The following is a 57,494-nucleotide window of genomic DNA, read 5'->3' on the forward strand; positions in this document are numbered from 1 at the left end:
AGCCCACGACAGGGGCGGGCGTGCACCGGCACCCCGGACCGTCCGGGCCCGGACACCACCGTGGGATGATCCCGGTATGCGACCCCCGAAGCGGATCGCCTGGCGATCGAGGCCGGAACCACACGTCGGAGACGTGGCGGCGAGCGGCGTACGCCCGCGCTCACCCGGCTCCACCGCCGCGTACCCGAGCGGGCGCGCCCGCTGACCGCGGCGCGCACCGGCCCCGAAGCGCCCCCACCGCCGCCCGCGCCGGCGGCGCGGGAGCCCACGTTCCCCTCGCCCCGAGACGCGGGGCAGCCGCGAAGGAGACCCCGTCACCATGTCCGACACCCCCATGGCCGCGAACCCGCTCACCCGAGCCGTCCTGGAGATCGACGAGTACGTCGCGGGCCTCGGCTGGGACCTGCCCGCCCGCCTCTTCGCCCTCGTCGACACCGCCCGGCTGCGGGCGGAGCAGCCCTCGCTCGCCGACCGGATCGGCCTGGAGGAGGCCGAGCACTCGGACGGCCTGACCCCCATCGAGCAGGAGGAGGTCCCCGCCGACCGGCCTCTGGACAGCTTCCTGGGCACCATCGCCTGGCCCGAGGCGGTGACCGGCTGTGCCCTGAGCGTCGAGCGCCTCATGCTCCCGCCCTCCGCCGAGGCCCAAGTGCCGGCCGGGATGGACGAGGAGAGGTTGAACGCCTGGGTCGCGGAGCACCCGGAGCGACGGGAGGTACGGATGACGGTCGCGGTGCTGCGGGACGGATCGCGGGAGTCCGCGCTTCGGCTGCGGGAGAAGGACTCCCCCACCGAGGTCCTCACCGGCTCCGATCTGGTCCCGGGCCTGGCCGACGCCCTCTCGGCGACCTTCGCGTCCTAGCCGGTTCGTGGCGTGCCGGTCCTCGCCCTCACCCCTGGGTCGCGCAGACCGGCACGTTCTCCATCTCGCCGGCGGCGATGTGCTCCAGCGCGGACACCGCGTCCGCCATGGTCCTGACCCTGACCAGGGTGAGTCCGTCGGGCACGTCCTGGGCCGCCGCCGAGCAGTTCTCGGCCGGCGTCAGGAAGTACTCGGCGCCCTTGTTCCGAGCACCTACGGTCTTCATCTCGATGCCGCCGATCGGGCCGACCTCGCCCGCGTCGTCGATGGTGCCGGTGCCTGCGACGAAGGCGCCGCCGGTGAGGTCATCCGGGGTGAGCTTGTCGTAGATGCCCAGGGCGAACATCAGGCCGGCGCTGGGGCCCCCGACGTCGGCCAACCGGATGTCGACGGTGAACGGGAAGGTGTGGTCCGTGCCGGCGACGATCCCGACGACCGCCCTCGGCTCACCGGAGTCGTCCGACTCCGTGGTCGGAACCGTGACCTCGGTCGTGGTGGTGGCCGTCCGGTTCTCCTTCTCCGCCGCGGCCTGCTCCTCGGCGGGGACGACGGTGAAGACCACGTCCTCTCCCGGGTGGCGTTCGGTCACCAGGTCCGCCACGTCCGAGGGCTCCTCCACCGGAGTGCCGTCGACCTCCTTGATCACGTCGCCGGCGTGCAGCGCCCCCTCGGCGGGCGAGTCCTTGGCGACGGTCGAGACGACCACCCGGGAAGTCACGGGGATGTCCAACGCCTCCAGGGCGGCGACCGTGGCGCTCTCCTGTGACTGGCTGAACTCCTCGGCGTTCTCCTGGCTGGACTCCTCCTCGGTCTTCCCGTCCGGGTAGAGGGTGTCGTGCGGAACGACCTTGTTGTTCTGGGCCAGCCAACCGTAGACGGCCCCCACCAGATTCATCCGATAGTCGGCGCTGGTCACCCGAACGGTGGTCATGTTGAGGTGACCACTCGTCTCGTAGGTGCGGTGGCCCGAGATCTGGAGCACCGGCTCGCCATCGTGGTCACCGAGAGTGTTCACCGTCGGCCCCGGCGTCATCTCCGCGTACGGCACGGGGACGAAGACCCCGGCGCAGACAAGCGCGATCAGCATCAGGGTGGAGGCGAGCATCGTCGCGGTGCGGCGTGGCATGCCTCGACAGTACGGGACACTCCTGTCGGAGCACCGTCAGGGCGATCCTCCGCCCGCCACCCCTCAGACGCCGGAGCGCGGCTTCTCCATGGCGGCACGGAAACGGGCGTACCCCTCCAGCTCCGGGCCGTCGCCTCGAGCCTTCCGGGTCCGGCCGGCCCACCCGCCCCACAGACTCGCGCCGACGGCGACGAGCAGCGGGATCAGCAACCACAAGAGCGACTCCACACCGGCCTCCCGACCCCTACAGCGTCCTGGCCCGACCGGTCGACACGTCGACCGCCCACGGGGACAACGCTCCGGGTCGCGAGGCGGTCGCGCAACCCGGACACGACGCCACCGACCCCGAGGCCCGCGCTCCTAGAGCCCCCGCGGCGGGGGGACTTGTGGCCTCGCGCGCGGCGGCGCGCTGCCGCGGGAACGGACGCCGCGGACCACTCCGCCACCCCACCCGAGCCGCCCGACGGCGCGTCGAGCGCGAAACCACCGGCATGCCGCTACCCGACACCGACCCACTCCTGAGTGCCGTCGGCGAAGCCCTGGTGCTTCCAGATGGGCACCTCGTGCTTCAGGGCGTCGACCAGGTTCCGGCAGGCGTCGAAGGCCTCGCCCCGGTGCGCGCAGGCCACCGCGGCCACGACCGCGAGGTCGCCGATCCGCAGGTCGCCGACACGATGCAGTACCGCCAGGGCACGCACGGGATGGGCGGCCACGACCTGTTCGGCCACGCGCCGCAACTCGGCTTCGGCCCCGGGATGGGAGGAGTAGGACAACGACTCGACGGCGGCCCCGCCGTCGTGGTCCCGGACCGTGCCCACGAAGAGGGAGACGCCTCCGGCGGCCGAGTGCCCGACGGCGCCGAAGACCTCGTCCACCGAGAGCGGTGTCCGCCGGATCCCGACCAACCGGATCACGCCCGGTCCGGAGAACCCGTCACGGGGGTCGCTACTGGAAGTCATGGCACCATCGTCCCCCACGTGGCGGGCCGAAGGCGGCCCCGCCTCCTCCTCGGCCCTGTTCTCCCGAAGCTGCGGCGAAGTGACAAGTAGCTCTCTGTAGCGGATCTGGGGTGTGCTTGTCAGCGTTTTTGATCTTCTGGGCTCATCGGGGGCCGTGCTCGGCGAGGTTGGTCCGGTCATGACGACCGGAAGGAGTCTGGGGTGCGGCAGGAGTGGGAGCCGGAGGACCTGATCGAGGTCTGGACGCTGCTGGAGGAGGACCAGGAGCGGCTGCGGAACAACCGTGTACGAGATGAAGCGGCTCGGCCGCGACGCCGCCGAACTCACCGCGCTCGCCGACCACCTCACCGCCCACGGCCTGGTCCTGGAAATGCTCGCCGGACCGCTGCCCGGCATCTACGATCCGACCGGGCCGGGGAAGCTGCTGTTTGCCTTCTTCGCGGCGATGGCGGAGACCGAGCGGGAGAACATCCACGAGTCGACGCTGGAGGGTCTCGACACCGCGGCCCGCAAGGGCAAGCACGGCGGCCGGCCGCCGGTCATCATCGACGACATGCTGCACACCGTGCTGCGGCGCCGCGCGGGCGCGGCGAGCGCCGCCTCGGCGCCCTTGTCCCGTTGCTGCCGCCAGTTCGTGATCAGCGACGAGTACAGGCCCTCCCTGCGCAGCAAGGCCCCCTTGGCCTGCTTGCCCAAGGTCTCGTACTCGGCCAGGATCTTCGCCTTGTACTCCGCCGAGTACCGGCGCGGGCCGGACGATCGGGGTGTCACCTGCGGATCCGGGGCCCCGTGGTTGTTGATGCCGGCCACCGCGGGCACTCCTCCTTCTCCGCCCTCGACTGAATGAATCGGTCACTCTACCCGACTCATCCCACTTTGACAGAGAGGGCGACGCCGTACTTCCGCTTGAGAGCACGCACCGACATGCCGGTCCTGGCATCACGGCGGATCGCCGCGTACAGATCGACCTTGGACTTCGGCGGCACCCCGGCCCCCTCGTCGTGCAGAGCACAACCATGGTCCCGAAGCAAGCACCGAGGCGTTCCCAGAACTCGGCAACATCACTCTCCCGTGGAACCGGGCGTTCCCGCCGTTGAGCATCAGACGCTCCTGGAACTCACCTACAAAGCCAGCGCGGAACTCCGGGAGCCACCTCCGTGCGGTGCTGGGGTCGCGCTCCTCGCCGGCAAGCTCCGCGTCCCCGCGGCGGCGTTGATCCGCCGCACCACAGGGAACGGGACGCCCTCGGCGTACCCGGTCCACGGACGGATCTACACCCCTGCGGGTGGCCGGTGGGGCAGTGAGCCCGTGGTGTCATGCTCCCGCGTTGATCCTGCCGCGATGTGCGGGTCGCTGTCGGACGTGGACGTCAGCAGTGTGAGGCGCGGTGATGATGCTGTGGTCGGGGATGGTGCGTGCGGCGAGGGTGACGCCGCTGGCGATCCGGCAGTCGCGGCCGAGGGCGAGGCCGGGGCCGAGGCTGATGCTGTTGCCGGTTTGGACCCGGTCGCCGATCAGCGCGCCGAACTGCGGTGTGCCACAGCGGTAGAGGCCGTCGGGAGTACGCAGGATGATCTCCCGTTCAGGGTTGCTCATGTGAGGACTCCACATGCTGATGGCCGCGACGGTCAGGTTGGCGGACAGGTGGGCGTCGGCTCCGACGAGGGTGCGGTTGATACCGATGCGGTGGCCAAGGACAGCGCGTTCGCCGAGGAAGGAGCGGGTGACCTCGCAGTTGAAGCCGACCGAGACGTCCGCGCAGAGTACGGAGCCGGCGCGGACGGTGGAGAACTCCCACACGCGTACGCGCGGCCCGATGATCACGTCGTCGCCGATGATCGCGGTCGGGTGGATCTGCGCGGTGGGGTGAATGCGGTGCGACATCCGGGCGAGGGCCTGGCGGTGCCCGTCCTCCCAGAGCGCGAGGAAGTCGGACAGCTCGCTCTTCTCCAGGTGCTCGTAGGGGGTGCCGTCCAGCATTCCGCTGGTAGGAGCGGTGAGGTAGTCGCCGAGGCGGATGGTGGGCATCGGTGGCCTTCCTGTGTGTGGTCGGTGGCCGTTCCCCGGGCGGCTAGCATCACCGGGACCGGACCTGAGGAACGGAGTGTTCATCCGTGCGTCACCCGCGCGTAGGCGTCGCCGTCTTGACCATGGGCACGCGGCCCGCCGAGCTGGCCGATCTCCTTGAGTCGGTCGCCGGGCAGGACACGACTGCGACGCGTGTGGTGGTCGTCGGCAACGGCTCGCCGCTGCCGCCCCTCCCCGAGTGGGTGACCGGTGTCGAGCTGCCGGAGAACCTGGGGGTGGCCGGCGGCCGGAATGCCGCACTGGCCCGGCTGCGGGAGTTCGGGGACGTCGATGTGGTGGTGGACCTGGACGATGACGGTCTGCTGATCAGCACGGACGTGTTCACCCGGCTTGCTGAGCTGTACGCGGCGGACCAGCGGCTTGGCGTGGTCGGTTTCCGTATTGCAGACGAACACGGCCGTACCCAGCGCCGCCACGTTCCGCGTCTGCGGGCGGCGAATCCGATGCGGGGCGGGCTGGTGACGACCTTCCTCGGCGGCGGGCACGGGCTGTCGATGCGGATGCTGGAGGAGATCGGCGGGTGGCCCGAGCCGTTCTTTTACGCGCACGAGGAGACCGACCTGGCCTGGCGGGCACTGGACGCGGGCTGGAAGGTGCTCTACGAGCCGGAGCTGGTGCTCCAGCATCCGTGGACGTCGCCGACCCGGCATGCGGTCTTCTACCGCATGGTCGCCCGCAACCGGGTCTGGCTGGCCAAGCGGCACCTTCCCGCCCTCCTCGTCCCGGTCTACCTGGGCTTCTGGACGGTGATGACCGTGGCTCGCACCCGGTCGGCGGCGGGGCTGAGGGCATGGGTCGACGGGTTCGCCGAGGGCCTGCGCACACCGTGCCCGCCCCCGCCGGCCGATGCGCTGGTCCACGGCGTGGCGGATGACCCGCCTGGGCCGGCCCCCGGTCATCTGATCAGGCGGTCGCGGCCTCGGACTCGGCCCGCAGCCACGCGGGGATCGCCTCGGGCGTCTTGTCCAGCCAGTCCGCGTAGCGGGCCACTCCGTCCTTGACGGTGATCGTGGGCCGCCAGCCGAGCACCGCTTCCATGCGGTGGGTGGACGCGTAGCCGCCGAGCGGGTCACCGGGCGGCATCGGCGTCTCCACGAACCGCGTGCCCGGGTACTGCTCGGCGACCAGTTCGGCAACGGTGCGGATGCTGGTGGGGGTTCCGGTGCCGATGTTGATCGTCTCGTTGTGCGCCCGCGGGGCGGCAAGGGCCCGCACGGTGGCGGTGGCGATGTCCTCGACGTGGACCAGGTCCTGGACCTGGTGGCCGCCGCCGTTGAGGTGCATAGGCAGCCCCAGGGCGGCGCGGGTGGCGAACCAGGCCACCACCCACGAATGGCTGTTCTCCTTGATGACCTGAGGTTCTCCGTAGACGGAGAAGTACCGCACGACCGTGTACGAGGTGCCCACGGCGCCCAGCGTGAGAGCGGTCTGCGTCTCGCCCCACGCCTTGGTGTTGGCGTAGGCCGACATCGGCCGCAGTGGCGTGTGCTCGTGGAACTGCGGCGGGACGCGCCCGTAGACGGCTTCCAGCAGCTTGCGCACGGTCCGGTACTCCTCGCACGGGCGTGCCCAGTCCTCCGGGTTCCCGTTGCCGTAGACGCTGGCGGAGGAGACGAAGACGAGGCGGCGGACCCGGTCGCAGGCGGCCACCGCGTCGAGCAGTACCTGGGTGCCGGTGATGTTGGTGTGGATCGCCGCCGTGGGCTTGCGGGTGCAGGCGGCGACGTCGGCGAGGGCGGCGGCGTGGATCACGTAGTCGGAATCGGCCACCGCCTTCCTGACCACGTCCGGGTTCTGGATGTTGCCGACGATGACGTCCGAGTCGGTGGGGTCGATCCCGAACAGGTCGCGGTAGGTGTGCCGGGGGTACGCCTCCAGCGTGCACAGCAGGACCGGCCGGGCTCCCACCTGGCGCAGGCAGGCGGCGATACGGCTTCCGATCAGCCCGGCTCCCCCGGTGACCAGAACGGTTCGGCCGGCGAGTTCGTTCAACTGGGTGTCGTGCACGGTGTCTCCATGTCGTGGTGAGGAGTGCGGTGTCACCGGCCCGCCTGGCGGGCCTGCTCGCGCTCGGCGATGAGCTGCTCGAACTGGATCGCGTACAGCTCCACCTGGTCCGGGGTCAGGACGAGCACCGACGTGGTGGTGCGGCCGTCGGTGTGGTGGATCTCGATGTCCAAGGCGGCCTGCTGGGCGCGGTGGTCGTACGTCGCGTCCCGCCTCAGTGGCGTCGCGTGGGTGACCGATGCCCATACACCGTGGGCAGCCCGGGGCTCCTTCATGTCGCTCTCCCCTCGGGGATCGCCTGCGGCCCGCTCTGATGCGTGCCGTCGTGGTCACAAGGACACCGCAGGCCGCCCGGCGATGGGAGGGGCGACCTCTCGGCGCGCACACGGTTTGCACGGGGCGTAAACGGCTTGCAACTTCGCGTTCTGCGAGACGGTTTGGCAGGACAATGAGTCCGGCAGGAGGTGAGCCGTGGACAACACCCATCCGCTCTGGCGTTCCGCGGCAATGCGTGACGCGCTCGCCCGCCCCGATGCCGGCGCGATCGTCCGGTTAGCCCGCCGCGCAGCCGACGTCACGCTCGCCGAACTGGGCAAACAGGTCGGCTATACCGCCGCCTCCCTGTCCCGGATGGAACGCGGCAAACAGCCCATGCGCGATGTACTGCTGCTCCAGAAGCTCGCCGCCTGCCTCGACATCCCTCCACACCTGCTCGGTCTCGCGCCGCAACAGCAGCGAGCCGCCTCAGACCGAACCGGCACCACTAGGGTGGGCAGGCACACCCTGGTCGGCGAAGAGGGAGACGACGCGGTGCGACGCCGAAAGCTCCTGGCAGGACTGGCCGGAGCCACCACCAGCGCGGTCCTCGGACCGCCCGCCGCCGCCCAAGCCCCGGCACAGCCACGCCTGTCCGGCCTGGAAGACCTCCTGCTCCACCGGCAGCACGTCCATCTCATCCCGGACCCCACGCCGTCAGCCGTCACCGCAGCGGTCAGCGCCTCCCGAGCCGACTTCAGCGCCTGCCGATACGACACCCTCGCCCGCGCACTCCCGGCCCGGATCGCCCTCGCCCAAGCCCTCGGCGCCCACGGGCCCTCGGAGCAGGCAGCGACCGCGGTCGCCGAGCTCTACACCACCGCAACCCGGCTGTGCATCAAGTTCGGCGAAGACGGCCTGGCCGCCGTCACCGCCGACCGCGCCCTCACCGCGGCCCTCGGCGGCGCCGACGCACTCACCGTCGCCGAAGCCCACCGCATGGTCTCCTCCGCCTGGCGCCGCCAGGGCCACCACGCACGCGCCACCGACGTCGCCATCACCGCCGCCCAGCAACTGACCGCCGACCGCACCACCGACATCACCGAACGGCTCTCCGTCCAGGGCAACCTGTACGCCACCGCCGCCTACACCGCAGCGAAGCAAGGCGACCGGCACACCGCACACACCCTCATCGCCGATGCCAAAGCCACCGCCCGGCAACTCGGCCACGACGCACTGCTACGCGGCACCATCTTCGGCCCCAGCCAGGTTCTCCTCCACCAGATCTCGATCAGCCACCTGCTCGGCGACGCCGGCCAAGCCATCGAGCACGCACGCCGCATCGATCCCGCCGCCCTCCCCACCACCGAACGCCAGGCCCGCTACTGGATCGACGTCGCCCGCGCCTTCGACCAATGGGGCAAACCCGACCGCTGCTACCGGGCACTCCTGGCCGCCGAACAAGCAGCACCACAGGAGGTCCGCCGCGGCTCGGTCCAGACCATGGCCGCCAACCTGATGCGGCATGACCGCACCCTCCCTGGCGTACGGGCGTTCACTCACCGCGTCGGCGCCCTCGCGTAGCCAGCCTCCGCGACGACCAGCACACGCCGTCCTCCACGAGGTGCGCCTGTGTGCAGTCGCGGCCGTCAGACCCCGGCGGGTGCCCGGTCGGCCGTGCGGTCGTGTGCAGTGGCCTGTGCGGGCAGTGCAGCGGCCGTGCGTCGTGCGAGCTCGGCGCGGAACTCCGGGAGCCACTTCCGTGCGGTGCTGGGGTCGCGCTCCTCGCCGGCAAGCTCCGCGTCAGTGGGCTCTACGCCATCGGTGGCAACCTTGTGCATGTAGAGCTCCCATCCGCGCATCTTGGCGGGGCTGGTCCACCGCGGCGGCTCGTACGGAGCCGGGTCGGTAAGCGCGTCCATGAGTTCGTCCCGGGCCTGCTGGAGTGCGACCGTGGCGGCCCGGCGGATCTCCTCGGCCTCCCTGGCTGCCGCGCTGATACGCGCGGCCTCGTCCTGGGCCTGACGCGCGGCGTCCCGCGCCGCCCTCGTCGGCCCTGTTCTCCCGAAGCTACGGCGAAGCGACAAGTAACTCCCTGTAATCAGCGTGACGCTGGGTCAGGGACAGCGGGGCGGGGTCCGGGACTTCGCCGACCTGGAGGGCGGCGAAGTCGGCGCGGGCCTGGGCGACGGCTTCGGGGTACGCCTCGCGCTCGGCGTGCTCGGCCAGCGCCCGGTAGATGCTCGCGACGGACGGGTTCTGTCCCTTGCGCTTGCCGCTGGGGATGATCAGGTCGGGCTGGATCTGCTCGACGGACTCGCCTCCCGCGCGGCGCCGCAGCACGGTGTGCAGCATGTCGTCGGTGATGACCGGCGGCCGGCCGCCGTGCTTGCCCTTGCGGGCCGCGGTGTCGAGACCCTCCAGCGTCGACTCGCGGATGTTCTCCCGCTCGGTCTCCGCCATCGCCGCGAAGAAGGCAAACAGCAGCTTCCCCGGCCCGGTCGGATCGTAGATGCCGGGCAGCGGTCCGGCGAGCATTTCCAGGACCAGGCCGTGGGCGGTGAGGTGGTCGGCGAGCGCGGTGAGTTCGGCGGCGTCGCGGCCGAGCCGCTTCATCTCGTACACGGTTGTTCCGCAGCCGCTCCTGGTCCTCCTCCAGCAGCGTCCAGACCTCGATCAGGTCCTCCGGCTCCCACTCCTGCCGCACCCCAGACTCCTTCCGGTCGTCATGACCGGACCAACCTCGCCGAGCACGGCCCCCGATGAGCCCAGAAGATCAAAAACGCTGACAAGCACACCCCAGATCCGCTACAGAGAGCTACTTGTCACTTCGCCGCAGCTTCGGGAGAACAGGGCCTCCTCGGCGCGCCCGAGCCCGCACTCCGGGCACCACGCGGCGACCCGTGCCGGGTCACAGTCGTCGCCGTGCCTTCCGCGCCCGTCGGACGACGGCGGCGGCGCCCAGCAGCGCCACGGTCGCGCCCGCCGCGCCCGCGGCCGTGGCGTCCTTCCGGCCCAGCCGCCGGCCCGCGACGGTACGCCGTCCCGCCACCTCCTCCAGCAGTTCGGCCAGCACCTGCTCGTTGGTGTGGGAGGGTCGCCATCCGGCCTCGTGAAGGCGGCTTCCGCTCACCACCCAGGGGTACATCGTGTAGGCGAGATCGCCGGCGGGGGACGGGGTCAGTCCGATCCGGTGCAACCGCGCCGCCGCGCCGAGGGCCACCGCGGAGGGCAGTTCCATCCGTCGGATGCCGGCGATCTCCTCGACCTCCTCCTGTTCCAGCCAGCCGTCGCAGCCGACGACCAGTTCGCCCTCCACCTTCTCCAGGGCGGCGTACTCCAGCGCGCCGCACAGGTCCTCGATGTGGCAGAACTGCCAGGCGGGACGCGACCCGGCGACGACGAGCAGCCTCGGCGACTCGAAGTACCTGGTCAGCGCGGTGTCGGTGCCTCCGACCAGGACGGCGGGTCGGACCACGGTCACGTTGAGTCCCGGGTGGGCGCGCGGAGCGCGACGGGCGAGCCTCTCGATCTCCAGGAGGTCTCCGACCCCGGTGGCCTCGGCGGTGGCGCGCAGTTCGCTCTCCTCGGACAACGGCAGCTCGTTGTCCGGGAGGGCCCCGTAGACCATCGCGGAGGTGCAGAGCACGACACGGCGGACACCGGCCGCGGCAGCCGCCGTGAGCACGGTCTGCGTTCCCCGGACGTTGTACGCGGTCCTCGCCGCCGGATCCGACTCCAGGTCGAGGTCGAGAGCGAGGTGGACGACGGCGTCCGCGCCCCGCAATCGGTCCGCGATCGCCGGGTCTCTGACGTCGAGGAGGTGCCACTCCGCCTCGGCGCACTCCCCACGGCGCTCGTCGATGGCGACGACCCGTCCGACCTCGTCGGACTCCACGAGCCGGGCGACGAGCGCGGCGCCGACGCCGCCGGCCGCGCCGGTGACGGCGACGGCGGGGCCGCGCGGCGCGGGACCGGTCGACGGGTTTCGCGCTGCGCGAACCTGCGGATCTGGGGAACTCACCGGGCGTCTCCAGCGGTTGTCTTGAGTACGGGCGCGAGCGACGCGTACGTATCAGGTGGCACCCATCCTGCCGCAGGCCGTCACGCGGGGAAGCACCGAGGCCCGAACCGCCGGAGGTGTCTACGCTGGGTGGTGATGTCGGGCAGCCGCGCCGCCGGAACCGCCGGTGGCCTTACCAGCCGAGGAACCCCGTGAGTGACACCCCATTCGGATTCGGCCTTCCGTCGGAGGAGCCGGACGACGGCGACGAGGGCAAGAAGAGGGACCCGCGGAGCGGTGGTGGTCAGGGACCCGCCGACCCGTTCGGCTTCGGCCCCGGCGCCGGTGGCCCCGGGAGTCCGGGCTCGGACAACCCCTTCGCCGCCATGTTCGGATCCATGAACCCCAATGACCTGGGCGCCGCGTTCCAGCGGCTGGGTCAGATGCTCTCCTACGAGGGCGGCCCGGTGAACTGGGACATGGCCAAGCAGATCGCGCGCCAGACCGTCGCCCAGGGCGCTCCGGACGGCTCCAAGGACAGCAGCGTCGGCCAGGCCGAGCGCGACGCCGTCCACGAGGCGGTCCGGCTCGCCGACCACTGGCTCGACGACGTGACGGCGCTGCCGTCCGGCGCGGCAACGTCGGTGGCCTGGAGTCGCGCCGAGTGGGTGGAGGCCACGCTTCCGGCCTGGCGGGAGTTGGTCGACCCGGTGGCCGAGCGCGTGGGCTCCGCCATGGGCGAGGTCCTGCCGGAGGAAATGCAGGCCATGGCCGGCCCGCTGATCGGCATGATGCGGTCCATGGGCGGCGCCATGTTCGGCACGCAGATCGGGCAGGCCGTGGGTGTGCTGGCCGGCGAGGTGGTCGGCTCGTCCGACATCGGCCTGCCCCTCGGTCCGGCGGGCCAGGCCGCGCTCCTTCCCGCCAACGTCGACGCGTTCGGCAGGGACCTGGGGATCCGCCAGGACGAGGTGCGGCTCTACCTCGCGTTGCGGGAGGCCGCCCACCAGCGGCTGTTCGCGCACGTGCCGTGGCTGCGCTCGCACCTGTTCGGCGCGGTCGAGGGCTACGCGCGCGGCATCAAGGTCGACACGTCCAGGTTGGAGGACGTGGTCGGCCAGTTCGATCCGCAGAACCCGGAGCAGTTGCAGGAGGCTCTGCAGCAGGGCATGTTCCAGCCCGAGGACAGCCCCCAGCAGAAGGCCGCCCTGGCGCGGTTGGAGACGGCCTTGGCGCTGGTCGAGGGGTGGGTGGACGCGGTGGTGCACGCCGCGGCGAAGCCCCGTTTGTCGTCCGCCGACGCGCTCCGGGAGACGCTGCGGCGCCGACGGGCGTCCGGCGGTCCGGCGGAGCAGACCTTCGCCACGTTGATCGGCCTCGAACTGCGGCCGCGAAGGCTGCGCGACGCCTCCCGGCTGTGGGCTTCCCTGACGGACGCGCGCGGCCTCGACGGGCGCGACGCCCTGTGGTCCCACCCCGACATGCTGCCGACCGCCACCGACCTGGACGACCCGGACGGTTTCGTCCACCGAGAGCACATGGACTTCTCCGAACTGGACAAGATGCTCGGCGAGGCAGCGGGCGGCGACGGCGGCAAGAAGAACGGGCCGGGCACGAGCGAGGGCCCCGAGGACACGAGGGGCGACGAGGACGCGTGAGCCTGCACGAGGACGCGATCCTGGTCCTGAAGGGCCACCGGGGGCAGGAGGAACTCCGACAGGTGTACCTGGACCACCTGGCCGGCCATCCGGACGGAGTGTGGAAGACCTGCGCGGCCGGGCACGTGACGGCCAGTGCCCTGATCGTCGACCCGACGCGCGGGCGGGTGCTGCTCACCCTGCACCGAAAGCTGCGCCAGTGGTTGCAGACGGGCGGGCACTGCGAGCCCAAAGACTCCTCGCTGGCGGACTCCGCCCTCCGCGAGGGGACGGAGGAGTCCGGGGTCGAGGGGTTGCGTCTGCTGCCGGGCGGGCCCGTGCGGCTCGATCGACACCTCACGCCGTGCGCCTGGCACCTGGACGTCCAGTACGCGGCGATCGCCCCTCCCGAGGCCGTCGAGGTGATCAGCGACGAGTCCCTGGACCTGCGCTGGTTCGCCTACGACGAGGTCGGGAAGGTCGCGGACGGGTCGGTCGGGCGGCTTCTGCGGGCGACTCGCGCGCGCCTCTGAGGGCGGGCCACCGGCCGGGGCGAGGAGGTGCGCCCGCCGGGGGCCGTCGTTCGACCGGCCTCGGTACCACCGCGCGCTTGCGGGCTCGCACCTCTCCCCCGGCAGCCGCGGCGGGCGACCGGGGCGCGGGGCGGCCCGGTCCGGCGGCACGCGAGGCATCGGCCCCGGGCCTTGAGGACGATGTCATGGCGCCGGCGTACCCGCCACGGACGACGGGGTGTCGGCGGCCACCCCCTCCAGGTACCCGCGAGCCCGCTCGGTCCTCGGATACGCCTCCAGCAGTCGCCAGAACCGTGGCCCGTGGCCGGGGACGAGAAGGTGGGCCAGCTCGTGCAGCAGGACGTAGTCGACGACGTACTCGGGCATCCCCTGGAGCCGGTGCGAGAGTCGGATGCTGCCCTCGCTGGGCGTACACGAGCCCCAGCGGGTGTTCTGGTTCGTGACCCAGCGGACCGAGCGCGGACGGGCCCGCCCGCCGAAGTACTGGGCCGACAGCCGCTCGGCGCGCTCCGCCAGCTCGGCGTCGCCGATCACGCGTCTGCTCTCCTGGGCGGCGAGCTTGTCGAGCATGACGCCCACCCAGCGCCGCTCCTCCGCCTCCGACATCCGGGCGGGGATCAACACGACCGTGCGATCGCCTTCGCGGTACGCGGAGACCGTCCTGCGGCGACGGGGACTCCTGCGGATCTCGATGGCCTCTTCCGACGGGCCGCCTGGCGGCGGGCCGGCGGGCTGGCGGGAGGGCGTTCCGGCTCGGTGCAGTGGGTCGGCTGACACGCCCCGACGGTACCCGCTGCGCGCGGGGAAGTCCCGGCTCCCGGGCACTCGGGTGCTCCGCCGCCACCAGGCGTCGGATTCCTCGGACCATCCCACCTTCGCGGCCGGACGGCGGGGCCGGCCGCGGACCCGGTCCGGTAAGGGCCCCGGGCCCGCCGCCGACTCCGGTCCAGTACTACCGTGCGACCAGTAGGAACGTCGACCTCCCCCTGTGGACGACCACCGACGCCGGATCACGTGGTCGGGCATGCTGGCAGCCGTCGCCCCGACGGTCCGACCGCCGGCGGCACACAACCGCCAGCGTTTCCGGCACCGTGGGTCGGCCCACGGGCCGGCGGGACACGGGGGTCCGCTATGCATCCGATGATGAAGCCCGCGCTGCGGCGCGGCTGGCGCGATCGGCACACCGTGCAATTCGGCATGACGCCGGCGCACGCGCTGACGGTCAGCCCCGTGGACGGCGCGACCCACGGTTTCCTCGATCTGCTCAACGGGACCAGGGGCGCCCCCCTGCTCCGGGAGGCGGGGCGCCGCATGGACCTCCCGGAAGGCCACGTCGACCGCCTCGTCGATCGGCTGACACGCGTGGGTCTCCTGGACGACCCGCACGCGGGCGGGTCCGAGGCAGAGGGGCTGCGCGCCCGCCCGCGCGCGCTGGACCGGCTCCGGCCCGATCTGGCCTCGCTGACCCTGACGACCAGCGGACCCGGCGAGGCGATGCGCCTGCTGGCCGCCCGCCGGGCGCTCCGGGTACGCGTGTGGGGGGCGGGCCGGGTAGGCGCGATCCTCGCCTCCCTGCTCTCGGGGGCCGGGGTGGGCGAGGTCGAGGTGCGGGACAGTGGCCGCGTCGAGCCCTGGGACGTCGCGCCGGGCGGTCTGCCCCCCGAGGCCGTCGGCGACCGCCGGGAGGACGCGGCCCGGCGAGCGGTGCGCTCGGCCGCCCCGGACCGACCACCACGCAGGAGCAGGACGCGCGCCACCGAGGGCGACGGCGCGCCGGCCGTCTCTCTGGTGGTCCTCGCTCCCCGTGACGACGTCGCCGTGCACGCCCCCGTACCCGCCGACGCCGAAACCCTCATGACGGCCGGCATCCCCCACCTCTACACGGGTGTGGCCGAGGGCACCGGCGTGGTCGGGCCGCTGGTGCTCCCCGGGGAGACGGGGTGCGCGGGCTGCCTCCATCAGCACCGGACGGACCAGGATCCGGCGTGGCCTCGCCTGGTGGCCCAGTGGATCTCGGGGGCCGGTCAGCGCGTGGGACCGTGCGATCTGGCTCTGGCCACGGCAGTCGCGGGGTCGGCGGCGGCGCACGCTCTCGGTTTCCTCGACGGTCGCACCCCCTCCGGCGTCGGCACCCGCTGGGAGGTGTCCCTGCCCGGCCTGGAGTGGCGCGCGCACCCGGTGCCGGCGCACCCCGCCTGCCCGTGCGGTGCGGTGGGGGGCCCGGCGGGAGAACCCGACTCCGTCGGGGCGGGCGGACGCGCGACAATGGCGGAACGACGGCCGTCCGCTGCGGCATCTCCTGGCGATGGCGGGGCCGCCCGGCCGACCGGCACCTGGAGGGCGCATGTCTGATCTTCCCCGGAAGGCGGTCACGCGGACCGCCAAGCTCGCCGCGCTCCCGATCGGCTTCGCCGGCCGGGCCACCTGGGGCCTGGGAAGGCGGATCGTCGGGGAGTCGGCGGACCTGGTCGGGCGCCAGGTGCAGCAGCGCACCGCCGAGCAGCTCTTCAAGGTGCTCGGGGAGCTCAAGGGCGGGGCGATGAAGTTCGGGCAGGCCATGTCCGTCTTCGAGTCGGCTCTGCCGGAGGAGATCGCCGGTCCCTACCGGGCCACGCTGACCAGGCTTCAGGAGGCCGCCCCTCCGATGCCGGTCCGCACTGTGCGCTCGCTGCTGTCGCGACAACTCGGTTCGGACTGGGAGGAACTGTTCCTGGAGTTCGACGACCGTCCCGCCGCAGCGGCCTCGATCGGGCAGGTGCACCGAGGTGTCTGGCACGACGGTCGGGAGGTCGCCGTCAAGGTGCAGTACCCCGGCGCCGGGGAGGCTCTGACGTCCGACCTCAACCAGATCGGGCGACTCGCCAGACTCCTGGGACCCCTCGTCCCCGGCCTGGACGTCAAGCCCCTGGTAGAGGAGTTGCGGGACCGGATCTCCGAAGAGCTGGACTACGAGTTGGAGGCGGAGGCCCAGCGCGCCATCGCCGCGGAGTTCGAGGACGACCCGGACCTCGTGGTCCCCGACGTGGTCCACCAACGTGAGCAGGTCCTGGTCACGGAGTGGATCGACGGGATCCCACTGTCCTCGATCATCACCGACGGCACTCGGGAACAGAGGAACCGGGCGGGACAGTTGCTGGCGCGTTTCCTCTTCGCGGGCCCCGCGCGGACCGGCCTGCTGCACGCGGACCCGCACCCGGGCAACTTCCGGCTGCTTCCCGGCGGCTCGGACGAAGACCATTGGCGTCTGGGCGTCTTGGACTTCGGCACGGTCGACCGGCTCCCGGGCGGCCTGCCGGAGCCGATCGGGGTCTCGCTCCGGATGGCTTTGGACGGTGAGGCGGAGTCCGTCTACGACATGCTCCGCGCCGAGGGCTTCGTCGGAGAGTCGGTGGAACTGGACCCGGACGCCGTGCTGGACTACCTCCTGCCGATCATCGAGCCGGCGAGGGTCGACGGGTTCACCTTCACCCGGGAGTGGATGCGGGGCCAGGCGGCCCGCGTCGGGGACGTCCGCTCACCGGCCTACGAGTTGGGCAGGCGACTGAACCTGCCGCCCTCCTACCTCCTCATCCATCGGGTCACGCTGAGCACCGTGGGCGTGCTCTGCCAACTGGGGGCCGAGGTGGAACTGCGGAGCGAGTTGGAGGAGTGGCTGCCGGGGTTCGCCGCACCGAGTGACGAGGACGGAGCCACCGAGGCGTAGACCATTCCGCCGTCCGCGTGATACTTCGGAGTCGATCGCGCGGTCCCGCCCCCGAGGGGCACTCCCCGGGGGCGGGTCGGTGATTCGTGGACGCGGTGTCCGGCCGAGCCGACCCGCAGGATTGGACTGGACGCCTGGTACCGGCCCGAGCACGGGCGGCCCGGGACGAGCGCGGGCGAGGTCCGTCGGCGACACCACCCGCCGAGAGCGCCTCGTGGGGCGGGTGAGCGGCGCCCGCCCCACGAGGCCGGTGATGGTCCCGGGCCTCGGGCCCGGGAGGACGTCACTGCATGACGGCGATGGCCAAGGCTCGCCGGGCCCGGCGCGAGGCACGCTCGGCGCGGCGCTGCAACCGGCGGGCGGACACCACACGGGCGGCCCTCCTGTGCCGGTCGGCCTCGCGCAGCAGATCGCTCATATGCGCGCGAGCCAGGGCTTCTGGGATGAGTTGCATCTCTCGGGTCCTGTTCTGACGCGACTCGTACGCGCCGTGGAGAGTGAGGTCTTCGATGGCGGAGCCGGCGGGCTCGTGCGTGGACGGCTTCATCGGGGCCTGCTTCGTGGGGTCGTGCGTGAGAGGACGGTCGATGGTTCCCGGGGCGTTCATGCCACGACCGGGTTCTTGCGAGGGCGACCGCGGGGCCGCTTGCGGGCGACGACGACCCCTTGGACGAACAGCTCGCCACCCCAGACGCCCCAGGGCTCGCGACGCTCCTTGGCGCCGGCGAGGCAGGCCTCGATCAACGGGCAGGAGCGGCAGAGGGACTTGGCGTACTCGATGTCCGTCGGAGACTCGGCGAAGAAGACCTCCGGGTCGTAGGCGCGACAGGGGACGGGCGCGTCGAGGCCCTCGATGGCGTCGTCGAGAACGGTGAGCGCGGTCAGGGGGGTCAAGGAGTCCTCCGTGGGGACAGGTGGGGGTGTCGTGCCGGAAGGCGGTGCGGACGTGGCTCTCGGTGCGAGGTGCACGTACGGCCTCCATGTCTTGTCGTTCCGGCCGGTGGGCCGGTGGCGGCTGGTACCGGGTTCTGCTCGTTCGGGGCTCCTTCGGTCCGGGGCCCCGAACGCCGAAAACAGAAGGGCCGCGGATCCCGGATGGGGTTCCGCGGCCCTGAAGGCGCCGGTCTGATCGGTGATCAGGCTGGATCGATCCAGGGTTCTGGCCCACGGAAGGCCCACTCGATGAAGTGCTGCGTCGTCTGCTTCGGGAATTCGGCACCGGTCGCTTCGAAGGCGTAGGCAAGTGCCCGTGCCTTCACTGCCGCCGCTTCCGGTGCCTTGGTCGGTCGCGCGTTCCGCTCGTGGGCCACAAGGCCCACGGGGGCGACGAGGGTCGCCGGACGGACGGAGCGGAGGCCGGACAGACCGGTACCCGAGCCGAAGGCGCCGAGCATGCACAGGGAGACGGCCGAGCGGTCGATCACGCTCGCGGTGCGGGGGGTCTTGATGTCGATCACTGGGGCTCGCCTCCTCTCGGCGTCTAGGAGATCGGGTGAACCGATCCTCGGGCAGACAAGGACAACACGGGGAAGGGCCTTCGAAGAGGCCGTCGCTCCCGTGTGAAAGAACCTATGGGGATTCACGGCGCGCGCGCAAACCCTTTTCCCGACGACTTCGCGTCAATGCGCGTCGCCACCCTCTTCGGACCGTCCGCCCGCGCAGATGGCCAGGACATCGGGCCCGTAGCGCCTCAGTTTTCGGACACCGACACCGGGAATGCCGGCGAGTTGTCGATCGTCTTCGGGGACGGACTCCGCGATCGCCATCAGCGTCCTGTCGGTGAACACGCAGAAGGCGGGCTGTCCACTGGTCCGCGCCTGGGTCTCCCGCCACTCCCGCAGTCGGGTGTAGACGCCCTCGTCCATGTCCGACGGGCACTCCTCGCAACGCATCAGTTTCATCTCGCCCGGATCCCCGAGCAGGCGGCCACAGACCCGGCAGCGGGCCGGAACCCGCCGACGGGGGCGGCCGGCCTCCGGGGTGGAGGCTCCCGCCCGGGAGTCCGAACCGCGGTCCACCCCCGCGCCTCCGGCCGGGGCGGCGGGGCCGCCGGCCGCACCCGAGGCCCCCCGCACGCCGTCGAGGAACCGGCTGACCCGACGATGGGCGCGACCGCCGGGCGTGCGGGCCGCCGCCCAGGACACCCGGAGCCGATGGCGCGCACGGGTCACACCGACGTAGAGAAGTCGCCGCTCCTCCTCGATCTGCGCCTCCGTCTTCGCGTAGGCGATCGGCACCATGCCCTCGGCGACCCCGACCAGGAAGACCACGTCCCATTCGAGTCCCTTGGCGGCGTGCAGGGAGGCGAGGGTGACGCCCTGGACGGTCGGCGCGTGCTGCGCCTCGGCGCGCTCGTCCAACTCCGCGACGAGATCACGGAGAGTCGCCTCCGGGTGGGACACGACGAAGTCCCGCGCCAGATTCACCAACGCGGCGAGCGATTCCCAGCGCTCGCGGACGGCGCCCGAACCCGCCGGGGGTCGCGGGGTCCAGCCCTCCGCCGACAGTACGGCCCGGACCTGCGCCGGCAGGTCGGCGGCGTCGTCCAGGAGAGCGTCGTTTCCGCCGAAGCGGGCCGCCGCGCGCAGGGCCACGCGGGCTTTGCGCACCTCGGGACGGTCGAAGAAGCGTTCGGCACCCCGCAGGCGGTAGGGGATCCCGGCGTCGGCGAAGGCCTGTTCGTACGTCTCGGACTGGGCGTTGGTCCGGAACAGAACCGCGATCTCACCGGCCGGCACACCGGACGCGACGAGTTCGCCGATCCGGCGCGCCACCCCCTCCGCCTCCGACGGCTCGTCCGGGTACTCCGTGTAGTCGGGGCTCGGACCCGGGGGACGCTGGGAGACCAGTTCGAGACGGTGGTCGGCGGCCCGCCCCCGGGCTCGGGCGAGCACACCGTTGGCGAGGTGGACGACCTGGGGGGTGGAGCGGTAATCCCGGACCAGCCGGACGACGGTGGCCCCGGGGTGACGGCCGCGGAAATCCAGCAGGTAGTCGGGCGTGGCTCCCGTGAACGAGTAGATCGTCTGGCCGGCGTCACCGACCACGCACAGGTCGTCCCGGTCGCCCAGCCACAGGTCCAGCAGTCGCTGCTGGAGCGGGCTGACGTCCTGGTATTCGTCGACGACGAAGTGCTGGTACTGGGCGCGGACCTGCTCGGCGACGTCACGCCGGTCCTGGAGCACCCCCACCGTGAGCAACAGCACGTCCTCGAAGTCGATGACACCGCGACCGCGCTTGAGATGCTCGTACGCGGCGTAGAGCTGGGCGATCTCCGAGGCCTCGCGCGGAACCTCGCGCTCCGCGGCGACGACCGCGGAGGCGTAGTCGGCCGGAACGGTCTGGGTCACCTTGGACCACTCGATCTCGGCGGTGACGTCACGCAGCTCACCCCGGTCCAGACGGACCCCGCAGGTCGCCGCCGCGTCGGCCACGAGCTGGATCTTGCGGTCGACCAGGCGCGGCATCGGACCGCCGACCGCCCGCGGCCAAAAGTACTGGAGCTGCCGGAGCGCGGCGGAGTGGAAGGTGCGCGCCTGGACGCCGACCGCGCCCAGCTGCCGAAGCCGGCCACGCATCTCGCCGGCCGCGCGCTGGGTGAAGGTGACGGCCAGCACGCTGGAGGGCTGGAGAACGCCCGCCCGGACTCCGTAGGCGATGCGATGGGTGATGGCACGGGTCTTGCCGGTGCCGGCGCCCGCCAGGACGCACACCGGCCCCCGCAGGGCGGTGGCGACCTCGCGTTGCTCGGGGTCGAGCCCGGCGAGCACCGCGTCGGCCGTCTCCGGGACCGGCGGGAAGAGAGGGGAGTGCGTTGCTGCTGTCACACGGCCATGCTGCCAGGTCGCCGGCGACGGGTGCGTCGGTTGTCCACAGGGGCTCACCACCGGTACGACTCGTCCGATCGCGGTGGCGTGGGAATGGCGCGGAGACGCCGCGCGTTGTCCGACGACGGGTGCACCCGCACCCCTGCCGTCGAAGGAGCGCCGGATACATGTTGAGCACCGTGACGATGTACAGCACCACGTGGTGCGGCTACTGCCGTCGGCTGAAGAGCCAGATGGACCGTGAGGGCATCGCCTACACCGAGATCAACATCGAGCACGACCCCGACTCCGCGGCCTTCGTGGAGCGGGCGAACGGCGGCAACCGGACGGTGCCGACCGTCCGGGTCGTGCCCGCCGGCGGGAGCGGCGAGGTCGTGATGACCAACCCGAGCCTGGCTCAGGTCAAGGAAGCGCTCTCGGCCTGACTGGGCCCCGACACGGTCGTTTCCGGCGGCGGCCCCCGGAAACGACGGTCGTGTCGGGTCCGGGGCCGCCCCCGACCGTCAGCTCGCGCCTCGGGTCGGCAGGGGCCCGCCGTACCACCGCTCGATCAGCCGGCCCGCGATGGAGATGCCGTAAGGGGGCAGGATCCTCCCGGAGACGAAGGCCTCCGTCAACTCCGCCCGCGAGAACCAGTGGGCCTCGTGGATCTCGTCCCCGTCGACCACGATGTCGGTCGAGGTGGCGTGGGCCTGGAAGCCGAGCATGAGGCTGGAGGGGAAGGGCCAGGGCTGGCTGGCCACGTAGTCGACCCTGCCGACGGTCAGGCCCGCCTCCTCGCGGACTTCGCGGCGCACCGACTGCTCGATCGACTCCCCGGGCTCGACGAAGCCCGCCAGTGTGGAGAAGCGTCCCTCGGGCCAGTGGACCTGGCGGCCCAGCAGGATTCGATCGCGCCCGTCGAGCACCGCCATGATCACGGCCGGATCGGTGCGGGGGTAGTGCTCGGCGCCGCAGGCCGGGCAGCGCCGGACGTGTCCGGCCGCGGCGATGATCGTGCGCTCCCCGCAGCGGGAGCAGAAGCGGTGGGTCCGTTGCCAGTTCTCCAAGCCCACGGCGTGCACCATGAGCCCCGCGTCCCGGGCCGACAGCAGCAGGCCGGCCTCCCGGAGACCGGCGGGCCTGGCGGACTGGTCCATCCGGCCCGGCAACGAGTCCTTCTGCAGGGCGAAGTAGCTCACCCCGTTCTCGTCGACGCCCAGGAAGTAGCGGTGCGCCTCGGTCAGGGGGGCCTCGAAGGACGGCGTCGTGACCAGTTCGGTGCGTCCCTCGGGCGTCTCGTCGACCAGGACCTGCCCTCCCGAGACGACGAAACACCGGGTGGACGGATGACTCCACGCCGCCGCCAACCAGGCCTCGTCGAGCCGGTGGTGCGCGGCTCGGTCGATACCGCTGGCGGCGGTGAGCGAGACGGGCCGCTCCGTGCTGTGGTCGGTCCAGGTGGTCACGGGTGCTTCCAACTCCCTCGGTGGCGGTGGACGGACGGTGGGCGCGGCCGGCGACGACCGGCTCGGTCGCGTCCGCCGAGCGCGGGGCGGACGCGCCGGGCGCTCAGGCCCCCGACCCCCAGTGTTCGGCCAGGTCGCTCCAGAGATGCGCGGCGGCTTCCGCTCCCTTGAGGAGCAACTCGATCTCGATCTTCTCGTTCGGCCCGTGCCAACCGTCGGAGGGGACCGAGACCCCCAGGAAGAGCACCGGTCCGCCCAGGACGTCCCGCAGGTCGGCGGCGGGTCCGGAGCCACCCTCGCGGGTGTAGCGCACCGGACCGTCGAACGCGCGCTCCATGGCCCGTGTCAAGGACTTCAGGGCGGGGTGGTCCAACGGGGTCAGGCAGGGGCGGGTCGCCGGTGCGAACTCGACCTCGCCGCGGACACCGGCGGGCAGCCGCTCTCCCACCCAGGCCCTCACGGCCTTCTCCACCCGGTCCGGGTCCTGGCCCGCCACGAGGCGGAAGGAGAGCTTCACCGATGCCGCCGCGGGAATGATCGTCTTGCTTCCGGGGCCCTGGTAGCCGGAGCCGATGCCGTTGACCTCGGCGGTCGGTCGCGCCCACACGCGTTCCAGGGTGGTGTGGCCACGCTCGCCGTGGACCGCGTGGGAGTTCGCCGTGCGCAGCCACTCCGACTCGTCGAAGGGGAGCTCGGCGAAGAGCGCGCGCTCGCGGTCGGTGAGTTCGACCACTCCGTCGTAGAACCCCGGGATCGCCACCCGCTCGTCCTCGTCGTGCAGAGCGGCGACGAGGCGGGCCGCGACCGTCGCCGGGTTGGGCACCGCGCCGCCGAAGGAACCCGAGTGGATGTCCTGGTCGGGGCCGTACAGCCGGATCTCGCACTCGGCCAGCCCCCTCATGCCGGTGCAGACCGTGGGCGTGTCCCGCGACCACATGCCGGTGTCGGAGACCACCACCGCGTCGGCGGCGAGCCGCTCGGCGTGGGCCTCGACGAGGGCACGGAAGTGCGGGGACCCGGACTCCTCCTCCCCCTCGACCAGCAACCTCAGCGTGACGGCCGGCGCGGTGCGGCCCGTCGCGGCAAGGTGCGCGCGAACTCCGAGGGAGTGGAAGAGAACCTGCCCCTTGTCGTCGGCCGCGCCCCGGGCGTGAAGCCCCCCGTCACGCACCACGGGCTCGAAGGGATCACCGTCCCAGCCGTCCTCACGGGCGGCGGGCTGCACGTCGTGGTGCCCGTAGACCAAGACCGTCGGGGCGTCCTCGGATTCGGCGGGCCACTCGGCGTACACGGCCGGCGCCCCCGGCGTCTCCCATACCTCGACCGTGGGAAAACCGGTCGCGGTCAGCTTCGCCGCCAGCCACTCGGCGCTCCTGCGGACGTCCGGAGCGTGCTCCGGGCGGGCGGACACCGAGGGCACGCGCAGCCACTCGACGAGGTCGGCGAGGAAGGCGGCACGATGCTCCGCGACGAACGCGCGGACGGCGCTGACGGCGCTGTCAACGGGCTTGCTCATGCCCCCGAGCCTATCGGTCCCGTCCGACCTCCCGGTCGTGCGGTTCGTCACCGAGCGGCTCGCCCAGGAGCAGCCGCTCCAGCTCCGCGCGGCCCGGAAGGTCCGCGGGTCGCACCACCTCGCCGGTCCGCACGTACAGGAAGGCGGCGCTCACCGACTCCACCGGCACCCCCTGCTGTTCGGCCCACCCAAGCCGGTAGACCGCGAGTTGCAGGGGGTCGGCGGTCGGCGCGCGGTGCGTCTTCCAGTCGACGATCTCGTAGGTGGCCGACGCCCCCTCGCCCCGCCGGTAGACGGCGTCGACACGCCCTCTGACGATCCGCCCCGCGAGAGCCAGTTGGAACGGCGCCTCGACCCGGTAGGGGGTGCGCCGTGCGTACTCGGTGCGCCCGAAGGCCTCCTTGAGGCCCTCCAGGTCCGGCTCGTCGGCGATCTCGGCGTCTCTCGGCGGCTCCTCCGGGTCCGCCACGGGCAGCCGGAGTGCCTCGAAGCGCGCCTCCACCCAGGCGTGGAAGCGAGTGCCGCGGCGGGCGGCCGGCTGCGGCGGGCGTGGCATGGGGCGCGCCAGCTCCTGTGCCAGACCGTCGGGGTCGGCGGCGAGCCGGAGAAGCTGGGAGGCGCTGAGCGAGGTGGGAAGCGGCACCTCCGTCACCGTGTCGCGGGAGCGGAGCAGCTCTCGGGTGAGGATGTCGAGATCACGGTCCCAGGAGGCGACGGTGCGCGCCTCCTCCGGGGCGAGCGCGCCCAAGCGGTCCGTCCCCGCCTCCGCGAGGCCGACGGACGAGGGGATCCGGGGGGACCCGGCGCGCCGCGGCTCCGGGTTCGCGGGGCTCGGAGGTTCCTCGGCGGGGTCGTCGGGGCGGCTCCGCGCGTCGGCCGGGACGTCGCCCTCCCGCCCGTCGTCGTCGCGCGCCGGCGCCTGGTGCGGGACCGCGACGCCCGCCGTGCCGCCCCCGACGGGCGACATGCCGGGGTGTCGGGGCGCGTCGGGCGCGGGTCCGCCGGCGGGGCCGGCAGGCGCGGCGGGGACACGGCCGCGCAGGTGGGCGAGGACCAGTTCGGCGGCGGACCGGCGCCTGGCCTGCGCCGAGGCGTCCGGCGGCAGCGGCCAGGCGGGCCCGGAGTCGGCCTTGGAGAGGGCGGGGTTCCCGGCGCCCGGCGGCGGTGCCTCGGCCCACTGCTCGATCTCGCCGTGGCCCGCCACGCAGTGGTCGTGCAGCGCGGTCAGGAACTCGGACGGCCCCCTCGTCCGCTTCTGTGCGGGCCCCCACCAGTGGCCCGACCCGAGCAACAGGGACCGGGCGCGGGTGAACGCGACGTAGCCGAGACGCAACTCCTCCACGTGCTGGTGGTCCCTCATCCTCTGGTGGAAGGACTTCATTCCCCGGGCGTCCCAGGACTCGACCTCCGGCAGGGTGTCCCGGTCCCCGCGCAGGGCGTGCGGCAACACCCTGCCGCGTGCCGTCCACTTCTCCCGCCCCCGTTCGCCGGGGAAAGCGCCCGCGACGAGGCCCGGGACGACGACGACGTCCCATTCCAGTCCCTTGGCGCGGTGCACCGTGAGGATCTTGACGGTGTCCTCCCCGCCGGGGAGGTCGTTGTCGAGCCCCTTCTCGTACCGCGCGGCCGTGCGCAGGAACCCGATGAAGGCCCCCACCGTGGCCTCGCCGTCGCTCGCGGCGAAGGACGCGGCGACGTCGAGGAAGTTCGCCAGGGTCTCGCGACGCCGGGCGGCCAGCGCGTCGGGCGAGGCGGAGAGCTCGACCTCCAGACCGGTGACGGTCAGGATCCGGTGCAGCACGTCCATCAGCGGGTCGGACAGCGAGCGGCGCAACTCCCTCAGTTCGGCGGCCAGACGTGCGAACCGCACCCGCGCCTCCGACGAGAAAGGCAGTCCGTCGTCCTCCCGGTCCGCGTCCATCGGCGTGTCGAGGAAGGTGTCGAGGGCGTCCGCGAGGGAGACCACCTCGGCCGGGTCGGCGCCCGCCACCGCCGCCACGAGCCGCCGGTCCGGGTCGGCGGACTCGGTGTCGGCGTGGGCGACGAGCGACCTGGCCCTGCGCCCCAGCAGGGCCAGATCGCGTGGTCCGACACGCCACCGCGGGCCGGTGAGCAGGCGCACCAGCGACGCGTTGGCGCCGGGGTCCTGGAGCACCTCGCAGACGGCGACGAGATCGGCCACCTCGGGCAGGTGCAACAGCCCGGAGAGGCCCACGACCTCCACCGGGACCTCCCGCGCCACGAGCGCGGCCCGCAGATCGGCGAAGTCGGTGGCCGTGCGGCACAGCACGGCGATCCCCCCCGGCGACCGCCCGGTGTCGACCAGATCGGCGACGGACCGGGCGACCCACGCGATCTCCTCGGCGTGCGTGGGCAGCAGGGCACAGCGCACGGCGCCGTCCCGCTCCACACCCGAGGCGGGACGGAGGGCCTCCACGCCCGCGTGCATCGCCCGCAGCGGCGCGGCGAGCCCGTTGGCCAGCTCCAGGAGCCGGCCGCCGCTGCGGCGGTTCTCGCTCAGCGCGTACCGGGCGGCGGGGCGGCCGTCGGGGTGGGTGAAGTGCTCCGGGAAGTCGTCCAGGTTGGCGACCGAGGCCCCCCGCCACCCGTAGATCGCCTGGCAGGGGTCGCCCACCGCCGTCACGGGATGACCGGTGGCCCGGCCGAACAGATCGGCCAGGAAGACCCGCTGGGCGACGGAGGTGTCCTGGTACTCGTCGAGCAGCACGACGCGGAACTCCGCGCGGAGGATCTCGCCGACCTCGGGGAGCCGGGCGAGCCGCGCGGCCAGGGCGATCTGGTCGCCGAAGTCGAGCAGGTCCCGCGCGTGCTTGGCGGCCCGGTAGCGGATCACCAGGTCGGTCAGTTCGCGGCGGACGGCGACGGCCTGGGGGACCCCGCGCAGATCGTCGTTGGTCAGGCGGGCGCCGTCCAGCACCCGCGACAGGTGGGCGTCCCAGGCAAGCAGCTCCTCGGGCTCCACCAGGTGCTCGGACAGTTCGGCGTCCAGGGCCGGCATGTCGGCGACGAGGTCGCCGAAGGAGTGGGTCAGGGCCGGATAGGGGCCGGGGGCCTCGCGGAGGACCCGCGCCGCGAGCTGGTGGCGGGTGGCGTCGGCGAGCAGGCGGGTGGTCGGTTCCAGACCGACCCGCAGACCGTGGTCGGCGAGGAGACGCCCGGCGAAGGCGTGATAGGTGGAGATCACCGGCTCGCCCGGGTCCGCCGCCTCCGGCACCACGGCGTCCCGCACCGGGCCGGTGACGCCGGCCCGCGACAGGGCGACGCGGACCCGCTCCGCGAGCTCACCCGCCGCCTTGTTGGTGAAGGTGAGGCCGAGCACCTGCTCGGGGGCGACCAGCCCGGTGCCGACGAGCCACACCACCCGGGCGGCCATCACCGTCGTCTTGCCGGACCCCGCTCCGGCGACGATGACCTGTGGAGCGGGCGGAGCCGTCACACAGGCCATCTGCTCCGGGGTGAACGGGATGCCCAGGAGTTCCTTGAGCTGCTCGGGATCGGTGATGCGGGCGGACACCCGTCAGAGGGTAGCGGCGGACGCCGACAGCGGTCGCCGTGCCGGAGTCCGATCCGTACCGGGCCGGGACGCGGGCGGATCGTCTCGGCGACGCGAGCGGTCGGCGCGAGTCGGCGCCCGCGCGGCCGGCGGTTCACTCGACCACGTGCCGGCCCTCGGGGCGCGCGCTGCACGCCGAGCGGAAGGCACAGTGGGAGCACTCGCGACCGGGCGTGGGGGTGAAGCGCTCCTGGAGGACCTTGCCGGCGGCGGTCGCCAGCAGTCTCCCGGCCCATTCTCCGTCCGGCGGCTCCTGACCCTGCACCCTCGGCAGGGCGTCGCCGCCCTGCCGAGCCGGGGCACCCAACCGGAGCTGGACCAACTCGGCGCCACCCGGTTCCGGGCGCGTGCCGCCGAACGCGTCGTCCACCGCGCCCTCCGCCACGGCCAGCTGATAGACGGCGAGCTGCGGGTGGTGTTCCACCTCGGGCCCGGTGAGCGCGCGGCGGCCGGTCTTGAAGTCGACGACGTAGGCCCGCCCCCGATCGTCGCTCTCCACCCGGTCCATCCGGCCGCGCACCCGTACCTCGTACTCCCCCGCCGTCAGCGTGACGTCGAAGTCCCGTTCGCTGGCCACCGGCGCGCGTCCCCGGCGGTCCGACGTGTGCCACCGCAGGAAGCGTTCGAGCGCGGCACGCGCGTCGGCCCGTTCCTGCGTCGACTTCCAGGGGGCGTCGAAGGCGAGGGCGTTCCAGACGGAGTCCAGCCGCTCCATGAGCACGTCGAGATCGGCGGGGGTCCGCCCGGAGGCGACTTCGTCCGCCAAGGCGTGGACGACGTTCCCGAAGCCCTGCGCGGCGGTCGCGGGCGCGTCCGCCCTCACTTCGCGCGCCAGGAACCACCGGAGCGCACAGGTGTTGGCGAGTTGGTCGACGGCGCTTCCGGAGAGCACGACGGGCCGGGCGCGGTCGCGAAGCGGCACCGCGGACTCGGTCGCCTCGAACATCCCCCACCAGCGGTGGGGGTGCGCGGACGGCGCCAGGGGGCGACCGTCCGCGTCGGTGAGCGCGGCCAGCCGGGCCAGCCGGCGGGCCGCCGCCTCGCGCAGCGCCTCCGAAGCCCGAGGGTCGACGGTGGTGGCCCGCAGATCGGCCACGAGCGCCGTGACCGACAGGGGGCGCCGCGGCCGACCGGGGACGTCGCGGGGCTCGACGCCCAGCTCCGCGAGGAACCGCGATGGCCGGTCCCCGTCGTCCGCCGCCGCCTTCACGGCGGTCACCACCAGGCGATCACGGGCGCGGGTGGCGGCCACGTAGAACAGGCGTCGTTCCTCGGCCAACATCGCACCGGGGGTCAGCGGCTCGGCGAGCCCGTCCCGCCCGATCCGGTCGGCCTCCAGCAGGGAACCGCGCCGGGTCAGACGGGGCCACAGCCCCTCCTGGACACCCGCGACCACCACCACACGCCATTCCAAACCCTTGGCGCGATGCGCGGTCGTCAGACGGACCGCGTCCGGGCGCACGGCGCGACGCGTGAGGGTGTCGGCGGCGATGTCCTCGGCCTCCAACTCCCGGAGGAAGAGCAGGGCACCCCGGCCGCCGACCCGTTCCTCCACCCGCGCCGCCGCCGCGAAGAGCGCGCACACGGCGTCCAGGTCGCGGTCGGCGTTCCTCCCGGCGACTCCCCCTCGCCGAGAGGCCCGTTCCAGGCGGGTCGGCCAGGGGGTGCCGTCCCACAGGTCCCACAGCGCCTCCTCCGCCGTTCCTCCGGAGGCCAGGCGTTCACGGGCCGCGCGCAAGAGCGCCCCCAAGCGCTGGGCACCGCGCGCGTACCCGGGGTCGTGCACGGCGAGGCGTTCGGGTTCGGCAAGGGCCCGGGCGAGCAGTTCGTCCGACGGCGGCGGGGTGTTGCCCGCGGCGCGCTCCTCCTCGCGGAGGGCCCTGCCGAGGCGGCGCAGATCGGCCGGGTCCATCCCGCCCAGGGGCGAGGTCAGCAGGGCGCGGGCGGTCTCCGTCGATGGCCACGAGGGTTCCGCCGGCGCGGCCCGATCGTCAGGCGCGACGCTCTCCCCGGGCCCCTCCGGCGGGCGTGCGGCGGTGGCCTCGCCCTCCGCCCCCCGGTGAGCGTCCGGCTCGGTCCGCGTGGCCCGCTCCGCCGCACCCCCCGGCGTGGCCTCCGCGGCGGCGACCGCCCGCAACGCCGTCAACAGGGGGGCGACCGCCGGCTCGTGCCGCAGGGGCAGGTCGTCGCCGTCGACGTCGACCGGCACCCCGGCGGCGGTGAGCGCCCGGCGCGCCGCGGGTATGGTCCGCGACCCGGCACGGACCAGGACGGCCATGTCGTTCCAGCGGACGCCGTCCTCCAGGTGGGCCCGGCGCAGGATGTCGGCGATGTTGTCCAGTTCCGCGCCCGGCGTGGGGAAGGTGAACACCTCGACCCGGCCGCCCTGACGTGTCGGGGAGGGCCGGCGGTGGACGCGCGCCCGGTCCGCCGGGAGCCTCGACAGCGGCATGCGTTCGGCCACCCGGCGGGTCGCGTCCAGGAGCACGGCTCCGGATCGCCGGGAGGTGTCCAGGACGCGGACGGGGGCCGGTCGGCCGTCCGCGCGGGCGAACATCCGGGGGAAGTCCAGGATGCCGTTCACGTCCGCGCCGCGGAAGGCGTAGATCGACTGGTCGGGGTCGCCGAAGGCGAGCAGGGTGCGGCCACCGCCGGCCAGTGCCCGCAGCAGGCGTACCTGGGCCGGGTCGGTGTCCTGGTATTCGTCGACGTACACCGCGTCGTACTCCGCGGCGAGCCGGCCGGCGACGTCGGGGCGGTGGGCGAGCAGCGCCGCCCGGTGGGACAGCTCGGCGTAGTCGATGACGCCCCGGAGGTCGAGCACGTCCAGGTACTCGGCGAGGAAGGAGGCCGCCGCCGCCCAGTCCGGCCGGCCGGTGCGCCGGGCGAAGGCCCCGAGCGCTTCCGGGCCCAGCCCGAGCTCCCGGCTGCGGGCGAGCACGGCGCGGACCTCGTCGGCGAAGCCGCGGGTGGTCAGGCAGGCGCGGAGCTGGTGCGGCCAGCTCACGTGGGCGAGACCGAGGCGCTCCAGCTCGCGCTGTCCGTCGAGCAGTTCGCGGACGGTGACGTCCTGCTCGGGCCCCGAGAGGAGCCTGACGGGTTCCTCCGTCGGACCGGCTGAGGAACAGGCGCGGACGAGGGCGTACCCGAACGAGTGAAAAGTGGTCGCGCGCGGCGCACGCGCCGCTCCCATGCGCAGCGCCATGCGGTCGCGGAGTTCGACGGCGGCCCGCCGGCTGAAGGTGAGCACGAGGAGCCGCTCCGGGTCGCCGCCCCGGGCGATCCGTGCGGCGACCGACTCGACGAGGGTCGTGGTCTTGCCGGTACCCGGGCCCGCGAGGACGAGAAGCGGACCGGACCGATGGTCAACCACGGAGCGCTGGGCGGCGTCCAGGAGAGCGGGATCCACCCGCTCGGGCGGGGTCCGGACCAGACGGTAGGCACCGCGACCGCCCCGGCGTACGCGGGGGCGCGGCGGTGTCTCGGTGAATGAGGGGGAGCTCACGTGGTGGCCGGTCCTGGTGGGTGTGCTGGCGGGACGTCCGCCCTGTCGGGCGGGGTGCGACGACGGGGACGAAGGGGGCACGCGCGGGGGAGCCTACGCCGACCCGGGCCGTGCGCGCCGGGGGTCCCCCGAACCGTGGAGGTCGATTCCCGGGGCCGCGGGACCGCGGCCGGGTGCGGCGCGGGCACCCGCGTCGTCGGCCGGGCGCCCGTGCGGCCGGCCGCGCCGCCGCCGCTCGCGGCCGGCGGAGTGCCTTCTTCCGCGCACGCGTCGGAGGGGCCGTCGCCCGCTCCGGCGCGGACCATCCGTCGGAAGAACATGTCGGGTGTCACGTCATGTGCCCTCTTCGCCGTCCCACCGGGCCCGCCCCGTGTCGAGGCGGGCCCGGCCGTCCCTCCCGGGCCGACCGGCGCGCCGGAGGGGGGTCCCCTCCTCCCGGTACCGCCGACCGGCCTCACACTCTCGCCCGGGCAGCGGGCGGCCGTCCGCCCGGACGACGCGCCACCACGGGACTCCTCCCCCGTAGTGGGACATCACCCGGCCGACCTGGCGGGGACCGCCCTCGCCGAGCCACTCGGCGACGTCCCCGTAGGTCATGACGCGTCCGGCCGGGATCCTCTCCACGAGGTCCAGGACCCGCTCCGCGTAGTCGGGGAGCGGGTCGCCCGGCCCCGCCCCGGTGTGGGGGCCGCCCGTGGGTCCGGGTTCGGGCGCCGACGATCCGTCGGCGGGGGGAGGGGTCGGCTCCGCGGGATCGTCGGCGTGCATCGCCCCATCCTGGCGCATGCCGCCGACCGCCCGCCGGGCGGCGGCCCGAGTCCGCGGCTCGCCCGCACCCCACGGGTGGGGCAGACTGTGCGACCGCGCGTACGTGTCCCGATGCCGCCGGTCACCGGCCCGGCGTGTCACCATCGTGCGGGCCGACATGTGATCCATCCGAGAGCAAGAAGAGACGTTGACTCCCTCCCCCAGCCCGAGGACGGCGGACTCCGACGGGAACCCGCCGGGTTTCGGCATCCCGTTCCGCCGCCGACCGCCCGCCCGGGAGGACTCCCGTTGAGGTCTCACACCGTCTCCCCGGGTGGGCACCGCCGGACCGGCGGCCGGGACCGGCCCTCCCCCTCGGACCGGGCGGGGAGTCGACGCCCTCGCGCCACCGGCTCCGGGGGCTCCCACGGGAGCGGGCGATGAGGCACCCCGGCGCGCTGCCCGGCGGCTCCGGAAGGGAGAGGGGCGCCTCCGACGGTTCCCCGTTGCCGGGGGCCGGCGACCCGGGACGACACTCGCCCGACGACGAGGCGCGTCACGACCCGGCGGAGGGTCCGCCGGACGCCTCGCTCTCGCCCGCCTCGGGCCCGGTCCCGCCGGAGTCCGGCGGGAAGCACGAAGGCGAGGAGCCAGCGGGAGAGGAGGACGGCCCGGCCAACGAGGTGGTGGGCGACGAGCCGTTGCTTCCGGCCCGCGTGCACCGCCCCTTCGACCTGGTCAGGCTCCTGGTGGGGCTACTCGGTGTGGCCTGCCTGCTGGCTGTCGCCGCCTTCGCCCACGGCACCACCTCGGGCCTGGAGCAGGACATCACCAAAGGGACAGGTCAGGCGCCGGACCTGTTCATCGAGATCGCCGGTCTCGCGTCCAGCATCGCGATCCTCCTCGTCCCGGTCGCCTTCGCGATCGAGCGTCTGATCAAACGGGACGGACTGAGGATCGCCGACGGCGTGCTCGCCGCCGTTCTGGCGCACGGCGTGACCCTCGCCATGGACCTGTGGGTGGCCCAGTCGGCCCCGGGGTCCATCCAGGACGCGCTCACCCAGCCGTCCCCTGGCAACGCCGACATCCTCACCGACCCGGTGCACGGCTATCTCGCCCCGGTGATCGCCTACATGACCGCCGTCGGCATGACCCGTAGACCCCGCTGGCGCGCGGTGCTCTGGACGGTGCTGCTCCTGGACGCCTTCTCGATGCTCGTCAGCGGCTACACCACGCCGTTCTCGATCGTCCTGACGGTGCTGATCGGCTGGACCGTGGCCTACGGGACTCTCTACGCGGTCGGTTCCCCCAACGTCCGTCCCACGGGTCGGACCCTGATGGCGGGGCTCCGGAAGGTGGGCTTCCGCCCGGTGTCGGCCTCCCGCGAGGACATCCCCGAGGAGGCGGCCGGGGCCGAGCGAGCCGACTCCTCGGACCGCGGCCGTCGCTACTTCGTCACTCTGGAGGACGGCCCGCCCCTGGACGTCACGGTCGTCGACCGGGAGCAACAGGCCCAGGGCTTCTTCTACCGGGCCTGGCGCAACCTCACCCTGCGGGGTTTCGCGACCCGCAGCAGCCTCCAGTCGCTCCGCCAGGCGCTGGAACAGGAGGCACTGCTCGCCTACGCAGCCATCGCCGCGGGCGCCAACGCTCCCCGGTTGATCGCCACATCGGAGCTGGGACCGGACGCGGTGATGCTCGTCTACGAGCATGCCGAGGGGCGCGGCCTGGACGCGCTGGGCGACGAGGAGATCACCGACGACCTGCTGCACGGCACCTGGGAACAGGTCCGTGCCCTGCAGTCCCGTCGCATCGCGCACCGTCGGTTGGTCGGCGAGTCGATCCTGGTCGGCCCCGCCGGCGAGGTGAGCCTGACCGACCTGCGCACAGGTGAGATCGCCGCGGGCGACCTGCTGCTGCGGATGGACATCTCCCAGCTCCTGACCACGCTGGGACTCCGGGTGGGCGCCGAACGCGCCGTGGCCTCCGCGGTGCGCGTGCTGGGTCCGGACGCGGTTGCGGACTGTCTGCCGATGCTCCAGCCCATCGCCTTGAGCCGCTCCACCCGGGCCACCTTGCGCAGGCTGGGCAGAGAGCGGGCCGAGCGCGAACGCGAGGCCGTGCTGGGCGCCTCCCGGCAGGTGCGACACGCCCGTGCCGAGGCCGCCGACCGGGACGAGGTCCCGGCCCCGGGCACGGCGGAGTCGAACAAGTCGGACAAGAAGGCCGCCCGAGCGCGGAGCCGGGCCGAGAAGAGAGCCCTGGAGGAGGCTCTGGACGAGGCGCGGGAGGAGGATCTGCTCACCCAGATCCGCCACGCGGTCCTGCGCATCAGGCCACAGGCCCTCGTCGAGCCGGTGCGGTTGGAGCGCATCCGACCTCGCACCCTGATCAGTCTGATCGCCGGCGCGATCGGCGCGTACTTCCTGCTGTCCCAGCTCACCGACTACGAGTTCGGGCTCATCGCGAACGCCGAGTGGGGTTGGGTGGCGGCGGCGGCGTTGTTCTCCGCCCTCAGCTACATCGCGGCGGCCCTCGCCCTCCTGGGGTTCGTGCCCGAGCGCGTGCCGTTCCCCCGCACGGTGGTGGCGCAGGTCGCCGGGTCCTTCGTGAAGATCGTGGCTCCTGCGGCGGTGGGCGGCGTGGCCCTGAACACGCGCTTCCTCCAACGCGCCGGGGTGCGACCGGGGCTCGCGGTGGCGAGCGTCGGCGCCTCGCAACTGTTCGGCCTCGGCTGTCACATCCTCATGCTCCTGGCCTTCGGCTACCTGACCGGAATCGAGAAGACCCCCTCGCTGTCCCCGTCCCGGACGGTCATCGCGGGTCTGCTGACGGTGGCCGTGCTGGTGCTCGTCGCCACCTCGGTGCCCTTCCTGCGCAAGTTCATCGCCACCAGGGTGCGCTCCCTCTTCGCCGGAGTGGTTCCGCGCATGCTCGACGTGCTGCAACGCCCGCAGAAACTCGTCACCGGCATCGGCGGCATGCTGCTGCTCACGGCGTGTTTCGTGCTGTGCCTGGACGCCTCCATCCGGGCGTTCGGCGGCGGGGCCGCCTCCGTGAGCCTGGCCGGCGTCGCGGTCGTCTTCCTCGCGGGCAACGCCCTGGGCTCCGCCGCGCCCACGCCCGGCGGGCTTGGCGCCGTCGAGGCGACCCTCACCGTGGGTCTGATCGCGATCGGCCTTCCGAGCGAGGTGGCCGGCCCCGCGGTACTCCTGTACCGACTGCTGACCCTCTGGCTCCCCGTATTGCCCGGGTGGCTGGCGTTCAACCACCTGACCCGCAAGCAGGCTCTCTGACCGCCGACCCCCTTCCCGCCGCCCGGCCCCGTTGTCGGCGTCCGGCCGACGCGATCGGGACCGGCGCGACGTCCACCCGAGAGGGTTGCCGGGGGCGAGCCACACGTCGGGCCACCTCCGCACGTGACCGCGAATCAGCAGATCACAGCGTTGTCCACAGGGCACGGACGCCGTGCCCTGCTCCGCCTACCATGGAGGCCACCGCCACCGCGACTCGCCGCGGATGGCCCTGACAGGGGGGACGGACATGCTGCGCTCCGTACGCCGGGTCGCGCTCGCGGCCGTCGTGGCATCGCTGGCCGCCGGGTGCGGCGCCTCGCCGGAGGGGTCGGCCGCCGAGCCGACGACCGGCGAGGGAGCCGAGAGGCGGGCGTCGGCCGTCGCGCCCGAGGGCGTCCCCTCGGCCCTCGCCGCCCAGCGCCTCCAATGGACGGACTGCGCCGGCACCGAGGATTCCCCCGCGCCGGGCGACGACTGGCAGTGCGCCACCCTTGAGGTGCCGGTGGACTGGTCCGCGCCGGAGGACGACACGATGAAGCTGGCGCTGATCCGCTCCGAGGCCCGGGGTGATCGGCGGATCGGTTCGCTCCTGTTCAACTTCGGTGGGCCCGGCGCCTCGGGAGTGGCCACCATGCCGTCGTACGGGGGCACCCTCTCCTCGCTCCACGAGCGGTACGACCTGGTGAGCTGGGACCCACGAGGCGTCGGGGCCAGCTCCGGGATCCGGTGCCGCGACGACGCGGAGATCGCGGAGGCGGAGTCCGTCGACATGGTGCCGGAGACCGCTGCCGAGGAGGCGGCCTTCCTGGAGGACGCGGCCGATTTCGGCCAGGGCTGCGAGGACTCCGCCGGCCCGCTGCTGGCCCACGTGTCGACCGCGGACACCGCCCGCGACATGGAACTGATGCGCCATGTCCTTGGCGACCGGGATCTGAACTACTTCGGCTTCTCGTACGGCACCGAGTTGGGCGGCGTCTACGCACACCTCTTCCCCGAGCGGGTCGGACGGATGGTGCTGGACGCCGTGGTCGACCCGACAGCCGATGTCTTCGAACACGCCGAGAACCAGGCACGAGGCTTCCAACGCGCCCTGGACGCCTACCTGGAGTCCACCGGGCAGGACCCGCGGGAAGGGACACGGCGGCTGGCCGACCTGCTGGAGCGGATCGACCAGGACCCCTTGCCGACGGCGTCCGAAGAACGGCGGCTGACGCGCACGCTGGCGGTCATCGGGATCGTTCTGCCGCTGTACAGCGAGTCCGCGTGGCCCACCCTGACCGACGCACTGCGGGCGGCCCGCGAGGGAGACGGCACCGAACTCCTGGCACTCGCCGACGCCTACCACGGGCGCGACGCCTCCGGCCACTACGCCACGACGACACACTCCCAACGGGCCATATCGTGCCTCGACGCCCGGCAGCGACCCACGGTGGAGGAGACGCGGGAGCGCCTGCCCCGATTCGAGGAGATCTCGCCCGTCTTCGGCCCCCTCCTGGGGTGGGACACGGCGGGCTGGTGCCACGACTGGCCCGTGGCCGGGCTGAACGAGACGCCGGAGGTGAGCGCCCCGGGCGCGGATCCCGTCCTGGTGGTGGGGAACACCGGCGACCCGGCCACCCCCTACGAGGGCGCGCGCCGGATGGCGGACGAACTCGGCGAGGACGTCGGCGTGATGATCACATGGGAGGGCCAGGGGCACGGTGCCTACGGCAACGGGAGCGACTGCGTGGAGACCGCGGTCGACACCTACCTCCTGGAGGGCAAGGCACCCGAGGACGGGATGGTCTGTTCCCGGTGATCCCGGGCGGCGCCGGTGACCGCCGGCGTGTACAGCGCGTGTCCCACCGGCCGTCCGGCCCGAGCCGCGTGACGGGTGCGGGCCGGGTCCGGACGGAGCCCGGGTCCCGACCCGGCCGCCGAGCCCGACTCAGTACACGGGCTTGTCCGGTTCGATCTGGTTGACCCAACCGATGACACCGCCGCCCACGTGGACCGCGTCGGCGAAGCCCGCCGCCTTGAGCACGGCCAGGACCTCCGCGCTGCGGACGCCGGTCTTGCAGTGCAGGACGATCTTCTTGTCCTGCGGAAGGCCTTGGAGGGCGTCCCCCATGAGGAACTCGTTCTTCGGGATCAGACGGGCTCCGGGAATGGAGACGATCTCGTACTCGTTCGGCTCGCGCACGTCGATGATGTCGATGTCCTCACCGTCGTCGATCCAGATCTTGAGCTGCTTCGGCGTGATCGTCGCGTCGACGGCGGCGGCCTGCGCCTCGTCGGAGACGACCCCGCAGAAGGCCTCGTAGTCGATCAGCTCGGTGACGGTGGGGTTCTCGCCGCAGACCGCGCAGTCCGGGTCCTTGCGGACCTTGACCTGGCGGTATCGCATCTCCAGCGCGTCGTAGATCATCAGTCGGCCGACGAGCGGTTCGCCGATCCCCGCCAGGAGCTTGATGGCCTCGTTGACCTGGATGGAACCGATGGAGGCGCAGAGGACGCCGAGCACGCCACCCTCCGCACAGGACGGGACCATCCCGGGGGGCGGCGGCTCCGGGTAGAGGCAGCGGTAGCAGGGGCCGTGCTCGGACCAGAAGACGGACGCCTGTCCGTCGAAGCGGTAGATCGAACCCCACACATAGGGCTTGTTCAGCAGGACGCAGGCGTCGTTGACCAGATAGCGGGTGGCGAAGTTGTCGGTGCCGTCCACGATCAGGTCGTATTCGGCGAAGATCTCCGACACGTTGTCGGCTTCGAGCCGTTCCTCGTGCAGGACCACGTCCACATAGGGGTTGATCCCCTTGACCGTGTCCCGGGCCGACTCGGCCTTGGAGCGACCGATGTCGGCCTGACTGTGGATGATCTGGCGCTGCAGGTTCGACTCGTCGACCTCGTCGAACTCCACGATGCCCAGGGTGCCGACACCGGCCGCGGCGAGATACATGAGCGCGGGCGAGCCGAGTCCGCCGGCGCCCACGCAGAGCACCTTGGCGTTCTTCAGCCGCTTCTGCCCGTCCATCCCCACGTCGGGGATGATCAGGTGGCGGGAGTACCTGCGGACCTCGTCTACGGTGAGCTCGGCGGCCGGCTCGACCAGGGGGGGCAGCGACACGGGGACTCCGTTGGTCGGTCGATCACTACGGTGGTTCTCCCCGTAACAGTGCCACGGCCTCTTCCATTCCGAGACTCCCGTCCCGGCCCGCGAGACGCCGCCGTCCCAGCAGCCGGGCAACGCCCGGACGGAGCCTCCTCCGGCCGGGCCGACACCGGTGCCGGGAACGGCCCGGGGCTCAGATCCGGCACGCGGCCTCCATCCAGATGTCGGCCAGCGACTCCTCCAAGTGGATCCTGGGTCGCCACCCCAGGCGATCGCGAGCGGTGCGCACATCGGCCTGCTGCCAGACGCCGCAACCGTCGGGATAGGGGTGGGCGACCGGGAGGACCGGGTCGGCCTCGGCGCGCGGGGAGCCGTCCCCCCGCTGCGGGTGGGTCTCGCCGCGATGCCCGGTGGACTCGGCCCGGGGGTGGACGACCGCGGCCCGGAGGTTCCCGTGGGGCGGGTCCGACTCGTGCAACGCCCCGCCGTAGCCCGCGACCCGGGCGAGTGTGCCGGCGACGTCCCGGAGCCGGACGGCGCGCCCGGAACCGATGTTGATGACGCCCTGCGCTGCCGAGAGCGAGGCGGCGTGGACGGCCCGTGCCACGTCCCGGACGTCGACGAAGTCGCGTTGAACGCCGAGACCGGCGAGCCGCAGTTCACCGTCCCCGGACTGCATGGCGCGGCGCAGCGCCTCGGCGAGTCGACCGAGCGGGGACCCCGCCGGCGTGCCCGGTCCGGCCGGCGAGAAGACCCGCAAGACCACGGCGTCCAGGTCCGACCCCAGCACGAGTTCGGTCGCGGCGAGCTTGCTGACCCCGTAGGGGCCTCCCGGACGGGGCACGGCGTCCTCGGGGGTAGAGGACCCGGGCTGGCTGGGCCCGTACTCGGCGCCGCAGCCCACCTGCACCAGACGCGCGCCGCAACGGCTGCGACGCAGAGCCTCGCAGATAGTCGCGACGGCGACGGTGTTGTGCCGGGTCAGCTCGCGCGCCCCGCCTCGGGTGGCACCGGCGCAGTTGACGACCACTCCCGGGTGGACCGCGTCGAAGAAGCGCGTGAGGGCGCCCGGGCTGCCTGTCGCCAGGTCGAATCGCACGTCGGCGTCGTCGCCTCGGCCCAGCGCGGTGAGTTGAACGGCCGGATCGGCGAGCAGTCGATCCGCGACGAAGCGACCGAGGTAGCCGCGGGATCCGATCAGCAGGACTCTCATCGGGCGCCCTCCGGTCCGGGAGGAAGGGATGCGGCGGTCATGTGTGCTCCTTCTCGGTGTTGTTGGGGGTTCGACGGCCGACGCCGCGGCCTGGCGGGCGGGGTCCGGCGACCACCCCTACGGGCGTGCGGGAAGGCGCGACGCGACCGGCGGCGGAGCGATTCGGCATCGGGGCCAGGGCGAGGGGCGGCGAAACGGTACGCCTTCGTGCCCGATGGGCCCGGCGCACGTCTCCCGACACGTGCGCGCGCGAGGTCGCGTGCCGGCGCTTCCCTCGCCGGCGGGCGCGACACCGCGACCCGCCGGAGGCGTCCTCGGGGGACCGAGGGGAGACGGGCTCGACCGCAGCGGCCCGGACGCGGCCCGTCCCGACGCTCGCCGTTGACGGATACGTGGGCACCGCGAGGCGTGTCGACCGTGAGCGGTCACGAGCCGGACGCTCCACCCGCCGACGACACCGGCGCCCCACGGGCAGGCGCCATCCGCCTCCACTGCGACACACAAGCGCACCCCCGCTCTCTCGCCGGCGGGCCGGTGGCCCGGCGATTCCCGGCAGGACGAACGTATGCGGAGCTCACGGCGAGTCGACGGACGGTTGTCCGTTAAGCCACCAGAAGGGGTGAACAGTCGTGACCTTCACCGACAAGCCGCGTTTGACTCTCCCACCACGTGACCGGCGGGGTCCTCACAGCCCCGCGAAGGCGCCACCCGCGTCGCTCAACCCCCCGGGAAAGGCCATGGATTGGGGACGCAGTCGATGCCGTCGTGGTCGACGAACTTGGTCTGCTGCTGCATCACCGGGGCGAGCTGGCCGTCCTTGTCGCACGTCTCGTGGTTGAAGCCGATGCGGTGACCGATCTCGTGATTGATCAGCATCTGTCGATACCCGTGGATGTCGTCGCCGTAGGTCTCGGCGCCCCGCGCCCATCGATAGGCGTTGATCATGACGCGCTCGGTGGCGGCCGAGTCGCAGGAGACGTTGTCCACGGTGGTGTCCAGACCCGACTCGGCGCACCAGACGGCGGTGGTGCCGGGACTGGCCAGGGTGATGACGAAGTCGGCCTGGCCCGAGTGGACACGCTCGAAGGAGCGGGCCCCGTCGTGAGCCCAACTCCGGGCGTCGTTCAAGGTGCGGTGGACGGCCTGGGCGAACAACTCGGCGTCGAGGTCCAACCCCCGCTCGACGTCCACCCGGTAGCGGTACCGTCGGCCGGTCTCCGGCCCCGGGTCGATGCCGGGAACGGCGTCGAACGTCCCCGGTCCCTCCGCCGTCTCGTCGATTGGGAAGGTCGTCGCCATCATCTCCTCGTAGGAGGGGGAGGTCTCGACCTCGGGCGACCGAGGCGTCGGACGCCGATCGGTTCGCGAGGCCGTGCCGTCCGTGTCGCGCCCGTCCTCGGCGGCTCGCGCCGCCGCGGCGTCCGCGCCGCCGCGCTCGCCGGTGACCTGGACGGCCACCGCGACCGCCAGCGCGGTGGTGACCGCCGCCGCGGCGACCCCCACGACGGTGCGCCCCCGGCCGCCCTTGACCGGTCGACAGCCGTCGACCGCGTGAGGCGGCACGGAGGCTGCTCCTCCGGGCCCTCCACCGGGCTCCGGGGCGGGCCCGGCGGGCGCCGGCCTCGGAGCCGGAACACCCCGCGCGGGCCCGGCGAGGCCCCCCGACGGGCGCTTCGCGGCGGGGCCGGGCGGGGCAGGCGGGCCTTGGTCGAAGGCGGCCAGGTAATCGGGGCGCGGACCCGCCGTGGACGCGCCGTCCTCGGGCCCCCTCGGGCGGGTCCCGCGCTGCCGGGGCAGGGGGTCGACGGGTGCCCCGACGTCGGCCCCGACGCCCCGCCCCTCGATGTCCCCCGGGGTGTCCCACGGCTCGGGGTGCCCTCCCCTCGCCCGCGGCACGTCGGGCTCACCGGCGCCCGGCACCTCCTCGGACGGCGGGGGGAAACCGTGCGCCGGCGTGTCGGCGACGTCCCGGTGGACCAAGGAGGCCCCGGACCCGGGAGAGGAAGGCGGCGAGGCGGGAGCCGGAGCGGAGCGGCCGTCGGCGGTGGCCCGACCGGCGCCGATCCCGACGCCCGGCCCGGAAACGCCGCGCGCACGCCCCGCCTCCGGGTCGGGGCCTTGGGACCGTCCGGCGTCGCGGACCCCCTCCGGGGGCCGCCCCTCCGGGTCCCCCTCGCGCGTCGCCTCCGCGCCCGCCGGGGCGGCGTGCCGGGCGTGCCTGCCACGCCCGGCGGTCGTCGGACCCGTGGGATGCGTCGACCCGCGCGGCGCTGTCCCCTCTGCCTCCGCGGCCGGTCCTGGGCGGCTGTGGCGTCCCACTTCGCGCCTCAGCCCCCCGGGGTCTCGTCGGCGTCGCCCTCGTCCGCGGCGCCCGCCCGCCGGCGGAGGGGCCCCTCACCGCGTGCGAGACCCGTCCGGCCACGGGCGACCCGCGGCGCCCCCGTGTCGGTCGACAACTCGCGGAACGCGGTCGCGACGGCCTCCGGGTACTCCATCATGGCCACGTGCCCGGCGTCGGGCAGGGTCAGCAGCCGGGAGTCCCGGAAGGCGCGGGCGGCACGGGCGGCCATGCGGTGGGCGACGAGTCGGTCGCGCCCCCCGTAGACCAGGAGCGTCGGCGCGATGACCCGCTCGGCCTGGCGCCACAAACCGTGTCGGCCGCCCAGGGTGTAGGCGTCCACCAGACCGCGCGCCGAGCCGGCCATGGCCTCCCAGAAGTACGGCAGCGCGACGCGCCGCTCCATCTCCTCGACGGCCCGCCGGAACGCCTCCGGGGTGACTCGGTCGGGGTCGCCGTAGCAGAGGTCCAGGACACCCCGGACGCGTTGCTCGGCGCTCCAGTCGCGGGAGTACCGCGTGAACAGCCGCACCATGCCGGGCAACGCGAGCAGGGCCGTGGGCACCGCGCCGCGTTGCACCCGGATCTCCGGCAGCGCCGGCGAGACCAGGCTCAGCGTCCGCACCAGGTCGGGCCGGACCGCGGCGACCCGGGTGAGGACGGCGCCGCCGAGCGAGTTCCCGATCAGGTGTGCCGGACCCCGACGGGTGGAATCGAGGTAGCGGACCACCGCGCGCGCGTGGCCGGTGATCGAGTAGTCCCCGTCCACCGGGGGGGTCGAGCCGCCGAAGCCGGGCAGGTCGAGCGCCTCGCCGTCCACCTCGTCCTCCAACAAGGCCATCAACGCCGACCAGTTCTGCGAGGAGCCTCCCAGGCCGTGGACGTAGAGGGCGGGCGGCAGGCCCGCGCGCGCCGGCGGGCGGGCGCGCACCGCCAGGGTCGTGCCCGGGAGGCGGACGGACCGGAGCCGCTCGCCGTCGGCGAGACACACCGGCGTGATCCGAGGACACGCCGCGGCGGTCGACACGGACGGCGGTTCGGTCGAAGACATGCCGCAATGCTACGAGACCGTCACCCCGGGCTCGGTGGTTTCGCGCCCGCTCCCCCCCGGCGACGCCGCGCGGGGGGTGGTGCCGCGTGCCGTCGCGCGACAACCGTCCCCCTCGCTCCCGGGCCCGCCGCCCTGCGGACGCTCGGGCGCGGCGAGTACCGGAGGTCACGGACGCGTGGCGTCGACGGGACCGGTCTCCTAGGCTCGTACGCGAGGGCACCGGGGCGTGGTCACGGCACCTCGGGACGCCGGAGAAGGGAGCCCGCCATGACCGTCGACCCGAGCGATCCGGAGACCTTCGCGCAGGACGGCTCCGAGGAGCCCGACGACGTCGCCGTCGAGGCCCCGAGGGCCGACGCCGCGGAGCAGCGGGCCGAACTGGCCCCGGGGCGGGACGATCCCCTGACCGGGGAGGACGCCGACCGCGCGGCCGAGGCCGACCTGCTCGAACAGGCGCGGGTGATCAGTCTCGACGAGGACGACTACCGGTGAGGACCCGGTCACGTCGGGGCCCGGACGCGGACGACCGCAGAGGGCCGCGCTCGGCTCGTCGCCACGACCCTCGCGCCCTCTCGCGCACCGGCGGACGAGATTCCGCGCTCTCGACGCGCACACCGGGGTTACCGAAAAGTACGATGGCGGCGCGGCGCACACCGCACAAGGACGATTCTGGGAGGCGGCGTGACAGCCATCGAGCAGACAGAGGCGGCACGCCCACGCGGGACCCGCCTGCCGCGGCACGCTCGGCGCAACCAGCTCTTGGGAGCCGCGCAGGAGGTGTTCGTGGCCCAGGGCTACCACGCCGCGGCGATGGACGACATCGCCGAGCGCGCCGGTGTCAGCAAGCCGGTGCTCTACCAGCACTTCCCGGGCAAGTTGGACCTCTACCTGGCCCTGCTGGACCAGCATTGCGAATCCCTGATCCAGGCGGTGCGGCAGGCCCTCGCCTCGACGACCGACAACAAGCAGCGGGTCCGCGCCACCATGGACGCCTACTTCGCCTACGTCGAGGACGACGGGGGCGCGTTCCGGCTGGTCTTCGAATCGGACCTGACCAACGAACCCGAGGTGCGCCAGCGCGTCGACAAGGTCACCACCGAGTGCGCCGAGGCGATCTGCGAGGTCATCGCCGAGGACACCGGCCTCTCCCGGGCCGAGTCCATGCTGCTCGCCTCGGGGCTGGGCGGGCTCGCCCAGGTGGTGGCCCGTTCGTGGCTGCACAGCGACCGGAGCGTGCCCCGCGAGCAGGCGGTGCGCCTGCTGGCCTCGTTGGCATGGCGTGGCATCGCCGGTTTCCCCCTGCACGGCAGTGACCAGCCGCAGGATTCGACACCCTGACGAGCGTCGCCCCGGCGGGCCGCGGGTGTTCGCTCCTGGCGTTGTCCCGCCGGGCCTACGCGTCCCCGCTCCGGGCTAGGGTGTGCTGCGTACGGCGCGGACGACCGCGCGATTCACCACTGTCGGAGGGACAAGGCCGTGGAGGTCAAGATCGGCGTACAGCACGCGCCCCGCGAGATCGTTCTGGAGAGCGGCCAGAGCGCCGAGGAGGTGGAGCGCGTGGTGGCGGAGGCACTGGCCGGCAAGGCACAGTTGCTGAGCCTCGTGGACGAGCACGGCCGGAAGGTCCTCGTTCCGGCGGACCGCCTCGCGTACGTCGAGATCGGCGAGCCCTCCCCGCGCAAGGTGGGCTTCGGCACCCTGTGACGCCCCGCCACCGAGGCGGAGATCACCGCTCGCGGCGGCGGCCGGGCCCGAGGCAGGGCCGGCCGGCGCCGCGTGGCACCGCGTGATCGCGCGCGGGACCGCTCCGGCCTCCTCGCGGCCTCGGGCCGGGGGGCTTGGCGTTCTCGACGTGTCGCGGGCCGGTGGGGGGTTGCCGCCCCGGGGCCGAGGGTAGGACCGGGGAGACCGTCCGGGACAAGGCCGGCACCTGGGGAGGGCCCCGACATGATCCTGGCAGCGCTCAGCACGGTAGTCCTCGGCCTGGCTCTGGGCTGGGCGGCCACCCGCCGCCTGCCGCACCGCCTGCCGGAGCCGTCCCTGGTCCTGGCAACCGGCGTGGCGGGGGCCATGGTCGGGGCCTTCGTCACCCACACCGCTCTCGACACCTCCGGCCTGATACCGGTGCTCGCCGGAGCGTCGGCCGTCTCGGCGGCCTCCGTGTCGCTGTTGGTGAGGCCGGCCGGCGGCCCGCTCCGTCGATCGGCCGCGGTCTGACCCGTCCGGGGCCCGCGGACCGGCCCGACCTCCACCCCGGGAGGGCGTGAGGCCGGTCGCGGCCTCGGCGCGCGCGTGGGTCAGGCCGCCAGGCCGAGCGCCGCCATCCTCTTGGTGTGCGCCTCGGTGATCCGCGTGAACATCCGTCCGACCTCGGCCAGGTCGAAGCCGTCCGCGAGACCGCCCACCAACATCGTCGACAGGGCGTCCCGTTCGGCCACCACGCGCTGGGACTGGGAAAGCGCCTCGCCCATCAGGCGCCGCGCCCAGAGCGCCAGGCGCCCGCCCACCCGCGGATCGGCCTCGATGGCGGCCCGCACCTTCTCCACCGCGAAGCCAGCGTGCCCGGTGTCGTCCAGCACCGCCAGGACCAGTTCACGGGTGCCGGAGTCGAGGCGGGCGGCGACCTCTCGGTAGAAGTCGCCCGCGATGGAGTCGCCGACGTAGGCCTTGACAAGACCCTCCAGCCAGTCCGAGGGCGCGGTCTGCCGATGGAATCCGTCGTAGGCGGCGACGAACGGCTCCATCGCCCGGGTGGGCTCCTCGCCGATCTCCGCGAGTCGGTCGCGCAACCGCTCGAAGTGGTGGAACTCGGCCGAGGCCATCTTCGCCAGCTCGGCTTTGTCCGCCAGGGTCGGCGCCAGCTTCGCGTCCTCCGCGAGCCGCTCGAACGCCGCCAACTCGCCGTACGCGAGCGCGCCCAGCAGATCGACCACCGCCGCGCGATAGTGCGGGTCGCGGGACGCGGTCGCCCAATCCTGGGCGGCCACGGCCACGGCCTTCGGGGCGTCGGCCCGTCCGGCCGGTCCTGCGGCGGCTTCCTCGGCGGGAGCGGGCTTGTGAGGGCTGGTCATGGAGCGCAGAATAGTCCGCCGCGCCGACGGGGCAGTAGCGGCGGGGACCGGATCGCGCCGCAGGGGCGCGCGCCCACCCCGGTGTGACGACGGCTACATGACCAAATCGACCATCGCCTGTGCGGGAATCCGGGGTATGGTGGTAATGCGCCTGCCGACTAGGTGACGTCCGCGTACGTGACGTGTTCGTCGGGCCACACGTATGAGGATGCCCGGTCGGTGGCCCGATCGGCTCCGACCCGACAGCCCTCTGTTTCCGTACGGCCTGACGCGTGCGATCCGCGGAGGGAGACCCTCAGCGGTACGAGCGCTGGAGCGTCGACCGTGGTCCCGTGCCCTGTGGCACCGTCGCGAGGCGGCGGCCCCCGGCACGATCCCTACAGGACCCCGCGCTCGCCTCGGACCGCGCACACAGAAGAGGCAGCACCCTGACTACGACGTTCCGATCCCTCGGGATCCTCCCCGAGACAGCCGAGGCCCTGGAGGCCGTCGGCATCGTGACCCCCTTCCCCATCCAGGAGATGACCCTCCCCGTCGCCCTCTCCGGCACGGACGTCATCGGCCAGGCCAAGACCGGCACCGGCAAGACGCTGGGCTTCGGCCTCCCCCTGCTGGAACGCGTGACCGTTCCCGCCGATGTCGAGTCGGGACGGGCCGCCCCGGCGGATCTGACCGACGCGCCGCAGGCGCTGGTCGTGGTACCGACGCGCGAGCTGTGCACCCAGGTCACCAACGACCTCCTCACGGCCGGCAAGGTGCGCGACGTGCGCGTCACCGCCATTTATGGCGGGCGCGCCTACGAACCCCAGGTGGAGGCTCTCAAGCGCGGCGTCGACGTGGTCGTCGGGACGCCGGGTCGTCTGCTGGACCTGGCGGGGCAGCGGAAGCTGGACCTGAGGCACGTCAAGTGCCTCGTCCTCGACGAGGCGGACGAGATGCTCGACCTCGGCTTCCTCCCCGACGTCGAGAAGATCGTCGGCATGCTGCCGGCCCGCCGCCAGACCATGCTGTTCTCGGCGACCATGCCGGGCGCGGTGATCGGACTGGCCCGCCGGTACATGTCGCAGCCGACGCACATCCGGGCGACCTCCCCGGACGACGAGGGCGCGACGGTCGCCAACATCCGGCAGTTCGTGTATCGCGCCCACTCCATGGACAAGCCGGAGATGGTCTCCCGTATCCTCCAGGCCGAGGGTCGGGGCCTGGCCATGATCTTCTGCCGCACCAAGCGGACCGCCGCCGACATCGCCGAGCAGTTGCAGCGTCGTGGCTTCGCCTCCGGCGCCGTGCACGGCGATCTCGGACAGGGCGCCCGCGAACAGGCGCTGCGGGCCTTCCGCAACGGCAAGGTGGACGTCCTCGTCTGCACCGACGTCGCCGCCCGGGGCATCGACGTCGAGGGCGTGACACACGTCGTCAACTACCAGTCGCCCGAAGACGAGAAGACCTACCTGCACCGGGTCGGCCGAACAGGTCGCGCGGGCGCCAAGGGCACCGCCGTCACGCTGGTCGACTGGGACGACATCCCTCGCTGGCAGCTGATCAACAAGGCGCTCGACCTCGACTTCAACGACCCGCCCGAGACGTACTCCACCTCCCCTCACCTCCGCGCCGACCTCGGCATCCCGGAGGGAACCAAGGGGGTCCTGCCGCGCGCCGAGCGCACCCGCGCCGGGCTGGCCGCCGAGGAGATCGAGGACCTCGGAGAACCGGGCGCGAGAGGACGACGCGGGAGCGGGGACGACTCCCGTGCCGCGGAACGCGAGCGCCCCGCGCGCACCCCGCGCCGCCGTCGCCGCACCCGCGCCGGGGCTCCCGTCGAACCGGACCCGGCCGCGGCCACGCCGTCCCCCGCGGACGACGTCGCCGACGGCTCGGCGACGGTCGCGGCCGCCGAAGCGACGCGCACGCCGCGGCGTCGCCGCAGGACCCGGGGCGGGGTGGCGAACCCGGTGCCGTCGGAGACGACGGCCTCGGCCACCGACACGATCGACACCGCCGAGACCGGTACCCCCGCTCCGGCGACGCCGCGCCGCCGCCGGGTCCGAGGGAGGGCGGAGGTCGCGCCCGAGGCCGCCGCCGACCTCGCCGTGACGCCACCCCGGGAGACCGAACCGGCCGAGGCGGCCACCCGCGCGCCGCGCCGCGCCCGCGAGACGTCCGCGAGCCCGGGGGCCGGCGACGGGACCCGGCGCTCGCGGGAGTCGGACCCGGTGGAGGGGACGAGGCCCCGCCGCAGGTCGCGCCGGGCGACGAATGCGAGCACGCCCGAGACCGCCGTGGAGACCGGTGGCTCCTGACCGCACCACGCGGGCGGGGCGGCAGCGATGCGGCCCCGCCCGGCGGCGCGGACGAGCGCGGTCCCGGCCCGCCGATCAGGCGTCGGGGCCGCCGCGCGAGAGGCGTCGGCGCCCCGATACCCTCGGGCCGTGAGTCAGAACGCCGCCTTCTCCCTCCCCCCCGACGCCCGAGCGCGCTCGTTGCGGACCCCGCGCGGCGTCTTCGCGGCGGTCGAGTCGCCGGTGCCCGACGGGGTGGAACCCCGGGGGGTCGTCCTCATGGTGCCCGGGTTCACCGGCAGCAAGGAGGACTTCACTCTGCTCCACGGGCCCCTGACGGCCCGCGGCTACCACACCGTGGCCGTGGACGGACGCGGCCAGTACGAGTCGCCCGGCCCGCGCGAGGACGAGGCCGCCTATGCCCGGCGAGAACTCGCCCTGGACGTGCACGCACAGGTCGCCGCGCTCGAAGAGCCCCGTACGCACCTCCTCGGTCACTCCCTGGGAGGTCAGATCGCCCGCGCGGCGGTGCTCGTCGACCACTCCCCCTTCCGTTCGCTCACCCTGATGTCCTCGGGCCCCGCGCGGATCTCCGCCGCGCAGCGGGAACGGGTCGCGCTGTTGTCGGACGCGCTCACCACGATGCCCATGGAACGCATCTGGGAGGCGATGCGAGCCATGGGCCCCGTCGAGGCGGTCGGCGGGCCCCCGGCCGGACCGAGCGACCAGGAGGGGCTGCGCCGACGCTGGCTCGGCACCAGCCCCGCCCAGCTTCGCGCGACCGGCCGACAACTGTGCACGGAGCCCGACCGTGTGGCGGAACTCGCGGCCGTGCCGCTGCCCTTCCACGTGTTGTCGGGCGCCCACGACGACGCCTGGCCGGTGCCCCTGCTCGACGACATGGCGACCAGACTGGGCGCGCTTCGGACCGTCGTCGCCGATGCCGACCACTCCCCCAACACCGACCGACCCCTGGCCACCGCCGAGGCCCTGGCCGGCTTCTGGGACGGCGTGCCGTACTGACCGCCCGGGACGCCCACACCTCGGCGCCCCCGACCTGGCAGGGCGACACCGTCGCCGAAGGCGGCGGCGACCCGGCCGCGCGGCATCGCGGGATCGACGGCCCGGCCGTCGACCGGCACGACGAGGTCGGGGCGCGCCGTCAGAGTTCGGACAGGTCCAGCACGTACCCCTCGGGCTTCTCGGCCGAGACCGGGGCGTTGTGGTCGGTGAAGTCGATCTTGGTCGGCTCCGCTTCCGACCTGTCCTCCACACGCAGGAGCCAAGGCTCGCCGTCGGTCGCGACGTAGAGCCGGCGCTCGGCACCGTCGTCCGAGAGGTCGACGCGGATCGCGGGCTGCCCGGCGAGGGTGGCCGTGCCGGCGCGCGTGGCCGCGACGCGCTCGTCGACCTCCTCCGGCACGAGGCCGTCCAGGTCGCACATCTCCTTCATGGCGTCCTCCATGCCGTCCAGGAACGCTCCGGTGAGCCACCGGTCCGCGAGGAGGGCCACAGCGCTTTCCAGGTCCTCGTCCGGCGCGTCGTCCATTTCCCGGATGAACGTTTCGTCAAAGCGCGTGTAGAGGGCGTCCCCGGTGTTGACCAACTCGGCCCGGCCTTCGCCCGCCACGGAGAGACTCCCCGCGCACCGGCCCTTCCTGTCCATGGCGATGTCGACCTCCAGCGGCGCACCGCTCTTGGTCAGCTCGGTCGCCCCGGAGGCGTGCACCGACTCCAAGGCGGAGGTGGCGGCCAGGGCGCGGCCCAGGATGTCGCCCCCGGCCAGCCCCTCGAAGGGCTCGACCTCTCGTGTGGCGGCCTCGTCGGGCCCGTCTGCCCGAGGTTCACTCCCGAACAGACATCCGGTCAACAAGCCCATGGGGGCGACGACGACGGCGATGCGGACGGCCATGTCGGTGCGGCGCACGGTGGTTCCTCGAAGTTCGCTGGGATCGGTGCGTCCGGTACCGGGGCCCCTCCCGGAAGAGGCGGGGAAGGAGGGACACCATCGAGCCGGCGCCCCGGCGCGCCACCTGCGGTGGCTCTTCGCGCGGCGAACCCGGCCGGTCGCTGTCCGGCGCGCCCGCGGCCCGACTGGGACCCCGATCCACGGAACGTCAACTAGCTTATACATCCACTTTGTTGAAGTGCCGCGACTATTCCCGCACCCGGGTCGACACCGCGACGCCGCAGCCGATCTCCACGGCGCCCCCCCCCGGGGGGCGACCGGCCGGCGCTCGCACACCGTGTCGATCCGGCCGGCAGCCGCGTCTTCCGTGGGTCCGCGACCGAGAGCCGGGGTGGTCGGATCAGTACAACGACTGGACGTACCCCCAGAAGCCGTCGCGCAGGGACCGGCGCAGGTCGGCCTGACCCCGGAGGGAGTACTGGAGCAAGGCCTCCGCCTCCACCAGGAGATCCTGGTCGACCGAGCCGGGGAGGTAGGGCCGGCCCGGGATCAGCTCGGCGAGGGACTCGTGGCCCCGGTCGGCGCGCCACTTCGCGGCCACCTGTGCCCCCACGAAGCGGACGTCCTCGCGGGTCGGCCGGGGGACGCCCGCTCCGCCGTTGGCGCCGATCGTGCGTCGCGCGACGTAGGGCTTGAAGAACTCCAGCTCGAAGGTGCGCTGGCTGTCGACCTCCCAGAGCAGGGGTTCGGCCTGGTTGCCCGATTCCGGGGCCTCCACGCCCCACAGGTGGACGCGAGCCCCGTATCCCTGGGCGGCCTCGACGGCGGAGACCAGGTCCTCGTCGCCGCCGAGCAGCACCGCGTCGCTGATGGCCCGGTGGCGGGCGAGGGACTCCAGGTCGGTGCGGATGAGGGAGTCGACGCCCTTTTGCTGGTTGCTCGCGTTGAGGTTGCCGAGGCGGACCTTCACGTCCGGCAGTTCGGCGATGTGCTGCTGCTCCGCGGTGTGCATGCGCCGGCGGGCACCGTCGTACCAGTACACCCTGAGCAGCCGACTGTCGGCGAAGATGGTGCGGGCCCGGTCGATGAACGCCTCGATCAGGCCCTCCGCGTCCAGGTCGAAGGCGCGCCGGTCCTCGGTGCCGGCGACCAGCCGCCCCGCCGCGGCGTACAGGTAGCCCGCGTCCACGAAGATCGCGTGGGTGGCGGGCGTCTTCGCGACCTCGGCGAGCACTCTGGTGAGCAGCTCGTTGGACTGGTCGATGCGGGCTGCCAGGGCCTGGATTTCGTCGTTCATCTCCTCCATTGTCGCGGCGTTCACCCTACGATCACAACTGATCCCGGAACGTGCCCCGCCGCATGAGCAAAAGGATCATTTGGGGCACGCTTGTTAGCGGGGCGAAAAATTTCCTTAGCGTAGGGAATGTTCACGACCCCGCGATCGTTGACCGGGGGTAGCGGCCGCGACACGGGGGGCTTCGTCGCCCGGCGCGGCCCGACTGTCAGCGATCCCCTCAAGGGATGACCGACGAAGGGAGAGACTCGTGCGTTTCGAGGTCATGCGACTCGACGATGTCGACGGGACGCCTGTGGACACCACCGTCGTGGACGCCGCCTCCGTCAACCGCATCGTGCACCAGGCGGCGGCCATCGGGCAGCGCCTGTGGATCCGCCCCGCGGACGTCTCCGCCTCGTAGCCCGAGGCAGACGTCCCCGCCCGCGAGGCCCCGCTCCGACGCCGGGGCCTCGCGGGCGGCGACCCGGATCCGAGCGCGTGGTCGAGGCCGGCGGCCTCTCAAGCCGCCTCGATCACCTGCAACACCCCGTTGATGATCTGCTGTACCGCGATGGCGGACAGCATCATGCCCGCGAGCCGGGTGACCAGCACCACGCCGCCGTCCTTGATCACCCGTATGATCAACAGCGAGTACCGCATCACCAGCCACAGCACCACGTGAATGGCCAGGATCGCCGCCCAGACCGACACCTGCCCCGTGACGCCGTCCGCCTTCTGCACGGCGAGGATCACGGAGACGATGGCGCCGGGGCCCGCCAGGAGCGGCATGCCCAACGGGACGAGCGCGACGTTGACGTCCTTGGTCTGTTGAGGTTCGTCGGTCTTCCCCGTGAGCAGGTCGAGCGCGATCAGCAGCAGCAGCAGACCACCGGCGATCATCAGGGCCGGGACGGACACATGCAGGTAGTCGAGGATCTCCTGGCCCAGCAGACCGAACACGGTGATCACGCCACCGGCCACACAGACTGCCTGCAGGGCCATGCGCCGCTGCACCTTGGCCGTCCTGCCGCCGGTGAGCGCCAGGAAGATCGGAGTGATCCCGGGGGGATCCATGATCACGAAGAGAGTGAGGAAGAGGGAGCCGAACACGGCGACGTCGAACATGGAGAGCCAGGCCTCACGGAAGTGCGAGCGGGATTGCGTGCGAAAGGGAGGAGTGCCGCGAAGGGCGGCGACATCGTGCGACCGCCCGGGCGGGGACCCGGGCGCGTGGCTCAGGCCCCGCCGGCGCCGGGGACCGGGAAGGCGCCGAAAGCCCGCCTGGTGATCTCGCCGTAGACCTCGGGGTCCGTGGTGAACTGGCCGAGGACGCAGGTCTTCCGGCTGCCGTGGTAGTCCGAGGACCCGGTCGTCAGCAGACCCAGGTCGGCGGCGAGCCCGCGCAACCTGGCTCGGGCGTCGGCGGTGTGATCCATGTGGTCCACTTCCACGCCGTCCAGACCGGCCTCGGCCAGCTCGGCGATGGCGGCGTCGGACACCGTGCGACCCCGCTCGGCAGCGGCGGGATGGGCCAGAACGCAGACCCCTCCCGCGGCCTTCACCAATCGGACTGCCTCGCGCGGGTCCGTCTCGTGCTTGGGCACGAAGGCGCGCCCACCGTCGGCGAGCCACTCCTCGGTGAAGGCGTCGCCGACCGTGCCGACCACCCCCAGCTCGACCATGGCGGCGGCGATGTGCGGCCGGCCCACCGAACCGTCACCGGCGATCTTCCGGACTCGCTCCCAGGTCACCGGAACCCCGGCGGAGTTCAGGGCCGCGACCATGCCCTTGGCCCTCGGCACCCGGTCGTCACGGACCCTCTCGCGTTCGGCGAGCAGCGCGGGCTCGTGGGGATCGAAGAGATAGGCCAGGAGATGCGTGCCGACACCGTCGCCACGACAGGACAGCTCGGCCCCCGTCACCAGGGTCAGCCCCTCGGGAAGGGCGGCGATGGCCTCCGCGTGCCCCCGAGTGGTGTCGTGGTCGGTGAGCGCGACGACGTCCAGCCCGGCCCGTGCGGCGTTGCGCACCAGTTCGGCCGGCGTGTCCGTGCCGTCGGAAGCGGTGGAGTGGGTGTGCAGATCAATGCGCACGACGCTGACTCCAGGCGGTGACGGGACGGAAGGGACGTTTCAGCATAACCGGCGGCGAGCGATGCTCCGTCACACCCGCCCGGTACCGGCGACCCCTACCGCGCCCATGGCGCGAGAAGCCGCCGGGACAGGGCACCACACGGGACCAGCCGCACGTCGACGCCCGCGTCGCGCAGATCGGCCAGGCCCGGTTCGTCGTACATCAACAGCGCCGAGCGCTCGGGCCACACCACGGCCCACAGCCACACGCCCAAGGCCTCGCCCGCGAACACCGCGCGGTCGACGGGAGCGCCCCCGACGTGCCAGAGCGGCGTCGGCCGACCCGCCGCCGAGGCCTTGACCTCGGGAGGCCTGCGCACGTCGAGACGCGATCCGGGGTCGGGGGTGTCCAGCCCCGCGTACCGGGCACCCAGGCCTACACCGGGCTCCTCCGCCACGAGCAGGAGTTCCCCGGTGCCGCCGAGGGGCCCGGGGCCGGAGCAGGCGACCGCGACGGCCCGGCCGCCCGCTCGGTCGTCGCCCGCGCGGGCCACCCCGGTGAACTGCCAGCCGACCGGCAGAGGCCACGGAAGCCACACCGGAACCCGGGCCCGCCGCGACACGGCTGCAAGGGTCTCGGCGCCCGGCGGCTCCACGGGCTGAAGCGGATGGACCGCGCCGTGGACGGCACACTGCCAGGTCTCGGCGGGGAGTCCGGGAGCCCTGACCCGGCCGCCGCATTTCGGGCACACGGGTTCGCGCCTCATAGCCTTCCACGCTCCTCCCCTCGGTCCGCCGCGTCAAGGACGATCACCCATGCGGGCGGGAGGTTCACGCTCGGACCGGCGCGCGCCGCCGGGTCGGCGGCCGACCCCTACCGGGGCGGGCACGGTCCCTGCGGGAGGGAGCGGGGCGGCGGGCGGCCGAGCGGAGTGTGAGATCCGCCACCCGCCCCGCGTACACCCTCCACCTCGGCGACGCGGCCGAGCCGCTCAGTCCAGCGGGACGGAGCGGCGGATCGGATCACGCAGATCCGTCCCCCGGTGGAGCCAGCGCTCCTGGAGGGCCTGCGCGCCGTGCACCCGCTTCCAGGCGGCCTCGTTCGGCGTCATGGGAAAGAGCGGCAGAAACCGCACCGGATCCATCGGTTCCTCCAGGACCAGATCCTCCACCAGACCGCCCGGCTCGGCCACCAGCACCGAGGTGAAGGCAGCCCCCGGCCACAGCGGCTCCCCGACGTCCAGCGAGGCCCCCGGGGCCACCACCACCCCCTCGACCTGGGGAGACGCGGCGAGTACCGCGAGCGGACGCAGCACCCGGTCGGTGTCCGCCCGGCCGGCGCGCAGCGAGAGCAACAACTCGGCCCGAGGCCCCGCGACGGGGTCGGCCACCATCGACGTGGGCTCCGCCATCGGCGAGGCCGACATGCCGAGCGTCGCGTAACGGACGACGTCGCCCTCGGGTCCCGCTCCGGAGAAGCGCAGCACCTCGACGCGGTCCGTGCCGAGGAAGGTCACCGAGGCCCGGGCGTCAGGCTCGCCCAGGGTCTCGCCCAACCGGGCCTCGACCAGAGGAAGAACATCAGGCATGCGGCGAGCATAGAACCCGTCGGGAAGACGAGACGGGGCGCCTTGACACGCCGGGCGGCTGATACGGTGGCCCGGCGATCGGGCAGCACGCGCAGGCGTGCCCCCACGGCCCGCCGCAGGGAAGACTCCCCACGGGGAGCCCCGTGAAACACGGGGATTGGATCGTCCCTCACGGGACCGGCCGGAGGAGGTGGGACTGGCATGGACCGAAGTCGACCGTGCAGTACCACCCGCTCTTCCGGCCGCTGAAACCCCCTCACGCCGCACCGGCTCCCGTCCGGTGACCGTTCGCCGCCACCCCCCGGCCGGCGGAAGAGCGCTCTGTCGTCAGTCCGACCGTCCGAGCCTTCGGGTCCCACCCGGGCCCGGGTCGACGACGCTCGGCACCCCACCGACACCGGCGACGCCGGCCACCGCGAGGACGCGGTGCACCCCGCTTCGCGGACGCGCCCCTCCATCCGAGAGCGGGACGCCCCCGTTCCGGGTGGCTCCATTCCCCGCCCCGGCCGCCGTGCGTGCCCGATGCGAAGGAGTCCCACCCTCATGTCGATGATCCGTGAACTGCGGGCCGCGGTCCGGCCGTCGCGCGTCGCGCCCCGCGACGGCGATCGAGGGACCGCCCCGCGCGAGGGGGCCGGCTCCGCCGTTGTCGACTGCGCCGTCTACGTCGACGGGCGACGCGAGGGCGGCGGCCCCCTGACCCCGCACGAGGCGGTGCGGCGGGCCCGGGGGCGCGGAGGATTCGTCTGGATCGGCCTGCACGAGCCCACCGAGGACGAGTTCGCGGGCGTCGCCCGGGAGTTCGGGCTGCACCCGCTGGCCGTCGAGGACGCCGTCCAGGCCCACCAGCGACCCAAACTGGAGCGCTACGACGACTGTCTGGTCACCGTCTTCAGGACTGTCCACTACCTGGACCACGACCGGCACGCGGCCCACGACGAGGTCGTCGAAACGGGCGAGGTGATGTGTTTCACCGGCAAGGACTTCTTCATCACCGTCCGGCACGGCGGGCAAGGCTCGCTGCGCGCGCTGCGTCACCGTCTCCAGCAGCGCCCGGAGTCGCTTTCCAGGGGACCCTCGGCCGTGTTGCACGCCATCGCCGATCACGTCGTGGACGGCTACATCGCGGTGGTCGACGCCGTGCAGGACGACATCGACGAGGTCGAGACCGAGGTGTTCTCCCTGGGCCGCAAGGGCACCCCCCGAGGCACCGACGCGGGCCGGATCTACCGGCTCAAGCGCGAGGTGCTGGAGTTCAAGCGGGCCGTCGCCCCGCTGGCGCGCCCGCTGCGGCTGCTCAGCGAGCGGCCGATGCCGCTGGTCGACCCCGAGATCCAGAAGTACTTCCGCGACGTCGCCGACCATCTCGCGCGAGTGCGGGAACAGGTGGTGGGCTTCGACGACTTGTTGAACTCGATCCTCCAGGCCAATCTCGCCCAGGCGTCGGTGGCACAGAACGAGGACATGCGGAAGATCACCTCATGGGCGGCGATCATCGCCGTCCCCACGATGGTGTGCGGCGTGTACGGGATGAACTTCGACCACATGCCCGAGGTTCACTGGCGCTACGGCTACCCGTTGGTCCTCGGCGTCACCGTGACCCTGTGTCTGGGCATCCACCGCACGCTGAAGCGCAACGGCTGGCTCTGACGCCTCGGCGAAGGCCCGCTCCTCGACGGCGAACGTCGCGACGGCTCGACGGCTCGACGGCGAAGAGCCGGATCCGGAGGCCGGTCGGGTGGCTAGGCTGGGGGCATGACAGCGCAGCCGCTCGCGTCGGCCCTGGTCGCCGAGGCCACGAAGAAATCCGGGCTGGTCTGGGTCCGGGGCGCGGAGGGCCCCGCGCGTCCGCTCTGGCACGTCTGGCACGAGGGCGGGGCCTGTGTGGTCGGCGACGGCCCCGGCGAGCAGCCCTTGCCGGCGCTGGTCGCGGGCGCCACGGCCGAGGTGACGGTCCGCAGCAAGGACACCGGCGGCCGGCTGGTCTCCTGGACGGCCCGTGTCGTCGAACCGCCTCCCGACGGCGAGGCGTGGCACGCCGCCGTGGCCGAGCTGAGGGGCAAGCGGCTGAACGCCGCCGACGGCGAGGCCCTGCCGGCGCGCTGGGCCCGCGAGTGTCGAGTGCTGCGGTTGGAGCCGACCGGCGACACCTCGCCGCCGCCCGAGGGCTCGCAGGCCGCGCCCCCGCTCCCGACACCGGCGGCGACACGGGGACCGCTCGCGGGGCGTCCGTCCCGGGCGGCAAGGAGACGGCGGACACGGTAGGCCGCGAGAGCGCGGGCGCCCCTCGCTCCGTGGCCGGCGCTCTCGGACACGGGGAACGGGCTCGCCCTTCACCGCCGGCGGCGGTCCTTCAGGAGGCGGGCAGCCCTCCGCCGTAGTCCAGGATCTCCTCCTCGTCGGGTTCCGTCAGCGGGAAGTCCCGGTTCCACTCGGAGAAGTCGATCGTGCCCGCGCCGCCGGCCCGTACCAGGCGCATCGGGTAGGGGGTCCCCTCCAGCGACACGTCCAGGGAACCG

Annotated in this window: 51 protein-coding genes and 1 pseudogene (1 of these 52 only partly in view); 20 read left to right on the forward strand and 32 right to left on the reverse strand. The window is 73.1% G+C overall.

Going from position 1 to position 57,494, the window contains the following annotated elements; translation table 11 throughout:
- Positions 1-319: 319 nt before the first annotated feature.
- Positions 320-862 (forward strand): PPA1309 family protein, encoded by a 543-nt coding sequence (locus JEK78_RS06355; protein ID WP_200263127.1) that lies wholly within the window; start codon positions 320-322, stop codon positions 860-862.
- A gap of 28 nt (positions 863-890) precedes the next feature.
- Here the strand turns inward: JEK78_RS06355 and JEK78_RS06360 are convergent, their stop codons facing one another.
- From JEK78_RS06360 to JEK78_RS06370, 3 genes are all read right to left on the reverse strand, one after another.
- A complete protein-coding gene (locus tag JEK78_RS06360; protein WP_200263128.1) occupies positions 891-1,988 on the reverse strand; it encodes a PDZ domain-containing protein in 1,098 nt (365 codons plus the stop codon).
- Between the two features lie 63 nt (positions 1,989-2,051).
- Complete coding sequence (locus JEK78_RS06365) at positions 2,052-2,216, reverse strand: hypothetical protein (protein ID WP_200263129.1); 165 nt, start codon at positions 2,214-2,216, stop codon at positions 2,052-2,054.
- A 269-nt stretch (positions 2,217-2,485) separates the two neighbouring features.
- Entirely contained in the window at positions 2,486-2,947 is a 462-nt protein-coding gene (locus JEK78_RS06370) for a molybdenum cofactor biosynthesis protein MoaE (RefSeq protein WP_200263130.1), read from the reverse strand.
- Between the two features lie 292 nt (positions 2,948-3,239).
- Between JEK78_RS06370 and JEK78_RS23230 the strand changes: the two genes are divergently transcribed.
- On the forward strand, positions 3,240-3,794 hold the full coding sequence (locus JEK78_RS23230) for a recombinase family protein (protein ID WP_242483368.1): 555 nt from the start codon (positions 3,240-3,242) through the stop codon (positions 3,792-3,794).
- A 19-nt stretch (positions 3,795-3,813) separates the two neighbouring features.
- On the opposite strand, the gene JEK78_RS06380 is transcribed toward JEK78_RS23230, so the two are convergent.
- The gene (locus tag JEK78_RS06380) at positions 3,814-3,978 is read right to left on the reverse strand and encodes a hypothetical protein (protein WP_200264327.1); all 165 of its coding nucleotides are present in this window, start codon (positions 3,976-3,978) and stop codon (positions 3,814-3,816) included.
- Between the two features lie 283 nt (positions 3,979-4,261).
- Positions 4,262-4,975, reverse strand: coding sequence for a transferase (locus JEK78_RS06385; RefSeq protein WP_200263131.1), 714 nt, complete (start codon positions 4,973-4,975; stop codon positions 4,262-4,264).
- Between the two features lie 86 nt (positions 4,976-5,061).
- Here JEK78_RS06385 and JEK78_RS06390 point away from each other — a divergent pair.
- Positions 5,062-5,938: pseudogene (locus JEK78_RS06390) on the forward strand (glycosyltransferase).
- Here JEK78_RS06390 and JEK78_RS06395 read toward each other — a convergent pair.
- Positions 5,939-7,042: an NAD(P)-dependent oxidoreductase gene (locus JEK78_RS06395; RefSeq protein WP_200263132.1), complete on the reverse strand. Its 1,104-nt coding sequence runs from the start codon at positions 7,040-7,042 to the stop codon at positions 5,939-5,941.
- A 32-nt stretch (positions 7,043-7,074) separates the two neighbouring features.
- Positions 7,075-7,317 (reverse strand): hypothetical protein, encoded by a 243-nt coding sequence (locus JEK78_RS06400; protein ID WP_200263133.1) that lies wholly within the window; start codon positions 7,315-7,317, stop codon positions 7,075-7,077.
- A 196-nt stretch (positions 7,318-7,513) separates the two neighbouring features.
- On the opposite strand from JEK78_RS06400, the gene JEK78_RS06405 reads away from it, so the two are divergent.
- A complete protein-coding gene (locus JEK78_RS06405; RefSeq protein ID WP_200263134.1) occupies positions 7,514-8,881 on the forward strand; it encodes a helix-turn-helix transcriptional regulator in 1,368 nt (455 codons plus the stop codon).
- 65 nt (positions 8,882-8,946) lie between these two features.
- Here the strand turns inward: JEK78_RS06405 and JEK78_RS06410 are convergent, their stop codons facing one another.
- The 3 genes from JEK78_RS06410 to JEK78_RS06420 all read right to left on the reverse strand — a co-directional run bounded on the left by JEK78_RS06410 (position 8,947) and on the right by JEK78_RS06420 (position 11,321).
- The gene (locus tag JEK78_RS06410; protein ID WP_200263135.1) at positions 8,947-9,384 is read right to left on the reverse strand and encodes a hypothetical protein; all 438 of its coding nucleotides are present in this window, start codon (positions 9,382-9,384) and stop codon (positions 8,947-8,949) included.
- Positions 9,368-9,913, reverse strand: a complete 546-nt coding sequence (locus JEK78_RS06415) for a recombinase family protein (RefSeq protein ID WP_242483369.1) — start codon at positions 9,911-9,913, stop codon at positions 9,368-9,370. Before JEK78_RS06415 ends, JEK78_RS06410 begins: the two co-directional genes overlap by 17 nt.
- A gap of 295 nt (positions 9,914-10,208) precedes the next feature.
- Positions 10,209-11,321: an SDR family oxidoreductase gene (locus JEK78_RS06420; protein ID WP_200263136.1), complete on the reverse strand. Its 1,113-nt coding sequence runs from the start codon at positions 11,319-11,321 to the stop codon at positions 10,209-10,211.
- 191 nt (positions 11,322-11,512) lie between these two features.
- On the opposite strand from JEK78_RS06420, the gene JEK78_RS06425 reads away from it, so the two are divergent.
- On the forward strand, positions 11,513-12,958 hold the full coding sequence (locus JEK78_RS06425; RefSeq protein ID WP_200263137.1) for a zinc-dependent metalloprotease: 1,446 nt from the start codon (positions 11,513-11,515) through the stop codon (positions 12,956-12,958).
- Entirely contained in the window at positions 12,955-13,470 is a 516-nt protein-coding gene (locus JEK78_RS06430; RefSeq protein WP_200263138.1) for an NUDIX hydrolase, read from the forward strand. The genes JEK78_RS06425 and JEK78_RS06430 overlap by 4 nt, the downstream gene beginning before the upstream one ends.
- A gap of 183 nt (positions 13,471-13,653) precedes the next feature.
- Here the strand turns inward: JEK78_RS06430 and JEK78_RS06435 are convergent, their stop codons facing one another.
- Entirely contained in the window at positions 13,654-14,247 is a 594-nt protein-coding gene (locus tag JEK78_RS06435) for a M48 family metallopeptidase (RefSeq protein ID WP_200263139.1), read from the reverse strand.
- Between the two features lie 354 nt (positions 14,248-14,601).
- Here JEK78_RS06435 and JEK78_RS06440 point away from each other — a divergent pair, with 354 nt between their 5' ends.
- Both JEK78_RS06440 and JEK78_RS06445 read left to right on the forward strand, forming a co-directional pair.
- Positions 14,602-15,822 (forward strand): TOMM precursor leader peptide-binding protein, encoded by a 1,221-nt coding sequence (locus JEK78_RS06440; RefSeq protein WP_200263140.1) that lies wholly within the window; start codon positions 14,602-14,604, stop codon positions 15,820-15,822.
- Positions 15,815-17,173 (forward strand): AarF/ABC1/UbiB kinase family protein, encoded by a 1,359-nt coding sequence (locus JEK78_RS06445; RefSeq protein WP_200263141.1) that lies wholly within the window; start codon positions 15,815-15,817, stop codon positions 17,171-17,173. Before JEK78_RS06440 ends, JEK78_RS06445 begins: the two co-directional genes overlap by 8 nt.
- 283 nt (positions 17,174-17,456) lie before the next feature.
- Here the strand turns inward: JEK78_RS06445 and JEK78_RS06450 are convergent, their stop codons facing one another.
- From JEK78_RS06450 to JEK78_RS06465, 4 genes are all read right to left on the reverse strand, one after another.
- Positions 17,457-17,780 (reverse strand): hypothetical protein, encoded by a 324-nt coding sequence (locus JEK78_RS06450; protein ID WP_200263142.1) that lies wholly within the window; start codon positions 17,778-17,780, stop codon positions 17,457-17,459.
- On the reverse strand, positions 17,777-18,142 hold the full coding sequence (locus JEK78_RS06455; RefSeq protein ID WP_200263143.1) for a WhiB family transcriptional regulator: 366 nt from the start codon (positions 18,140-18,142) through the stop codon (positions 17,777-17,779). Before JEK78_RS06455 ends, JEK78_RS06450 begins: the two co-directional genes overlap by 4 nt.
- 167 nt (positions 18,143-18,309) lie before the next feature.
- The gene (locus JEK78_RS06460; protein ID WP_200263144.1) at positions 18,310-18,630 is read right to left on the reverse strand and encodes a hypothetical protein; all 321 of its coding nucleotides are present in this window, start codon (positions 18,628-18,630) and stop codon (positions 18,310-18,312) included.
- 162 nt (positions 18,631-18,792) lie between these two features.
- The gene (locus JEK78_RS06465; protein ID WP_200263145.1) at positions 18,793-21,000 is read right to left on the reverse strand and encodes an ATP-dependent DNA helicase UvrD2; all 2,208 of its coding nucleotides are present in this window, start codon (positions 20,998-21,000) and stop codon (positions 18,793-18,795) included.
- A gap of 167 nt (positions 21,001-21,167) precedes the next feature.
- Here JEK78_RS06465 and JEK78_RS06470 point away from each other — a divergent pair, with 167 nt between their 5' ends.
- A complete protein-coding gene (locus JEK78_RS06470) occupies positions 21,168-21,425 on the forward strand; it encodes a mycoredoxin (protein WP_200263146.1) in 258 nt (85 codons plus the stop codon).
- Positions 21,426-21,503: 78 nt separating this feature from the next.
- Here the strand turns inward: JEK78_RS06470 and nudC are convergent, their stop codons facing one another.
- The 5 genes from nudC to JEK78_RS06495 form a co-directional block, all read right to left on the reverse strand.
- Positions 21,504-22,448 (reverse strand): NAD(+) diphosphatase, encoded by a 945-nt coding sequence (gene nudC / locus JEK78_RS06475; protein ID WP_200263147.1) that lies wholly within the window; start codon positions 22,446-22,448, stop codon positions 21,504-21,506.
- 103 nt (positions 22,449-22,551) lie between these two features.
- Positions 22,552-23,964, reverse strand: coding sequence for a dipeptidase (locus tag JEK78_RS06480; protein ID WP_200263148.1), 1,413 nt, complete (start codon positions 23,962-23,964; stop codon positions 22,552-22,554).
- Between the two features lie 10 nt (positions 23,965-23,974).
- Positions 23,975-27,499: a UvrD-helicase domain-containing protein gene (locus JEK78_RS06485; protein WP_200263149.1), complete on the reverse strand. Its 3,525-nt coding sequence runs from the start codon at positions 27,497-27,499 to the stop codon at positions 23,975-23,977.
- A 133-nt stretch (positions 27,500-27,632) separates the two neighbouring features.
- The gene (locus JEK78_RS06490; protein ID WP_200263150.1) at positions 27,633-31,043 is read right to left on the reverse strand and encodes an ATP-dependent DNA helicase; all 3,411 of its coding nucleotides are present in this window, start codon (positions 31,041-31,043) and stop codon (positions 27,633-27,635) included.
- A gap of 333 nt (positions 31,044-31,376) precedes the next feature.
- Positions 31,377-31,811 carry an MGMT family protein gene (locus JEK78_RS06495; RefSeq protein ID WP_200263151.1) on the reverse strand — a complete coding sequence of 145 codons (435 nt, stop codon included), beginning with the start codon at positions 31,809-31,811 and terminating at the stop codon, positions 31,377-31,379.
- 419 nt (positions 31,812-32,230) lie between these two features.
- Here JEK78_RS06495 and JEK78_RS06500 point away from each other — a divergent pair, with 419 nt between their 5' ends.
- On the forward strand, positions 32,231-35,086 hold the full coding sequence (locus tag JEK78_RS06500; protein ID WP_242483287.1) for a lysylphosphatidylglycerol synthase transmembrane domain-containing protein: 2,856 nt from the start codon (positions 32,231-32,233) through the stop codon (positions 35,084-35,086).
- Positions 35,087-35,333: 247 nt separating this feature from the next.
- Positions 35,334-36,884 (forward strand): alpha/beta hydrolase, encoded by a 1,551-nt coding sequence (locus JEK78_RS06505; protein ID WP_200263152.1) that lies wholly within the window; start codon positions 35,334-35,336, stop codon positions 36,882-36,884.
- A 129-nt stretch (positions 36,885-37,013) separates the two neighbouring features.
- On the opposite strand, the gene moeZ is transcribed toward JEK78_RS06505, so the two are convergent.
- From moeZ to JEK78_RS06525, 4 genes are all read right to left on the reverse strand, one after another.
- Positions 37,014-38,192 carry an adenylyltransferase/sulfurtransferase MoeZ gene (gene moeZ, locus JEK78_RS06510; RefSeq protein ID WP_200263153.1) on the reverse strand — a complete coding sequence of 393 codons (1,179 nt, stop codon included), beginning with the start codon at positions 38,190-38,192 and terminating at the stop codon, positions 37,014-37,016.
- Positions 38,193-38,370: 178 nt separating this feature from the next.
- The gene (locus tag JEK78_RS06515) at positions 38,371-39,390 is read right to left on the reverse strand and encodes an NAD-dependent epimerase/dehydratase (RefSeq protein WP_200263154.1); all 1,020 of its coding nucleotides are present in this window, start codon (positions 39,388-39,390) and stop codon (positions 38,371-38,373) included.
- 717 nt (positions 39,391-40,107) lie between these two features.
- Entirely contained in the window at positions 40,108-40,953 is an 846-nt protein-coding gene (locus JEK78_RS23760; protein ID WP_347341202.1) for a DUF3152 domain-containing protein, read from the reverse strand.
- A 764-nt stretch (positions 40,954-41,717) separates the two neighbouring features.
- Positions 41,718-42,779, reverse strand: coding sequence for an alpha/beta fold hydrolase (locus JEK78_RS06525; RefSeq protein ID WP_200263156.1), 1,062 nt, complete (start codon positions 42,777-42,779; stop codon positions 41,718-41,720).
- Positions 42,780-43,046: 267 nt separating this feature from the next.
- Here JEK78_RS06525 and JEK78_RS06530 point away from each other — a divergent pair, with 267 nt between their 5' ends.
- The 4 genes from JEK78_RS06530 (at position 43,047) to JEK78_RS06545 (ending at position 44,996) form a co-directional block, all read left to right on the forward strand.
- Complete coding sequence (locus tag JEK78_RS06530) at positions 43,047-43,271, forward strand: hypothetical protein (RefSeq protein WP_200263157.1); 225 nt, start codon at positions 43,047-43,049, stop codon at positions 43,269-43,271.
- Between the two features lie 189 nt (positions 43,272-43,460).
- Positions 43,461-44,117 carry a TetR/AcrR family transcriptional regulator gene (locus JEK78_RS06535; protein ID WP_200263158.1) on the forward strand — a complete coding sequence of 219 codons (657 nt, stop codon included), beginning with the start codon at positions 43,461-43,463 and terminating at the stop codon, positions 44,115-44,117.
- A 138-nt stretch (positions 44,118-44,255) separates the two neighbouring features.
- Complete coding sequence (locus JEK78_RS06540) at positions 44,256-44,483, forward strand: DUF3107 domain-containing protein (RefSeq protein ID WP_200263159.1); 228 nt, start codon at positions 44,256-44,258, stop codon at positions 44,481-44,483.
- A 243-nt stretch (positions 44,484-44,726) separates the two neighbouring features.
- Entirely contained in the window at positions 44,727-44,996 is a 270-nt protein-coding gene (locus tag JEK78_RS06545) for a hypothetical protein (protein WP_200263160.1), read from the forward strand.
- An 80-nt stretch (positions 44,997-45,076) separates the two neighbouring features.
- On the opposite strand, the gene JEK78_RS06550 is transcribed toward JEK78_RS06545, so the two are convergent.
- Positions 45,077-45,850 (reverse strand): ferritin-like fold-containing protein, encoded by a 774-nt coding sequence (locus JEK78_RS06550; RefSeq protein WP_200263161.1) that lies wholly within the window; start codon positions 45,848-45,850, stop codon positions 45,077-45,079.
- A 497-nt stretch (positions 45,851-46,347) separates the two neighbouring features.
- On the opposite strand from JEK78_RS06550, the gene JEK78_RS06555 reads away from it, so the two are divergent.
- On the forward strand, positions 46,348-48,150 hold the full coding sequence (locus tag JEK78_RS06555) for a DEAD/DEAH box helicase (RefSeq protein ID WP_242483288.1): 1,803 nt from the start codon (positions 46,348-46,350) through the stop codon (positions 48,148-48,150).
- Between the two features lie 129 nt (positions 48,151-48,279).
- Positions 48,280-49,152, forward strand: coding sequence for an alpha/beta hydrolase (locus JEK78_RS06560; RefSeq protein ID WP_200263162.1), 873 nt, complete (start codon positions 48,280-48,282; stop codon positions 49,150-49,152).
- Positions 49,153-49,291: 139 nt separating this feature from the next.
- Here JEK78_RS06560 and JEK78_RS06565 read toward each other — a convergent pair whose 3' ends face one another.
- Both JEK78_RS06565 and JEK78_RS06570 read right to left on the reverse strand, forming a co-directional pair.
- Complete coding sequence (locus JEK78_RS06565) at positions 49,292-50,056, reverse strand: hypothetical protein (RefSeq protein ID WP_200263163.1); 765 nt, start codon at positions 50,054-50,056, stop codon at positions 49,292-49,294.
- 382 nt (positions 50,057-50,438) lie between these two features.
- Positions 50,439-51,335 (reverse strand): NYN domain-containing protein, encoded by an 897-nt coding sequence (locus JEK78_RS06570; protein WP_200263164.1) that lies wholly within the window; start codon positions 51,333-51,335, stop codon positions 50,439-50,441.
- 247 nt (positions 51,336-51,582) lie between these two features.
- Between JEK78_RS06570 and JEK78_RS06575 the strand changes: the two genes are divergently transcribed.
- Positions 51,583-51,735, forward strand: a complete 153-nt coding sequence (locus tag JEK78_RS06575; RefSeq protein ID WP_200263165.1) for a hypothetical protein — start codon at positions 51,583-51,585, stop codon at positions 51,733-51,735.
- A 98-nt stretch (positions 51,736-51,833) separates the two neighbouring features.
- Here the strand turns inward: JEK78_RS06575 and JEK78_RS06580 are convergent, their stop codons facing one another.
- From JEK78_RS06580 to JEK78_RS06595, 4 genes are all read right to left on the reverse strand, one after another.
- Complete coding sequence (locus JEK78_RS06580; RefSeq protein WP_200263166.1) at positions 51,834-52,439, reverse strand: MarC family protein; 606 nt, start codon at positions 52,437-52,439, stop codon at positions 51,834-51,836.
- Between the two features lie 110 nt (positions 52,440-52,549).
- Entirely contained in the window at positions 52,550-53,407 is an 858-nt protein-coding gene (locus JEK78_RS06585) for a PHP domain-containing protein (RefSeq protein ID WP_200263167.1), read from the reverse strand.
- 95 nt (positions 53,408-53,502) lie between these two features.
- Positions 53,503-54,153: a DUF6758 family protein gene (locus JEK78_RS06590; RefSeq protein WP_200263168.1), complete on the reverse strand. Its 651-nt coding sequence runs from the start codon at positions 54,151-54,153 to the stop codon at positions 53,503-53,505.
- Between the two features lie 225 nt (positions 54,154-54,378).
- Positions 54,379-54,975 carry a suppressor of fused domain protein gene (locus JEK78_RS06595; RefSeq protein WP_200263169.1) on the reverse strand — a complete coding sequence of 199 codons (597 nt, stop codon included), beginning with the start codon at positions 54,973-54,975 and terminating at the stop codon, positions 54,379-54,381.
- Between the two features lie 543 nt (positions 54,976-55,518).
- Here JEK78_RS06595 and JEK78_RS06600 point away from each other — a divergent pair.
- Positions 55,519-56,625: a magnesium and cobalt transport protein CorA gene (locus tag JEK78_RS06600; RefSeq protein WP_200263170.1), complete on the forward strand. Its 1,107-nt coding sequence runs from the start codon at positions 55,519-55,521 to the stop codon at positions 56,623-56,625.
- Between the two features lie 105 nt (positions 56,626-56,730).
- Positions 56,731-57,240, forward strand: a complete 510-nt coding sequence (locus JEK78_RS06605) for a hypothetical protein (RefSeq protein ID WP_200263171.1) — start codon at positions 56,731-56,733, stop codon at positions 57,238-57,240.
- A gap of 88 nt (positions 57,241-57,328) precedes the next feature.
- Here JEK78_RS06605 and JEK78_RS06610 read toward each other — a convergent pair whose 3' ends face one another.
- A protein-coding gene (locus JEK78_RS06610; protein WP_200263172.1) for a hypothetical protein crosses the window boundary here: on the reverse strand, positions 57,329-57,494 show its end. Its footprint extends 566 nt past the window's final position; the window shows 166 of its 732 coding nt (coding positions 567-732); its start codon lies off the right edge, out of view; it ends in the stop codon at positions 57,329-57,331.

The sequence above is a fragment of the Streptomyces sp. HSG2 genome (assembly GCF_016598575.1).
Classification (GTDB): Bacteria; Actinomycetota; Actinomycetes; order Streptomycetales; family Streptomycetaceae; genus Streptomyces.

Bases quoted from the DNA above. Each gene is read 5' to 3' on its own strand.
- JEK78_RS06505 (WP_200263152.1), top strand. From the start codon at position 35,334: ATGCTGCGCTCCGTACGCCGGGTCGCGCTCGCGGCCGTCGTGGCATCG.
- JEK78_RS06580 (WP_200263166.1), bottom strand. From the start codon at position 52,439: ATGTTCGACGTCGCCGTGTTCGGCTCCCTCTTCCTCACTCTCTTCGTG.
- JEK78_RS06470 (WP_200263146.1), top strand. From the start codon at position 21,168: ATGTTGAGCACCGTGACGATGTACAGCACCACGTGGTGCGGCTACTGC.
- JEK78_RS06605 (WP_200263171.1), top strand. From the start codon at position 56,731: ATGACAGCGCAGCCGCTCGCGTCGGCCCTGGTCGCCGAGGCCACGAAG.
- JEK78_RS06500 (WP_242483287.1), top strand. From the start codon at position 32,231: ATGAGGCACCCCGGCGCGCTGCCCGGCGGCTCCGGAAGGGAGAGGGGC.
- JEK78_RS23230 (WP_242483368.1), top strand. From the start codon at position 3,240: ATGAAGCGGCTCGGCCGCGACGCCGCCGAACTCACCGCGCTCGCCGAC.
- JEK78_RS06525 (WP_200263156.1), bottom strand. From the start codon at position 42,779: ATGTCTTCGACCGAACCGCCGTCCGTGTCGACCGCCGCGGCGTGTCCT.
- JEK78_RS06445 (WP_200263141.1), top strand. From the start codon at position 15,815: ATGTCTGATCTTCCCCGGAAGGCGGTCACGCGGACCGCCAAGCTCGCC.
- JEK78_RS06530 (WP_200263157.1), top strand. From the start codon at position 43,047: ATGACCGTCGACCCGAGCGATCCGGAGACCTTCGCGCAGGACGGCTCC.
- JEK78_RS06545 (WP_200263160.1), top strand. From the start codon at position 44,727: ATGATCCTGGCAGCGCTCAGCACGGTAGTCCTCGGCCTGGCTCTGGGC.
- JEK78_RS06570 (WP_200263164.1), bottom strand. From the start codon at position 51,335: ATGAACGACGAAATCCAGGCCCTGGCAGCCCGCATCGACCAGTCCAAC.
- JEK78_RS06550 (WP_200263161.1), bottom strand. From the start codon at position 45,850: ATGACCAGCCCTCACAAGCCCGCTCCCGCCGAGGAAGCCGCCGCAGGA.
- JEK78_RS06595 (WP_200263169.1), bottom strand. From the start codon at position 54,975: ATGCCTGATGTTCTTCCTCTGGTCGAGGCCCGGTTGGGCGAGACCCTG.
- JEK78_RS06370 (WP_200263130.1), bottom strand. From the start codon at position 2,947: ATGACTTCCAGTAGCGACCCCCGTGACGGGTTCTCCGGACCGGGCGTG.
- JEK78_RS06495 (WP_200263151.1), bottom strand. From the start codon at position 31,811: ATGCACGCCGACGATCCCGCGGAGCCGACCCCTCCCCCCGCCGACGGA.
- JEK78_RS06450 (WP_200263142.1), bottom strand. From the start codon at position 17,780: ATGAACGCCCCGGGAACCATCGACCGTCCTCTCACGCACGACCCCACG.
- JEK78_RS06440 (WP_200263140.1), top strand. From the start codon at position 14,602: ATGCATCCGATGATGAAGCCCGCGCTGCGGCGCGGCTGGCGCGATCGG.
- JEK78_RS06590 (WP_200263168.1), bottom strand. From the start codon at position 54,153: ATGAGGCGCGAACCCGTGTGCCCGAAATGCGGCGGCCGGGTCAGGGCT.
- JEK78_RS06480 (WP_200263148.1), bottom strand. From the start codon at position 23,964: ATGAGCAAGCCCGTTGACAGCGCCGTCAGCGCCGTCCGCGCGTTCGTC.
- JEK78_RS06400 (WP_200263133.1), bottom strand. From the start codon at position 7,317: ATGAAGGAGCCCCGGGCTGCCCACGGTGTATGGGCATCGGTCACCCAC.
- JEK78_RS06415 (WP_242483369.1), bottom strand. From the start codon at position 9,913: ATGAAGCGGCTCGGCCGCGACGCCGCCGAACTCACCGCGCTCGCCGAC.
- JEK78_RS06385 (WP_200263131.1), bottom strand. From the start codon at position 4,975: ATGCCCACCATCCGCCTCGGCGACTACCTCACCGCTCCTACCAGCGGA.
- JEK78_RS06515 (WP_200263154.1), bottom strand. From the start codon at position 39,390: ATGAGAGTCCTGCTGATCGGATCCCGCGGCTACCTCGGTCGCTTCGTC.
- JEK78_RS06355 (WP_200263127.1), top strand. From the start codon at position 320: ATGTCCGACACCCCCATGGCCGCGAACCCGCTCACCCGAGCCGTCCTG.
- JEK78_RS06360 (WP_200263128.1), bottom strand. From the start codon at position 1,988: ATGCCACGCCGCACCGCGACGATGCTCGCCTCCACCCTGATGCTGATC.
- JEK78_RS06600 (WP_200263170.1), top strand. From the start codon at position 55,519: ATGTCGATGATCCGTGAACTGCGGGCCGCGGTCCGGCCGTCGCGCGTC.